At 72.7% G+C, this 55,888-nt stretch carries 52 protein-coding genes, 6 tRNA genes and 1 pseudogene; 16 read left to right on the top strand and 43 right to left on the bottom strand.

Features of this window, described 5'->3' with window-relative positions; translation table 11 throughout:
• Window positions 1-136: 136 nt before the first annotated feature.
• From ACZ38L_RS06460 to ACZ38L_RS06530, 15 genes are all read right to left on the bottom strand, one after another.
• Window positions 137-688: an adenine phosphoribosyltransferase gene (locus tag ACZ38L_RS06460; protein WP_465689815.1), complete on the bottom strand. Its 552-nt coding sequence runs from the start codon at window positions 686-688 to the stop codon at window positions 137-139.
• 16 nt (window positions 689-704) lie between these two features.
• Window positions 705-1,829, bottom strand: a complete 1,125-nt coding sequence (secF, locus tag ACZ38L_RS06465) for a protein translocase subunit SecF (RefSeq protein ID WP_465689817.1) — start codon at window positions 1,827-1,829, stop codon at window positions 705-707.
• A 4-nt stretch (window positions 1,830-1,833) separates the two neighbouring features.
• Entirely contained in the window at window positions 1,834-3,663 is a 1,830-nt protein-coding gene (gene secD, locus ACZ38L_RS06470; RefSeq protein WP_465689818.1) for a protein translocase subunit SecD, read from the bottom strand.
• A 156-nt stretch (window positions 3,664-3,819) separates the two neighbouring features.
• On the bottom strand, window positions 3,820-4,206 hold the full coding sequence (gene yajC, locus ACZ38L_RS06475; protein WP_465689819.1) for a preprotein translocase subunit YajC: 387 nt from the start codon (window positions 4,204-4,206) through the stop codon (window positions 3,820-3,822).
• Between the two features lie 160 nt (window positions 4,207-4,366).
• Window positions 4,367-5,470 (bottom strand): Holliday junction branch migration DNA helicase RuvB, encoded by a 1,104-nt coding sequence (gene ruvB, locus ACZ38L_RS06480; protein WP_465689822.1) that lies wholly within the window; start codon window positions 5,468-5,470, stop codon window positions 4,367-4,369.
• A 57-nt stretch (window positions 5,471-5,527) separates the two neighbouring features.
• The gene (ruvA, locus tag ACZ38L_RS06485; protein WP_465689824.1) at window positions 5,528-6,142 is read right to left on the bottom strand and encodes a Holliday junction branch migration protein RuvA; all 615 of its coding nucleotides are present in this window, start codon (window positions 6,140-6,142) and stop codon (window positions 5,528-5,530) included.
• A complete protein-coding gene (gene ruvC, locus ACZ38L_RS06490) occupies window positions 6,139-6,684 on the bottom strand; it encodes a crossover junction endodeoxyribonuclease RuvC (protein WP_465690007.1) in 546 nt (181 codons plus the stop codon). The genes ruvA and ruvC overlap by 4 nt, the downstream gene beginning before the upstream one ends.
• A 129-nt stretch (window positions 6,685-6,813) precedes the next feature.
• A complete protein-coding gene (locus tag ACZ38L_RS06495) occupies window positions 6,814-7,578 on the bottom strand; it encodes a YebC/PmpR family DNA-binding transcriptional regulator (RefSeq protein WP_465689826.1) in 765 nt (254 codons plus the stop codon).
• 78 nt (window positions 7,579-7,656) lie between these two features.
• The gene (gene pdxT, locus ACZ38L_RS06500) at window positions 7,657-8,268 is read right to left on the bottom strand and encodes a pyridoxal 5'-phosphate synthase glutaminase subunit PdxT (protein WP_396565954.1); all 612 of its coding nucleotides are present in this window, start codon (window positions 8,266-8,268) and stop codon (window positions 7,657-7,659) included.
• Window positions 8,269-8,388: 120 nt separating this feature from the next.
• Entirely contained in the window at window positions 8,389-9,303 is a 915-nt protein-coding gene (pdxS, locus tag ACZ38L_RS06505) for a pyridoxal 5'-phosphate synthase lyase subunit PdxS (protein ID WP_396565956.1), read from the bottom strand.
• Window positions 9,304-9,430: 127 nt separating this feature from the next.
• Window positions 9,431-9,976 carry a LemA family protein gene (locus tag ACZ38L_RS06510; RefSeq protein WP_465689829.1) on the bottom strand — a complete coding sequence of 182 codons (546 nt, stop codon included), beginning with the start codon at window positions 9,974-9,976 and terminating at the stop codon, window positions 9,431-9,433.
• 26 nt (window positions 9,977-10,002) lie between these two features.
• Window positions 10,003-11,172, bottom strand: coding sequence for a glycosyltransferase family 4 protein (locus tag ACZ38L_RS06515; protein ID WP_465689831.1), 1,170 nt, complete (start codon window positions 11,170-11,172; stop codon window positions 10,003-10,005).
• Between the two features lie 19 nt (window positions 11,173-11,191).
• Window positions 11,192-12,133, bottom strand: coding sequence for a phosphatidylinositol mannoside acyltransferase (locus ACZ38L_RS06520; protein WP_465689833.1), 942 nt, complete (start codon window positions 12,131-12,133; stop codon window positions 11,192-11,194).
• A gap of 10 nt (window positions 12,134-12,143) precedes the next feature.
• Window positions 12,144-12,791, bottom strand: coding sequence for a phosphatidylinositol phosphate synthase (pgsA, locus tag ACZ38L_RS06525; protein ID WP_465689835.1), 648 nt, complete (start codon window positions 12,789-12,791; stop codon window positions 12,144-12,146).
• Between the two features lie 164 nt (window positions 12,792-12,955).
• Window positions 12,956-13,351 (bottom strand): thiol-disulfide oxidoreductase DCC family protein, encoded by a 396-nt coding sequence (locus ACZ38L_RS06530; protein ID WP_465689837.1) that lies wholly within the window; start codon window positions 13,349-13,351, stop codon window positions 12,956-12,958.
• A gap of 157 nt (window positions 13,352-13,508) precedes the next feature.
• Between ACZ38L_RS06530 and ACZ38L_RS06535 the strand changes: the two genes are divergently transcribed.
• A complete protein-coding gene (locus ACZ38L_RS06535; protein ID WP_465689839.1) occupies window positions 13,509-15,158 on the top strand; it encodes a hypothetical protein in 1,650 nt (549 codons plus the stop codon).
• 66 nt (window positions 15,159-15,224) lie between these two features.
• Here ACZ38L_RS06535 and ACZ38L_RS06540 read toward each other — a convergent pair whose 3' ends face one another.
• Together ACZ38L_RS06540 and thrS are read right to left on the bottom strand one after the other, a co-directional pair.
• Complete coding sequence (locus tag ACZ38L_RS06540) at window positions 15,225-15,785, bottom strand: HIT family protein (protein WP_396562539.1); 561 nt, start codon at window positions 15,783-15,785, stop codon at window positions 15,225-15,227.
• Window positions 15,786-15,871: 86 nt separating this feature from the next.
• Window positions 15,872-17,851, bottom strand: coding sequence for a threonine--tRNA ligase (gene thrS / locus ACZ38L_RS06545; RefSeq protein WP_465689842.1), 1,980 nt, complete (start codon window positions 17,849-17,851; stop codon window positions 15,872-15,874).
• Between the two features lie 231 nt (window positions 17,852-18,082).
• Between thrS and ACZ38L_RS06550 the strand changes: the two genes are divergently transcribed.
• Entirely contained in the window at window positions 18,083-18,856 is a 774-nt protein-coding gene (locus tag ACZ38L_RS06550) for an exonuclease domain-containing protein (protein ID WP_465689844.1), read from the top strand.
• A 76-nt stretch (window positions 18,857-18,932) separates the two neighbouring features.
• Here the strand turns inward: ACZ38L_RS06550 and ACZ38L_RS06555 are convergent.
• Window positions 18,933-19,004, bottom strand: a tRNA-Val gene (locus ACZ38L_RS06555).
• Window positions 19,005-19,203: 199 nt separating this feature from the next.
• Window positions 19,204-19,275 (bottom strand) — tRNA-Val (locus ACZ38L_RS06560).
• Between the two features lie 321 nt (window positions 19,276-19,596).
• Here ACZ38L_RS06560 and ACZ38L_RS06565 point away from each other — a divergent pair.
• Both ACZ38L_RS06565 and ACZ38L_RS06570 read left to right on the top strand, forming a co-directional pair.
• On the top strand, window positions 19,597-20,010 hold the full coding sequence (locus tag ACZ38L_RS06565; RefSeq protein WP_030056266.1) for an SsgA family sporulation/cell division regulator: 414 nt from the start codon (window positions 19,597-19,599) through the stop codon (window positions 20,008-20,010).
• Window positions 20,011-20,311: 301 nt separating this feature from the next.
• Window positions 20,312-20,896 carry a CGNR zinc finger domain-containing protein gene (locus ACZ38L_RS06570; RefSeq protein WP_465689846.1) on the top strand — a complete coding sequence of 195 codons (585 nt, stop codon included), beginning with the start codon at window positions 20,312-20,314 and terminating at the stop codon, window positions 20,894-20,896.
• Between the two features lie 25 nt (window positions 20,897-20,921).
• On the opposite strand, the gene ACZ38L_RS06575 is transcribed toward ACZ38L_RS06570, so the two are convergent.
• The gene (locus ACZ38L_RS06575) at window positions 20,922-21,371 is read right to left on the bottom strand and encodes a hypothetical protein (RefSeq protein ID WP_465689848.1); all 450 of its coding nucleotides are present in this window, start codon (window positions 21,369-21,371) and stop codon (window positions 20,922-20,924) included.
• Between the two features lie 92 nt (window positions 21,372-21,463).
• Here ACZ38L_RS06575 and ACZ38L_RS06580 point away from each other — a divergent pair, with 92 nt between their 5' ends.
• Complete coding sequence (locus ACZ38L_RS06580) at window positions 21,464-21,955, top strand: DsbA family protein (protein ID WP_465689850.1); 492 nt, start codon at window positions 21,464-21,466, stop codon at window positions 21,953-21,955.
• 12 nt (window positions 21,956-21,967) lie between these two features.
• Here the strand turns inward: ACZ38L_RS06580 and ACZ38L_RS06585 are convergent, their stop codons facing one another.
• The 3 genes from ACZ38L_RS06585 to ACZ38L_RS06595 are packed head-to-tail and all read right to left on the bottom strand — an operon-like array spanning window position 21,968 to window position 24,747.
• Window positions 21,968-22,807, bottom strand: a complete 840-nt coding sequence (locus tag ACZ38L_RS06585; RefSeq protein WP_465689852.1) for a GNAT family N-acetyltransferase — start codon at window positions 22,805-22,807, stop codon at window positions 21,968-21,970.
• 56 nt (window positions 22,808-22,863) lie between these two features.
• A complete protein-coding gene (locus ACZ38L_RS06590; protein WP_465689854.1) occupies window positions 22,864-23,679 on the bottom strand; it encodes an aminotransferase class IV in 816 nt (271 codons plus the stop codon).
• 39 nt (window positions 23,680-23,718) lie between these two features.
• The gene (locus ACZ38L_RS06595; protein WP_465690009.1) at window positions 23,719-24,747 is read right to left on the bottom strand and encodes a chorismate-binding protein; all 1,029 of its coding nucleotides are present in this window, start codon (window positions 24,745-24,747) and stop codon (window positions 23,719-23,721) included.
• 339 nt (window positions 24,748-25,086) lie between these two features.
• Between ACZ38L_RS06595 and ACZ38L_RS06600 the strand changes: the two genes are divergently transcribed.
• The 4 genes from ACZ38L_RS06600 to ACZ38L_RS06615 all read left to right on the top strand — a co-directional run bounded on the left by ACZ38L_RS06600 (window position 25,087) and on the right by ACZ38L_RS06615 (window position 25,529).
• Window positions 25,087-25,159: transfer RNA gene (locus tag ACZ38L_RS06600), tRNA-Gly, on the top strand.
• 50 nt (window positions 25,160-25,209) lie between these two features.
• Window positions 25,210-25,283 (top strand) — tRNA-Cys (locus ACZ38L_RS06605).
• 31 nt (window positions 25,284-25,314) lie between these two features.
• Window positions 25,315-25,386, top strand: a tRNA-Val gene (locus ACZ38L_RS06610).
• 71 nt (window positions 25,387-25,457) lie between these two features.
• A tRNA-Val gene (locus ACZ38L_RS06615) sits at window positions 25,458-25,529 on the top strand.
• 237 nt (window positions 25,530-25,766) lie between these two features.
• Here ACZ38L_RS06615 and ACZ38L_RS06620 read toward each other — a convergent pair.
• Window positions 25,767-25,976: a hypothetical protein gene (locus tag ACZ38L_RS06620; RefSeq protein ID WP_396561997.1), complete on the bottom strand. Its 210-nt coding sequence runs from the start codon at window positions 25,974-25,976 to the stop codon at window positions 25,767-25,769.
• A 489-nt stretch (window positions 25,977-26,465) separates the two neighbouring features.
• Here ACZ38L_RS06620 and ACZ38L_RS06625 point away from each other — a divergent pair.
• The 3 genes and pseudogenes from ACZ38L_RS06625 to ACZ38L_RS06635 form a co-directional block, all read left to right on the top strand.
• Window positions 26,466-27,749, top strand: a pseudogene (locus ACZ38L_RS06625) (serine/threonine-protein kinase); the annotation flags it as partial.
• Window positions 27,750-28,430: 681 nt separating this feature from the next.
• The gene (gene cpt / locus ACZ38L_RS06630; RefSeq protein WP_465689856.1) at window positions 28,431-28,961 is read left to right on the top strand and encodes a chloramphenicol phosphotransferase CPT; all 531 of its coding nucleotides are present in this window, start codon (window positions 28,431-28,433) and stop codon (window positions 28,959-28,961) included.
• Between the two features lie 87 nt (window positions 28,962-29,048).
• Window positions 29,049-30,020 carry a hypothetical protein gene (locus ACZ38L_RS06635; protein ID WP_465689858.1) on the top strand — a complete coding sequence of 324 codons (972 nt, stop codon included), beginning with the start codon at window positions 29,049-29,051 and terminating at the stop codon, window positions 30,018-30,020.
• On the opposite strand, the gene ACZ38L_RS06640 is transcribed toward ACZ38L_RS06635, so the two are convergent.
• The 18 genes from ACZ38L_RS06640 to argC form a co-directional block, all read right to left on the bottom strand.
• Window positions 30,007-30,813, bottom strand: a complete 807-nt coding sequence (locus tag ACZ38L_RS06640; protein ID WP_465689860.1) for a TrmH family RNA methyltransferase — start codon at window positions 30,811-30,813, stop codon at window positions 30,007-30,009. The two genes, ACZ38L_RS06635 and ACZ38L_RS06640, sit on opposite strands and share 14 nt — an antisense overlap.
• Window positions 30,814-30,832: 19 nt before the next feature.
• On the bottom strand, window positions 30,833-32,086 hold the full coding sequence (cobA, locus tag ACZ38L_RS06645; protein ID WP_465689862.1) for a uroporphyrinogen-III C-methyltransferase: 1,254 nt from the start codon (window positions 32,084-32,086) through the stop codon (window positions 30,833-30,835).
• A gap of 143 nt (window positions 32,087-32,229) precedes the next feature.
• Window positions 32,230-35,814: a nicotinate-nucleotide--dimethylbenzimidazole phosphoribosyltransferase gene (gene cobT / locus ACZ38L_RS06650; RefSeq protein ID WP_465689864.1), complete on the bottom strand. Its 3,585-nt coding sequence runs from the start codon at window positions 35,812-35,814 to the stop codon at window positions 32,230-32,232.
• A gap of 441 nt (window positions 35,815-36,255) precedes the next feature.
• Entirely contained in the window at window positions 36,256-37,476 is a 1,221-nt protein-coding gene (gene cbiE / locus ACZ38L_RS06655) for a precorrin-6y C5,15-methyltransferase (decarboxylating) subunit CbiE (protein WP_465689866.1), read from the bottom strand.
• A gap of 189 nt (window positions 37,477-37,665) precedes the next feature.
• Window positions 37,666-38,301, bottom strand: a complete 636-nt coding sequence (locus ACZ38L_RS06660; protein WP_465689868.1) for a GNAT family N-acetyltransferase — start codon at window positions 38,299-38,301, stop codon at window positions 37,666-37,668.
• 143 nt (window positions 38,302-38,444) lie between these two features.
• Entirely contained in the window at window positions 38,445-39,272 is an 828-nt protein-coding gene (locus ACZ38L_RS06665) for a MetQ/NlpA family ABC transporter substrate-binding protein (protein WP_465689870.1), read from the bottom strand.
• Between the two features lie 71 nt (window positions 39,273-39,343).
• Window positions 39,344-40,072: a methionine ABC transporter permease gene (locus tag ACZ38L_RS06670; protein ID WP_465689872.1), complete on the bottom strand. Its 729-nt coding sequence runs from the start codon at window positions 40,070-40,072 to the stop codon at window positions 39,344-39,346.
• Complete coding sequence (locus ACZ38L_RS06675; RefSeq protein WP_465689874.1) at window positions 40,069-41,151, bottom strand: methionine ABC transporter ATP-binding protein; 1,083 nt, start codon at window positions 41,149-41,151, stop codon at window positions 40,069-40,071. Before ACZ38L_RS06675 ends, ACZ38L_RS06670 begins: the two co-directional genes overlap by 4 nt.
• Window positions 41,152-41,591: 440 nt before the next feature.
• Window positions 41,592-42,092 carry a GNAT family N-acetyltransferase gene (locus ACZ38L_RS06680; protein ID WP_465689876.1) on the bottom strand — a complete coding sequence of 167 codons (501 nt, stop codon included), beginning with the start codon at window positions 42,090-42,092 and terminating at the stop codon, window positions 41,592-41,594.
• Window positions 42,093-42,396: 304 nt separating this feature from the next.
• Window positions 42,397-43,824: an argininosuccinate lyase gene (gene argH, locus ACZ38L_RS06685; RefSeq protein ID WP_465689878.1), complete on the bottom strand. Its 1,428-nt coding sequence runs from the start codon at window positions 43,822-43,824 to the stop codon at window positions 42,397-42,399.
• A gap of 112 nt (window positions 43,825-43,936) precedes the next feature.
• Window positions 43,937-45,130, bottom strand: a complete 1,194-nt coding sequence (locus ACZ38L_RS06690; RefSeq protein WP_465689880.1) for an argininosuccinate synthase — start codon at window positions 45,128-45,130, stop codon at window positions 43,937-43,939.
• A gap of 351 nt (window positions 45,131-45,481) precedes the next feature.
• The gene (locus tag ACZ38L_RS06695) at window positions 45,482-46,687 is read right to left on the bottom strand and encodes a cytochrome P450 (protein WP_465689882.1); all 1,206 of its coding nucleotides are present in this window, start codon (window positions 46,685-46,687) and stop codon (window positions 45,482-45,484) included.
• Window positions 46,684-46,887, bottom strand: a complete 204-nt coding sequence (locus ACZ38L_RS06700) for a ferredoxin (RefSeq protein WP_465689884.1) — start codon at window positions 46,885-46,887, stop codon at window positions 46,684-46,686. Before ACZ38L_RS06700 ends, ACZ38L_RS06695 begins: the two co-directional genes overlap by 4 nt.
• 186 nt (window positions 46,888-47,073) lie before the next feature.
• Window positions 47,074-47,619: an arginine repressor gene (locus ACZ38L_RS06705; RefSeq protein WP_396562026.1), complete on the bottom strand. Its 546-nt coding sequence runs from the start codon at window positions 47,617-47,619 to the stop codon at window positions 47,074-47,076.
• A 24-nt stretch (window positions 47,620-47,643) separates the two neighbouring features.
• Window positions 47,644-48,945 carry an acetylornithine transaminase gene (locus ACZ38L_RS06710; RefSeq protein WP_465689887.1) on the bottom strand — a complete coding sequence of 434 codons (1,302 nt, stop codon included), beginning with the start codon at window positions 48,943-48,945 and terminating at the stop codon, window positions 47,644-47,646.
• Complete coding sequence (gene argB / locus ACZ38L_RS06715) at window positions 48,942-49,874, bottom strand: acetylglutamate kinase (RefSeq protein ID WP_465689889.1); 933 nt, start codon at window positions 49,872-49,874, stop codon at window positions 48,942-48,944. The genes ACZ38L_RS06710 and argB overlap by 4 nt, the downstream gene beginning before the upstream one ends.
• Window positions 49,875-49,911: 37 nt before the next feature.
• Window positions 49,912-51,099 carry a bifunctional glutamate N-acetyltransferase/amino-acid acetyltransferase ArgJ gene (gene argJ / locus ACZ38L_RS06720; RefSeq protein ID WP_465689891.1) on the bottom strand — a complete coding sequence of 396 codons (1,188 nt, stop codon included), beginning with the start codon at window positions 51,097-51,099 and terminating at the stop codon, window positions 49,912-49,914.
• A complete protein-coding gene (gene argC / locus ACZ38L_RS06725; RefSeq protein WP_465689893.1) occupies window positions 51,096-52,124 on the bottom strand; it encodes an N-acetyl-gamma-glutamyl-phosphate reductase in 1,029 nt (342 codons plus the stop codon). Before argC ends, argJ begins: the two co-directional genes overlap by 4 nt.
• A gap of 230 nt (window positions 52,125-52,354) precedes the next feature.
• Here argC and ACZ38L_RS06730 point away from each other — a divergent pair, with 230 nt between their 5' ends.
• Both ACZ38L_RS06730 and ACZ38L_RS06735 read left to right on the top strand, forming a co-directional pair.
• Entirely contained in the window at window positions 52,355-52,846 is a 492-nt protein-coding gene (locus tag ACZ38L_RS06730) for a hypothetical protein (RefSeq protein WP_465689895.1), read from the top strand.
• Window positions 52,780-53,274: a hypothetical protein gene (locus tag ACZ38L_RS06735; protein WP_465689897.1), complete on the top strand. Its 495-nt coding sequence runs from the start codon at window positions 52,780-52,782 to the stop codon at window positions 53,272-53,274. The genes ACZ38L_RS06730 and ACZ38L_RS06735 overlap by 67 nt, the downstream gene beginning before the upstream one ends.
• A 551-nt stretch (window positions 53,275-53,825) precedes the next feature.
• Here the strand turns inward: ACZ38L_RS06735 and ACZ38L_RS06740 are convergent.
• Entirely contained in the window at window positions 53,826-54,326 is a 501-nt protein-coding gene (locus ACZ38L_RS06740) for a MarR family winged helix-turn-helix transcriptional regulator (protein WP_465689899.1), read from the bottom strand.
• A gap of 108 nt (window positions 54,327-54,434) precedes the next feature.
• Here ACZ38L_RS06740 and ACZ38L_RS06745 point away from each other — a divergent pair, with 108 nt between their 5' ends.
• Both ACZ38L_RS06745 and ACZ38L_RS06750 read left to right on the top strand, forming a co-directional pair.
• Window positions 54,435-55,094 carry an NADPH-dependent F420 reductase gene (locus ACZ38L_RS06745; RefSeq protein WP_465689901.1) on the top strand — a complete coding sequence of 220 codons (660 nt, stop codon included), beginning with the start codon at window positions 54,435-54,437 and terminating at the stop codon, window positions 55,092-55,094.
• Between the two features lie 193 nt (window positions 55,095-55,287).
• Window positions 55,288-55,863: a hypothetical protein gene (locus ACZ38L_RS06750; protein ID WP_465689903.1), complete on the top strand. Its 576-nt coding sequence runs from the start codon at window positions 55,288-55,290 to the stop codon at window positions 55,861-55,863.
• Window positions 55,864-55,888 lie beyond the last annotated feature (25 nt).

The following is a 55,888-nucleotide window of genomic DNA, read 5'->3' on the forward strand; positions in this document are numbered from 1 at the left end:
CGCCCCTTGGCTACACTCCGGGTCACCCTCCTTGCCCCCGGCCGTGCCCTCCTGTTTTCCGCCCCCCCGCCCGCCAAAACCCCCCGAGTCCTTTTCCCCCCTCCCCCCCCCCGCCCTCGGGTGGTTCAGAACCGGTTCAGACCGTCACCAGGGTCTCCAGCGGCGCCCCGGCCAGGTGCGGGACGAGCCGCTCCCGGCCGTCCAGGAAGCCCAGCTCCATCAGCACGACCACGCCGACCAGCTGGGCACCGGCGCGCTGGACCAGGTCCAGCGAGGCGGCGATGGTGCCGCCGGTGGCCAGCACGTCGTCGACCACCAGGACGCGCTCGCCCGGCTCGAAGGCGTCGCACTGCACCTCCAGGGTGGCGGTGCCGTACTCCAGGTCGTACGTCCGGGCGAAGACCTCGCCGGGCAGCTTGCCCTTCTTGCGGATCGGCACGAAGCCGAGGCCCGCCGCGAAGGCGGCCGGGGCGGCCAGCACGAAGCCGCGCGCCTCCAGGCCGACCACCTTGGTCGCCCCCAGCTCCTTCGCCCGGTCCGCCAGCGCCCGGGTGAGCGCCGAGAAGGCCTCGGGGTCGGCGAGCAGCGGAGCGATGTCCTTGAACAGCACGCCCGGTTTCGGGTAGTCCGGGACGTCCCGGATCCGGCTGTTCAGCAGCTCGGCGAGGGCGGTGTCAGTGGTGTTCACGGGTTTCCTTCGGTTCTCAGCGCTTGCCGGACGGGCGGCCCTTGCCGCGGGCCCGTCCGACCGGCTGGTTGCGCTGGCCGACCACGCCGGCCGCGACACTGTCCTCGATCACGTCGCCGGCCTCGTCCTCGGCCGACTCGTCACGCTGCGGAGCGGCGGCCGCCGCCTTGGCCTCCGCGGCCCGCCGCTGGGCGACCCGCTTGGCCAGCGCCCGCATCTCCGGCGACTGCTCCTTGAGCTGCGCGAGCAGCGGGGTGGCGACGCAGATCGAGGAGTAGGCACCGGCGGCGAGGCCGACGAAGAGCGCCAGCGAGATGTCGTTCAGGTCGCCGGCACCGAGGATGCCGCCACCGATGAAGAGCAGCGCGGTGACCGGCAGCAGGGCGACCACGGTGGTGTTGATGGACCGCACCAGGGTCTGGTTCAGGCCGTGGTTGGCCGCCTCGCTGTAGGTCAGCTTGTTCTGCTTCTCCAGGTTCTTGGTGTTCTCCTTCACGGTGTCGAAGACGACGACCGTGTCGTAGAGCGAGTACCCGAGGATGGTCAGGAAGCCGATCACCGTACCGGGCGAGACCTGGAACCCGACCAGGGCGTAGACGCCGATGGTGATCACCAGGTCGTGGATCAGCGCGACCAGCGCGGCCAGTGCCATCCGCCACTCGAAGGCGATCGCCAGGTAGGCGGTCACCAGCACCATGAAGATGATCAGACCGAGCAGCGCCTTCTGGGAGATCTGCTGGCCCCAGCTCGGGCCGACCACCTGGGCGTTGACGTCGTTGCTCGGGATCTTCAGGTCAGCGGCGAGCTGGTTGACGAAGGAGTCGGTGCTGACCTTCTCCGTCGAGCTGACCTGGATCCGGATCTGGCCGTCAGCGGTGGACTGCACGACCGCGGTCGAGTCACCGGTGATCTTGTTGGCCTCGTCCTGCGCCTGGGCGACGGTCAGCCCGGACTTCTGCACGGTGTAGACCGAGCCGCCCTTGAAGTCGATGCTCAGGTGCAGCCCGATCACGCTGAGCCCGAAGATGGCGGCTGCCGCGATGACCGCGGAGATGCTGTACCAGAGCTTGCGCCGGTTGACGAAGTCGAAGCTGACCTCGCCCTGGTAGAGACGGTGGCCGAGGTTGCCGAAGCGTGACATGGCGTCAGGCCTCCTTCACGGCGGCGGTGGTGGCGGCGGTGCGGCGACGGCCGCGCACCGGCGGGCGGGCGCCCAGGCGCTTCGGGTCCAGGCCGGACCACGGGTGACCGCTGGCGAAGAACTTCCGCCGGGCCAGCAGGGTGATCAGCGGCTTGGTGAAGAGGAAGATCACCACGATGTCGAGCACGGTGGTCAGGCCGAGGGTGAAGGCGAAGCCCTGCACCTTGCCGACCGAGACCACGTACAGCACGGTGGCACAGAGGAACGACACGAAGTCGGAGACCAGGATGGTGCGGCGGGCGCGCGGCCAAGCGCGCTGCACGGCCGGACGCAGCTGGGCACCGTCGCGGACCTCGTCGCGGATGCGTTCGAAGTACACGATGAACGAGTCCGCTGTGATACCGATCGCCACGATCGCACCGCAGACCGCCGGGAGGTTCAGCGCGAAGCCGATCCCCGCGCCCAGCAGGCACATGATCGTGTAGGTGAGGATCGCCGAGACCACCAGGCCGGCGATGCTGACCAGGCCGAGGCCGCGGTAGTAGATCAGCGAGTAGAGGACCACCAGCAGCAGGCCGATCGCACCGGCGAGCAGACCGGCGTGCAGCTGGTCACCACCGAGCTGCGGGGAGACCGTGGTCTGGTCGCTCTTGTCGAAGCTGAGCGGCAGGGCGCCGTAGCTGAGCACGTTGGCCAGGCTGGTGGCCTGCTCCTGGCTGAAGCTGCCGGAGATCACCGCGTTGCCGCCGGCGATCGCGCTCGACACGTACGGGTGCGAGACGACCTGGCCGTCCAGCACGATGGCGAACTGGTTGGCCGGGGACTGCTGGGTGGCCAGCTGGCCGGTGGTGGCGGCGAAGGCCTTGGAACCCGCGTCGTTGAAGCCCAGCTGGACCTCCCAGCCGGAGGCGTTCTGGGTGTCGAAGCCGGCGGTGGCCTTGTTGACGTCCGAGCCGTTGATCGCGACCGGGCCGAGCGCGAACTTGTACCAGGTGCCCTGCTCCTTGTCGTAGCTGCAGGCCACGGCGTCCTGGTTGGGGGCCGTCTGGTAGTCGATCCGCTGCGCCGCGTTCGAGCAGTCCAGCGCGGCGAACTTGGCCGCGACGTCCGGCGGCGGGGTGCCCTGGGTCATCGCGTTGGAGAGGTCCGCGGCGCTCGGGGCGGAGGCGCTGGCGGACGGGCTCGGCGCGGCGCTCCCGCTGGGGGAGGCCGAGGCCGACGGCGGGATGCTCGCGGCGGCCGACGGGCTGCTCGCGTCAGCGGCCAGCAGGCCCTGCGAGACGGCCCGCCCGGCCTTCGAGGCACTGGCGGAGGCACTGGCGCTCGCGCTGGGGCTGCCGCTCGCGGAGGCCGAGGGGGACGCCGAGCCACTGGGCGAGGCGGAACCGGACGGCTTGCCGGAGGGGCTCGGGCTGCTGGAGGCGGGAGGAGCGGTCACGCCCGTGGGAGCCGTCGCCAACACCGGGCGGAAGTACAGCTGGGCAGTCGTACCGACCTGGTTGGCCGCCGACTGCTGGTCCCCGCCCTTGGGGATGTTGACGATGATGTTGTCGCTGCCCTGGGTCTGGACCTCCGCCTCGGAGACGCCCATACCGTTGACGCGCTTCTGGATGATCCCGACCGCGATGTCCATGTTGGACTGGTTGATCGCGGCCTTGTCCTTCGACTTGGCGGTCAGCGTGATGCTGGTACCGCCCGCGAGGTCGATCCCGAGGCGAGGCGTGGTGTGGCCCGTCCCGAACATGAGGGCGACCAGGCCGACGGTGACCACCAGGATGAGGGCCAGTGCCCGTCCGGGGTAACCGTCGCGCGGACGCGACTTGGGTGTTGCCACCTTGCTCGTTTCTCCCTGTCCCATGCCGTCGGCCGACTGCCGCCTACCCGGTGGGGCAAGCGGCAGTGTAAACCGCGGACAACCGTGAGGTGCTGCAGACCGTCCGTACTACGGATGACCCCGCTCACGCGGGGCGGATGGTGTTCCGATCCGTGATTACTTGTCGGCGGGCTCGTCGCTCTCGCCCTTTTCGAAGCTGACCGGCTCGTCGGTCGGCTCCTCGTCCTCACCGAGCTCGGCGTCGGCGAGCTCCGGCTCACCCTCCTCGGGGCGGCCGTTGATGATCTCGTCGTACTCCTGCGGGTCGATCACCGCGGCGATCGCGCTCTTGGTGAAGTGGGTCACCACGCCCGGCGCGATCTCCAGCTCCACGGTGGCGTCATTGACGGACTTGACCAGCGCGTACATGCCCCCGATGGTGCGCACCGCCGAACCCGGTTCCATGGCCGACTGCATCGACTGCTGCTGTTGCTGCCGCTTCTTCTGCGACCGGAACATCAGGAAAATCGCGGCGATGGGGAGGAGAAGAATGATGAAATTCACAGCTGACTGCGTCCTTTACAAGCCACCGGGGAGCGGCTAGCGGAGATGGTCGACCCGCCGGGTGATACGGGACGGTCCGGCGAAGTCTAGGAGACCTGCTCTGATCGGACAACGCCAAGCATCGCATCCTGCCGCCGAAGGTGGCGAGTCCTTGGCATGCTCACTCTGCGGCGGGTCGTTCCGGCACCGCGGCCGGAGTGAACAACTCCGGCTGCGCGGGCAGCGCGGTCCGGCCGGCCGGCTGCTGCGTCGGCGGGGTCAGCCCGAGGTGCTGCCAGGCCGCGGCGGTGGCGATTCGCCCGCGCGGAGTACGGGCCAGCAGACCCTCCCGGACCAGGAACGGCTCGGCGACCTCCTCGACCGTCTCGGCCTCCTCCCCCACCGCGACCGCCAGGGTGGACAGCCCCACCGGGCCGCCGCCGAACAGTCGCAGCAGCGCGCCCAGCACCGCCCGGTCCAGCCGGTCCAGACCGCGCTCGTCCACCTCGTAGACCTCGAGCGCCTGCGCGGCGATCTCCCGGGTGACCTGGCCGTCGTGTCGGACCTGGGCGTAGTCCCGGACCCGGCGCAGCAGCCGGTTGGCGATCCGCGGCGTGCCGCGCGAGCGCCCGGCGATCTCCACGGCGCCGGCCGGGTCGATCTCGACGTCCAGCAGCGCGGCCGAGCGGTGCACCACCCGCTGCAGCTCGGCGGCGGCGTAGAACTCCATGTGCCCGGTGAAGCCGAACCGGTCGCGCAGCGGCGGCGGCAGCAGCCCGGCCCGGGTGGTGGCACCGACCAGGGTGAACCGCGGCAGGTCCAGCGGGATCGCGGTGGCCCCCGGACCCTTGCCGACGATCACGTCGACCCGGAAGTCCTCCATCGCCATGTAGAGCATCTCCTCGGCCGGCCGGGACATCCGGTGGATCTCGTCGAGGAAGAGCACCTCCCCCTCGCTGAGCGAGGAGAGGATCGCCGCCAGGTCGCCGGCGTGCTGGATGGCCGGGCCGGAGGTGATCCGGATCGGTGCGTTCAGCTCGGCCGCGATGATCATCGAGAGCGTGGTCTTGCCGAGCCCGGGTGGGCCGCTGAGCAGGACGTGGTCCGGGGACGAACCACGCTGTCGGGCGGCCTGCAGCACCAGCGAGAGCTGCTCGCGGACCCGCTCCTGGCCGATGAACTCGTCGAGCTGCCGGGGGCGCAGCGCCGCCTCGACCGCCTGGTCCTCACCGTCGGCGGCGGAAGCGACCAGCCGCTCGGCGGGGTCGGAGTCGTACGGGGTCATCAGGGCGGGCTCCAAATCGACAAAGTGATGAAGCGTCAGAGTGACGGGGTGGGGTGGCTACCGGGTGCGGTTGAGGCCGCGCAGCGCCAGCCGCAGCAGCGCACCGACGTCGGTGCTCGACTGCGCCTCGGCCTCCGGCGTGACCGCCGCGACCGCGTCGTCCGCCTCGCGCGGAGCGTAGCCGAGGCCGACCAGCGCCGCGTGCAGCTGCTCGCTCCAGGGCGCCGGACCGCTGGCGGCCAGCGGCTTCTGGGCCGGCACCGCGCCGAGCGGCGCGCCGAGCTTGTCCTTGTACTCCAGCAGCAGCTTCTGCGCCTTGGCCTTGCCGATCCCGGGCACCGCGATCAGCGCCTTCTCGTCGCCACCGGCCACCGCCAGGCGCAGCGCGTCGGGGCTGTGCACGCCGAGGATCGCCTGTGCGAGCCGGGGACCAACCCCCGGCGCGGCCTGCAGGATCTCGAAGGTGGCGCGCTCGTCGTCGTCGGCGAAGCCGTAGAGGGTGAGCGAGTCCTCGCGGACCACCATCGAGGTGGCCAGCCGGGCCGGCTCACCCAGCCGCAGCCCCGCCAGCGTGGTGGGGGTGCACTGCACGGCGAGGCCGACGCCGCCGACCTCGACGACGGCGGTGCCGGCGGTGAGGGCGGCGACCGGGCCCTGGACGAACGCGATCACGGGCGGTACTCCTTGCGGGCGGCGGGGCTTGCGGTGGTACGGGCCAGCGCGGCGGCGATCTTTTCCGTCGCCGTACCGCGCCAGATGTGACAGATGGCCAGCGCCAGCGCGTCGGCGGCGTCCGCCGGCTTCGGCGCCTCGGTCAACCGCAGCAGCCGGGTGACCATGGCGGTGACCTGCGCCTTGTCGGCGCGGCCGGAGCCGGTGACGGCGGCCTTGACCTCGCTGGGAGTGTGCAGCGCCACCGGTATCCCGCGCCGGGTGGCGCAGAGCATGGCGACCGCGCTGGCCTGCGCGGTGCCCATCACGGTCCGCATGTTGTGCTGGGCGAAGACCCGCTCGATGGCGACCACGTCCGGGCGGTGGGTGTCGATCCACTGCTCCAGCCCGGCCTCGATCGCCAGCAGCCGGCGCGGGATCTCCTCCTCGGCGGGGGTGCGCACCACGCCGACCCCGGCCATCCGCAGCGGACGGCCCGGCGCGCCGTCGACCACGCCGACGCCGCACCTGGTCAGCCCCGGGTCCACGCCCAGTACCCGCACACTCCCACCCTTCATCGCGCCCTCAGGCGGATTCCGCCGGTCCCGAGGCTAGCGGTCGGGTCCGACAGCGGCACCAACGACACCGGCCCGGTGGTCCCACGGGACCACCGGGCCGGTTCGGCGCCTGTGTCACTCGGCGTCAAGCTGCGCGCCGACCTCGTCGGAGATGTCGAAGTTGGCGAAGACGTTCTGCACGTCGTCGCTGTCCTCCAGCGCGTCGATCAGCTTGAGGATCTTGCGCGCACCGTCCACGTCCAGCTCGACCTGCACGCTGGGCACGAAGTTGGCGTCCGCCGAGTCGTAGTCGAGCCCGGCGTCGACCAGCGCGGTGCGCACCGCGACCATGTTGGCGGCCTCGGAGATCACCTCCAGCGAGTCGCCCAGGTCGTTGACCTCCTCGACGTCGGCGCCGGCCTCCAGGACGACCTCGAGGACCTTGTCCTCGTCCACGCCGTCGCTCTTCGGGACGATCACGACGCCCTTGCGGGAGAACATGTACGACACCGAGCCCGGGTCGGCCATCGAGCCACCGTTGCGGGTCATCGCGACGCGCACGTCGGAGGCGGCGCGGTTGCGGTTGTCGGTGAGGCACTCGATCAGCACCGCGACACCGTTCGGGCCGTAGCCCTCGTACATGATCGTCGAGTAGTCGGCCCCGCCGGCCTCGGCGCCCGAGCCGCGCTTGACGGCCCGGTTGATGTTGTCGATCGGGACCGAGCTCTTCTTGGCCTTCTGGATGGCGTCGTAGAGCGTCGGGTTGCCGGCCGGGTCGCCGCCACCGGTCCGCGCCGCCACCTCGATGTTCTTGATCATCTTGGCGAAGAGCTTGCCGCGCTTGGCGTCGATCACGGCCTTCTTGTGCTTGGTGGTAGCCCACTTAGAGTGGCCGGACATCACCAGCTCCTTTACGTCGCCAAAGGGAAATGAAACAACGGAGATCTTACCGGTGTCGGGCAGGACACCCGGCATCGGTCAGAGCGCGGCGCTCTCCACGAGACGCACGAAGAACTCGTGCACCCGGTGGTCACCGGTCAGCTCCGGGTGGAACGAGGTCGCCAGCAGGTTGCCCTGGCGAACCGCCACGATCCGGCTTTCCGCACCGTCCGCGGCCGGCAGCTCGGCCAGCACCTCGACGCCCGCGCCGACCGACTCGACCCAGGGCGCGCGGATGAAGACACCGTGCACCGGCGCGCCCTCGAACCCCTTGAAGGCGATCTCGGACTCGAAGGACTCGTTCTGCCGCCCGAAGGCGTTGCGGCGCACCGTCATGTCGATGCCGCCGACGGTCTGCTGGTCCTCCCGGCCGTCCAGGATCTTGTCGGCCAGCATGATCATGCCCGCGCAGGAGCCGTAGACCGGCATCCCGGCGGCCACCCGCTCGCGCAGCGGCTCCATCAGGCCGAAGGCCAGCGCCAGGTTGGACATGGTGGTGGACTCGCCACCGGGGATCACCACGGCGTCGACCTCGGCCAGCTCCTCGGGGCGGCGGACCGGGCGGGCCAGGGCGTCCGCCTCGGCGAGCGCGATCAGGTGCTCGCGGACATCGCCCTGCAGGGCCAGAACGCCGATGACTGGAGTGGACACGGTGACTACCTTCTTACGGCTTCTTCGGATCTTCGGAGGAGCGTCGCGGGGACACCCGCGCGGGAACACGCACGACGGTCCGCCGCGCAGACGCACGCGCGGCGGACCGGAGGGCGCGAACTACCAGCCGCGGTTGGCGTAGCGCTCGGTCTCGGGCAGGGTGTCGCAGTTGATGCCGACCATGGCCTCACCCAGACCGCGGGAGACGTCCGCGATCACCTTCGGGTCGTCGAAGAAGGTGGTGGCCTTCACCACGGCGGCGGCGCGCTTGGCCGGGTCACCGGACTTGAAGATGCCGGAGCCGACGAAGACGCCCTCGGCGCCGAGCTGCATCATCAGGGCCGCGTCGGCCGGGGTGGCCACGCCACCGGCGGAGAACAGCACGACCGGGAGCTTGCCCAGCTGCGCGACCTCCTTGACCAGCTCGTACGGGGCCTGCAGGTTCTTGGCCGCGACGTACAGCTCGTTCTCGTCGAGCGTGGTCAGGCGGCGGATGTCGGCGTTGATCTGGCGCATGTGGCGGACCGCCTCGACCACGTTGCCGGTGCCGGCCTCGCCCTTGGAGCGGATCATGGCCGCGCCCTCGGCGATCCGGCGCAGGGCCTCGCCCAGGTTGGTGGCGCCGCAGACGAAGGGGGTGGTGAACGCCCACTTGTCGGAGTGGTTGACCTCGTCGGCCGGGGTCAGCACCTCGGACTCGTCGATGTAGTCGACGCCGAGCGCCTGCAGGACCTGGGCCTCGACGAAGTGGCCGATCCGGGACTTCGCCATCACCGGGATGGAGACCGCGTTGATGATGCCGTCGATCATGTCCGGGTCGGACATCCGGGCCACGCCGCCGTCCTTGCGGATGTCGGCCGGCACGCGCTCGAGCGCCATGACGGCGACGGCACCGGCATCCTCGGCGATCTTGGCCTGCTCGGCGTTGACCACGTCCATGATCACACCGCCCTTGAGCTGCTCGGCCATGCCGCGCTTGACCCGGGCGGTTCCGATCTGCGGCTGGTCGGCGGAAGCGGGAGTGGTGGTGGACACGTAAGACCTCACTCGAAGACGAACCGGTGCTATCGCCCTATCGTAGGCCGTACATCTGGGCGATTGTTGCGCCACCCGGTCCAGACCGGCCGCCCGGAATCGACAAAGAGGCCGGAAACCACCGGAACTACGCAGGCGAACCCTGCGGCACCAGGGCCGCCGGCGGCTCGTCGTCCATCTCGAAGGCCATCGGGAACGGTGCCCGACCGGCCAGCCGGAAGTACCGCACCAGCCGGTGGATCCGCACCGCGCGGGCCGCCCGCACCGCGTCGTTGTGGAACCGCCGCGCCATCGGCACCCGGCGCACCGCCGAGGTGAGATCGCGCAACGCCTCCTCCCCGCCCGGCGCCGCCCGCACCACCGCCACCAGCTCCGACTCGGCGAAGACCGCCCGCAGCGCCTGGCTCAACTCGCTCTCGGCCACCTCCCGGTGCTCCTCGTCCGCCTGCCGGGCCGCGTGCGAGGCCTGGTACAACACGATCGAGGTCGCCGGATCGAGCACCGAGGAGGTGGCCAGCTCCTGCGCGACCGAGGCCCGGCGCAGCAGTTGGGCGTCCAGCGCGGCCCGCGCGGTGTCGATCCGCGCGTGCAGCCGGTCGAGCCGGCCCGCCGTCCAGCTCAGGTAGACGGCGAAGAGCACCACGGCCACGGCGGCCCAGATCCAGTCAGTCACGGGGCGCTACGCTACCGGGCTCCCGGCTAGTCGCGGGCCAGGCCCAACCGGCCGCGCCAGCCGGTCCGCTCGTCCTCGCGGACCCCACCGGACCCGCCCGTGCCGTCCGTCACCGTCTCGTAGACCGCGAGGATGTCCGCGCCCACCGTCTTCCAGTCGAACCGCCGCACGTGCCGGGCGGCCGCCACCCGCAGCTCGGCCAGCCGCTGCGGATCGCCGAGCAGCCGGATCGCCGCCGCCGCCAGCGCGTCCGCGTCCTCCACCGGGAACAGCTCGCCCGCCTGCCCGCCGTCCAGCACCTGCGCGAACGCGTCCAGATCGCTGGCCAGCACCGGCGCGGCCGCCGACATCGCCTCGACCAGGATGATCCCGAAGCTCTCCCCGCCGGTGTTCGGCGCCACGTACAGGTCGACGCTGCGCAGCAGCCGGGCCTTGTCCCGGTCGCTCACCATGCCGAGGAACTCCACCCGGGCGCGCACCTCGGGCGCCAGCCCGGCCACCGCCTCCTCCTCGTCGCCCTTGCCCGCGACCAGCAGCCGCACCTCCGGACGGGCCGCCAGGATCGCCGGCAGCGCGGCCAGCAGGGTGGGCAGACCCTTGCGCGGTTCGTTGATCCGGCCGATGAACCCTATGGTGTCGCCGGTCCAGCGCGGCTCGGCCTCCGCGTCGGCGAAGAACGAGACGTCCACCCCGTTCGGGATCACCACCGCGTCCCCGCCCAGGTGCTCCACCAGGGTGCGCCGGGCGTACTCGCTCACCGCGATCCGCGCGCTGATCTTCTCCAGCGCCGGCTGCAGGATCGGCGAGGCCGCGATCATCGCCCGCGAGCGCGGGTTCGAGGTGTGGAACGTGGCCACCATCGGCCCGGTCGCCGACCAGGCGGCCAGCATCGACAGGCTCGGCGAGGCCGGCTCGTGCACGTGCAGGATGTCGAAGTCGCCGTCGTGCAGCCAGCGCCGCACCCGGGCCGCCGAGATGATCCCGAAGCTGAGCCGCGCCACCGAGCCGTTGTACGGCACGGCCACCGCGCGCCCGGCCGAGACCACGTAGGACGGCAGCGCCGAGTCGTCGTCGGCCGGCGCCAGCACCGAGACCTTGTGCCCCAGCTCGATCAGGTGCTCGGCCAGGTCCCGGATGTGGAACTGCACCCCGCCGGGCACGTCCCAGTCGTACGGGCAGACGATGCCGATCTTCACGTGGAAACCCCTCCGTCGGCTAGCCGCGCGTGCTCGGCTGCGGGTTCGCCGCCGAGGCCGAGGCCGATCGGGCGGCCGGCAGGTCCGCCAGCCAGAACCGCTGCAGCATGTGCCAGTCCTGCGGGTGCCGGGCGATCCCCTCCGCCCAGACGTCCGCCAACCGCTGCGTCATCTCCCGGGTGACGGCGCCCCGGTCCACGCCCTCCCCCGACTCGATCGGCGGGTGGATGGTCGCCCGCATCACCGGACCGTCGTACCAGAGGGTGACCGGCAGCAGCGCGGCACCGGTGCGCTGGGCCAGCACCGCCGGACCGGCCGGCATCTTGGTGGTCTCCCCGAAGAACCGCACCGGCAGCCCGGCGTCCGACAGGTCGCGGTCGCCGACCAGGCAGACCATCCGGCCCTCGCGCAGCCGCCGGGCCAGCGTCCCGAACACCGAGCCCCCGCTCCCGGTCAGCGCCAGGACCTCCATGCCCAGCCCCTCGCGGTAGGCCACGAAACGGTCGAAGAGCGACTCGGGCTTCAGCCGCTCGGCGACGGTGGTGAAGCTGATGCCCAGGTGGCGCACCACCCACGCACCGGCCAGGTCCCAGTTGGCCATGTGCGGCAGCGCTATCACCGCGCCGCGTCCCTCGGCCAGCGCCGTGGTCAGGTACTCGATGCCGCCCACCTGGATCCGGTCGGAGATCTTCCGATCGCTCCAGACCGGCAGCCGGAACGACTCCATCCAGTACCGCAGGTAGGAGCGCATCCCGGCGCGTGACAGCGCGCGCAGCTCGGCCGCCGACGAGCCGGGGCGCACCCGGGCCAGGTTGGCCTCCAGCTGCCGCACCCCCTTGCCCTGGCGGCGCCAGGTGGCGTCCGCGAGCTGGTCGCCCAGCACCCGCACCACCGGCTCCGGCAGCAGCTTGAGGGTGGCCCACCCCGCCGCGTACCCGCTCTCGACCAGCTTCTCGCGCATCCGTCCGCCCTCAGCTCTCCCGGGCGGCGGCCGCCGCCTCGAACGCCTCCCGGCGCACCGTCAGCATCCGCTGCATCACCGTGATCACACTGCCCACCGCGACCAGCCAGAGCGCCACCGGCAGCAGCCACTCCACGTACGGCACCCCGAACAGGTGCAGCCCCGCGACCCCGGCCGCGACCAGGCTGACCACCAGCCGCTCGGCCCGCTCCACCAGCCCGGAGACGTCGCACGGCAGCCCCAGGCTCTCCGCCCGTGCCTTGGTGTACGACACCACCTGGCCGCTCGCCAGGCAGAGCACCGAGATCGCGCAGAGCAGGTCGTTGTCGCCCTTGCCCGCGTACCAGAGCGCCAGCCCGCCGAAGATCGCCGCGTCGGCGACCCGGTCCAGCGTGGAGTCCAGGAACGCCCCCCACTTGTTGGACGTCCCGGCCTGCCGGGCCATGTTGCCGTCCACCAGGTCCGAGAAGATGAAGAGGGTGATCGTGATGGTGCCCCAGAAGAACTGGCCGCGGGGGAAGAAGACCAGCGCGCCGGCCACCGAGCCGGCCGTACCGACCAGGGTCACCGCGTCCGGGCTCACCCCCCAGCGCAGCAGCAGAGCGGCGAACGGCGTCAGGACACGTGTGAAGAAGGCACGCGCGTATTTGTTGAGCATGGCCTTCCGGACCGCTCCGATCTCACCGGGGAAGTTTCACCGGCGGCCTGGGAGAGCTGCGCCGGGCGGCCGAACGGATCTGCCCATCCGGCGTCCCCATGGTATCCAGGACGCCGGACCGCTTCTGCCGCCGCACACCCGTCCGGCGCGGCTCCCGGCACGTCCTAGCCGCGGCGGGGCAGCGCACAGGCCGCCGTCCCGCCCGGCAGCCGGTGCCGGTTGCGCGCCACCAGCCGGTACCCCGCCGCGGCCAGCGGTCGCACCGGTGCCAGTGCCAGCAGCCCGCCCAGCCAGCCGAAGACCCCACCGGTGCGCATCAGCAACCGGGACACCGCGTCCGCACCGCCGTACACCGCCCCGGTCGGGGTGACCCACAGCACCTCGTGCTCCGCCCGCTCGGCGCTCACCCCCAGCGCCGCCAGGTCCGCGAACTGGAACGGCTCCGCCGTCCACCCGCCGGAGGCCAGCGTCTGCCGCAGGTACTTCTCGGCCCAGCGGACGCAGGAGCTGCAGAACGCACAGTCCCCGTCGAAGACCAGCACAGGATCAGGAACACTCATGGCGCCGATCCTGCCCCATCGGGATCGAATCGCGAGCATCTGGGAACTATCTGGCTACGGGCCGGTCCGAGCTGGTGACCCTCTTTCAGACGATCATCGGCGCGACCGGGCAGCGGCGCGGTAACCTGCCGCAGACAGGGGAGGAGGGGCGGCCGCCGTGAGCAAACTCGACATGACCCCCGGTGCACAGGTACCCCGTACCGACGCCGGGCCGCAGAGCGCGGTCACCCAAGCGCTCTCGTCGATGGCCTACCGGGACGGCGAGATCGACGCCTTCGTCAACGCCGTCCAGCCCGGCGTGACGGGGAAGACCGGCCGGTTCGCCCTGTTCCGCCCCAACCTCGGCGAGGCGTTCTGCCAGGCCGTGATCACCCGCACGCTCGGCGCCGGCCGCAAACCGATGGTGCCGGCGTTCGGCACCGACGCCCGGATGGTGGTCGAGCACTGCCTGGCCGCCCAGGAGTTGCGCACCATCCGGGACCGCCGGCTGACCCTGGTGACGCTGCTGACCGGCGTGCTCTTCCTGCCCGGCGCGCTGCTCTGGGTCGGTGCCTTCCAGCTCCGCGCCTCGCTCAAGAAGCGCAACCCGAACCGCGAGGGCCTCTACGGCGGCATCGTGCTGGCCCTGATCGCCGCGCTGGCCGTGTTCCTGGCCTGGCGGCCCCCCTACGGCGGCTTCCTCTCGCTCTACGCCCGGGTGGTGCTGCTGGCCCCGGTGGTCGGCTGGTACCTGGCCAAGCGGATCTGCCTGGCCAGCATCAAGGACCTGCGCGCCCGCTGGACCGACCTGCTGGACGGCAACCTGCAGGCGGCCATCGTCGAAGCCGCCGTCCCCCGCGACGAGCGGGACGAGAAGGCCGCCCGGCTCAAGGTCGCGCTCACCGAGCTGGTGCTGGAGCAGGACACCAACGTGCTGCACTACGCCGGGGTCAACGGGATACTCGGCCTCGGCAAGCGCTGGGGCTCCTGGGAACTCGTCGAGGACCTCCGCCCGGCCGAGGGGCACGACGACTTCCGCACCTTCCACACCTGGGACCTGGTCCGGAAGATCACCGACCGGCTGAACGGCCTGGGCCGCAGCGACGTGGGCAACGGCGCCGTGCCGAACGCCTCGGTCCAGCAGTGGGTGATCACGGAGGTCGGCGCCGGCGCCGACGAGATCGGCCGGCCCGGTGGCCCCGACATGGACGGCCCGCGGATGCGCGACCACGCCGTGGTCAACGTCGCCAACAAGCAGGCCTTCGGCGTCGACGGGCCGCGGCACTACCTGGGCACCCAGTTCGTCCTCAACCGCGGCCGGCTGATCGTCAGCCTGTTGGTCACGGTCACGGTGCTCAGCAACACCCTGCGGGTCTCGGTGAACGGGCACACCCTCGGCCCGGTGGCCGGCTTCTTCAACGACAAGCCGAAGCCCAAGGAGATGACTCGGCCGAAGACCGCCAAGTTCTGGGAGGAGGAGACGATCACCCTCCCCCTGATCGACAACGACGAGGTGGTCCGCCAGGCGGTCCGCGCCCCCTTCCGTCGGATGCCCACGCTGCTCAACTGGCTGGGCGGGACGATGAAGCTGCCGGAGCCGTTCGGCCTGCGCAGCTCCTGGGCCACCGCGCCCTGGGGCAGCCGGTTCATGTCCGACGACTCGATCCGGATCGCCACTCCGGTGGTCAGCGCCGTGCTGGCCGCCACCGTCGAGTTCCTGGCCGACCACGACGTCAACACCGACAGGTTCGCCAACCGCGGGCTGATCCTCAAGTCGGAGTTGCAGGGTGTCCGGCCGTTCCGCGCGGACGTCTACGACGCCGGCTGACCGGCTGCCACCGTCGAACCGGCCCCGGGGACCGCGCCTGGCGGGAGGGGCCGGTTTCCGGGCTGCTCAGGCCTGCGGCCAGGCGTCCGCGAGCATCTTGCGGGTGTCCGCCAGCAGCTGCGGCAGCACCTTGGTGTGACCCACCACCGGCATGAAGTTGGTGTCCCCGCCCCAGCGCGGCACCACGTGCTGGTGCAGGTGTGCGGCGATCCCGGCGCCGGCCGCGCCGCCCTGGTTCATCCCGATGTTGAAGCCGTGCGCGCCGGAGGCGGTGCGCAGCGCGGTCATCGCCTGCTTGGTGAGCGCCGCCAGCTCCACCGTCTCCTGGTCGGTCAGCTCGGTGTAGTCCGCGACGTGCCGGTACGGGACGACCATCAGGTGGCCGCCGTTGTACGGGTAGAGGTTGAGCACCGCGAAGACGTGCTCGCCGCGCGTGACGACCAGCCCGTCCTCGTCGCTCAGCGACGGGATCGAGCAGAACGGGCAGCCGTCGTCGGGGGCGGGCCCGGTCGGCTTGTTCTCGCCCTGGATGTAGGCCATCCGATGGGGCGTCCACAGGCGCCGGAAGCCGTCCGGCTCCCCCACGCCCTGCTGCAGTTCCGGCTCACTCGTCATGCCGATCAGCATATTCGGCCGACGCTGGTGCCAGACCGGGGTGGGGGGGGGGGGGGGGTGCCCCCCCCCCCCCCCCCCCCCCCCCACCCCGGTGGGGATCACACCTGGATCCGGCGCTCCACCGCGTCCACGATCTCGGCCACGGCGTCCGCGATGGCCACGCCGTTCTTCTGCTCGCCGTTGCGGTAGCGGAAGCTCACCGCACCCGCCTCGACATCGTCGTTGCCGGCGATCAGCATGAACGGAATCTTCGCCTTCTGGGCGTTGCGGATCTTCTTCTGCATCCGATCGTCCGAAGCGTCCACCTCGACCCGGATCCCGTGCTTCTTCAGCTCGGCCGCCACCTCCTGCAGGTACGGCACGTGCTCGTCGGTGATCGGGATGCCGACCACGGTCACCGGGGCCAGCCACGGCGGCATCGCGCCCGCGTAGTGCTCCAGCAGTACCGCGAAGAACCGCTCGATCGAGCCGAACAGTGCGCGGTGGATCATCACCGGCCGCTGCCGGTTGCCGTCCGCGCCCTGGAACTCCAGCTCGAAGCGCTGCGGCAGCTGGAAATCGACCTGGATGGTCGACATCTGCCAGGTGCGCCCGATGGCGTCCTTGGCCTGCACCGAGATCTTCGGCCCGTAGAAGGCCGCGCCCGCCGGGTCCAGCACCAGTTCGAGGTTCTGCTTCTCGGCCGCCGCCCGCAGGGTCTCGGTGGCCTCCTCCCAGTCCTCGTCGCTGCCGATGAACTTCTCCGGGTCCTTGGTGGACAGCTCCAGGTAGAAGTCGTTCAGCCCGTAGTCGCGCAGCAGGTCCAGCACGAAGGTGAGCAGCGAGTCCAGCTCGTCGGCCATCTGCTCGCGGGTGCAGTAGATGTGCGCGTCGTCCTGGGTGAAGCCGCGGGCCCGGGTCAGACCGTGCACCACACCCGACTTCTCGTACCGGTACACCGTGCCGAACTCGAAGAGCCGGAGCGGGAGTTCACGGTACGACCGACCGCGCGAGCGGTAGATCAGGTTGTGCATGGGGCAGTTCATCGGCTTGAGGTAGTAGTCGTTCTCGCCGTCGAGCTGCATGGGCGGGTACATGCCGTCGGCGTACCAGTCCAGGTGACCGGAGAGCTCGAACAGGGTGCCCTTGGTGGCGTGCGGGGTGTAGACGAACTCGTAGCCCGACTCCTCGTGCCGCTTGCGCGAGTAGTCCTCCATCACCCGGCGCATGATGCCGCCCTTGGGGTGGAAGACGGCCAGGCCGGAGCCGATCTCCTCCGGGACGGAGAAGAGGTCCAGCTCGCTGCCGAGCTTGCGGTGGTCGCGCTTGGCGGCCTCGGCCAGGAAGTCCAGGTGGGCCTTCAGCTCGTCCTTGGTCGGCCAGGCGGTGCCGTAGAGGCGCTGGAGCTGCGGGTTCTTCTCGCTCCCCCGCCAGTACGCGGCGGCCGAGCGCATGATCTTGAACGCCGGGATGTGCCGGGTGCTCGGCAGGTGCGGGCCTCGGCAGAGGTCGCCCCAGCACAGCTCGCCGGTCTTCGGGTCGAGGTTGTCGTAGATGGTCAGCTCGCCGCCGCCCACCTCGACGTCCGCGCCCTCGCCGGCGGTCGCGGCCGAGCCCTTGAGCCCGATCAGCTCCAGCTTGTACGGCTCGGCGGCCAGCTCCTCGCGGGCGGCCTCGTCGGTGACCACCCGGCGGGAGAACTTCTGCCCGCGCTTGATGATCTCCTGCATCTTCTTCTCGATGACCTTCAGGTCGTCGGGGTGGAAGGGCTTCTCGACGTCGAAGTCGTAGTAGAAGCCGTCCTTGATCGGCGGGCCGATGCCCAGCTTGGCCTCGGGGAAGACCTCCTGCACGGCCTGCGCCATCACGTGCGCGGTGGAGTGCCGCAGGATGTTCAGCCCGTCCGGGCTGCTGATCTCCACCGGCTCGACCTCGTCGCCGTCCCGCAGCTGGTAGGCGAGGTCCTTCAGGGCACCCGCGACCCGCGCCGCGATGACCGCGCGGTCGTCGGCGAACAGCTCGGCGGCGGTAGTGCCCGTGGTCACCACGCGCTCTTCCCGATCGGGTTCGCGGTTGATGATTACCCGGACGTCCGTCACCGGTCTCTCCTGACGTGGTGGATCTGCATAGGCGCAGCTCGTGCTGCGCTCCCGATGGTACCGAGCCCACCGGGGCGACCGCGCACCCATATACGGGCGGGCCGCCCGGCCTGCCGGGATTGAACCGGTACGCCCCCGGGGTATCACCTGCTCGGAACGGCACCACGAGCCGGTGCACCGTCAGTCCTCGGCGGTGCACCAGGCGGGGCCGGGGGAACCTGAGGGGTGGTCATGGTGCAGCACCGCTACTGGTACGAGGGCCCACTCGCCTCCTTCGACACCGAGACCACCGGCGTGGACGTGGAGACGGACCGGGTGGTCTCCGCCGCCCTGGTCGTGCAGCCCGCGCCGGGTGCGACCGCCGAGCGACGGACCTGGCTGGCCGATCCCGGGGTGGCGATCCCCGAGGGCGCCCGCGCGGTGCACGGGATCACCGACGAGCACGTCCGCGCGCACGGCCGCCCGCCGTACGTCGTGCTCGGCGAGATCGCCCGCGCGCTGGCCGAGCAGGCCCGGTCCGGCGTCCCGCTGGTGGTGATGAACGCGCCGTACGACCTGACCCTGCTCGACCGCGAGCTGCGCCGGCACCGGCAGCGCTCGCTGGCCGACCTGCTGGAGGGCGCCGAGCTGCTGGTGGTCGACCCGCGGGTGCTGGACAAGTACGCCGACCGCTACCGCAAGGGTCGCCGCACCCTGACCGACCTCTGCGCCCACTACGGAGTGCTGTTGCGGGGCGCGCACGACGCCGCGGCCGACGCCACCGCCGCGCTCGACCTGGTCCGAGCGCTCGGCGCCAGGTACCACGCCACGCTGGGCGGCCTCTCCCCCGCCGAGTTGCACCACCGGCAGACCGGCTGGCACGCGGCGCAGGCCCGCGGGCTGCAGGAGTGGTTCGAGCGCGCGGGCACCCCGGAGCGGGTGGACCGGTCCTGGCCGCTGCGCCCGCTGCGCTGCGGCTGCGGCCGCCCGCTCACCGCGGAGCACCACTGCGAGGCGGCGGCCTGACCCGGCGCCGGACCCCGGGCCGGCAACGCAGCAGGGCCCTCGCTGGTCATCCAGCGAGGGCCCTGCTGTTGTCCGGTGGGCGATACTGGGATCGAACCAGTGACCCCTTCGGTGTGAACGAAGTGCTCTCCCGCTGAGCTAATCGCCCGGGCAACGAGAAAACAATAGCACTCTCCCGGGGGTGCTCCGCAACGTCGTTGGCCGGCGGCCCCCCGACGCCCCGCCAGGAGCCGTCGGCGAAAGGCCAGGTGACGCATCATCAGTTCCCTTCCGCACCAAGAACGCAAAAAGGCGAAGGACCCCGGTCAATAATTGACCAGGGTCCTTCGCCTTACTGCGCAATCCGGTGGGCGATACTGGGATCGAACCAGTGACCCCTTCGGTGTGAACGAAGTGCTCTCCCGCTGAGCTAATCGCCCGGGCGCAGGGAAAACATTACCGCATCGGAGGGGGTGCTCCGCACCACCCCCGGCCAGGCCCCCCAACACCACCCCGACCAGCCCGGCAGCCGCCATTCGTCACCGTCAGTCACCATCTAGTGGCCCAAGGTGCCACTCTCTCTCCCGGAGCCCGGATATCCGGTTCCGGAACCCTTCCGGCGCTTTGCGCAATGCGCCGGAAGGGTTACCGCACGGCCCCGAATCGGGACAGAGGGGTTTACATCGCCGCCAGGGGTGGGATGGTCCGTTCGCCGACGTGCGATTCCCCGAGCGCACACTGAGCGAAAGGCCCTGGCGCTTATGAACACCACGGTCAGCTGCGAGCTGCACCTGCGCCTCATCGTGTCCAGCGAGTCGTCACTGCCCGTCCCCGCGGGCCTGCGCTACGACACTGCCGACCCCTATGCCGTGCACGCCACGTTCCACACCGGTGCGGACGAGACCGTGGAGTGGGTGTTCGCCCGCGACCTCCTCGCGGAGGGGCTGCACCGACCTACCGGGACGGGCGACGTCCGGGTGTGGCCGTCACGCAGCCACGGCCAGGGAGTCGTCTGCATCGCGCTGAGCTCTCCGGAAGGAGAAGCCCTGCTGGAGGCCCCGGCCCGGGCGCTTGAGTCGTTCCTCAAGCGGACCGACGCCGCCGTGCCCCCCGGCACCGAACACCGTCACTTCGACCTGGACCGGGAGCTGTCGCACATCCTTGCCGAGAGCTGAAGCGCCGGGGGCACTCCCCCGGTGGTGTTGTGGATTCGTTCTGGTGGCTGTCCTACTCGGGGGCACGGCCACAGGCTCTGCCGCGTGTCTCGCGGTCTCGGGGCCGTCCGGACGCCGGCGTTCGAGCGGGAACGCCGGCCCCTCAGGCGCCCGGTGCCACGCCGGCCCAGCCCGCCACCGGCGGACGGGCCTCCGTGCTGCCGGGCGCCTTCGGCCTTCTCGGGGAGCCGGCCGGTAGAGTGCGGCAGTGACGACCGAGCCGGGCGGGCCACCGCCCCCGGCGCACGCGAGGAGTTCCCACGTGCTGATCACCCATGACACCGAGTGCGCCCTGGGCATCCTGGTCGAACTTCTCAACACCTCGCCCGAGGCCGGCGGCCACGAGCAGCTGGCCGACGTGCCGGCGCTGGCCTCGTTCGTGGCCCGGCGGGACATCAGCGAGGTGGACGCGGTGAGCGTCGCCGACCTGGCCGCCGTGCACGAGCTGCGCGGACAGCTGCGGGCGATCTTCACCGCCCCCTCCACCGGGGAGGCCGCGGAGCTGGTGAACCGGCTGGTCGCCGCGGTGAACGCGACGCCGCGGCTGACCGACCACGACGGCCACGGCTGGCACATGCACTACTTCGCCCCGCACGCCGCGCTGGCCGACCACCTGGCGGCCGAGCTGGGCATGGCGCTGGGCCTGATCCTGATGGCCGGCGAACGCGAGCGGCTGCGCCGCTGCGAGGCACCGGACTGCGCGCGGGTCTTCGTGGATCTCTCGCGCAACCGCTCGCGGCGCTACTGCGACAGCCGGACCTGCGGGAACCGGATGCACGTGGCCGCCTACCGGGCCCGTCAGCGCGCGGTGGCCGACGAGGCCGAGCCGGCTCCGGTGGCGGGCTGACCCGGGGGCCGTCCGGGCCGGGTGCTCAGATGCCGCGCTTGCGGAGGATCTCCTCGATGTCCGAGAAGTCACCCAGGCCGTCGTCGGACTTGCCCTTGGTGGGCTTGGCGGGCGTGGCCGGGGTTCCCAGTTGCTTGGCGGCCGGGCGGGCCGTGGCCGACCTCGGGGACCCGGACTCCGCGACCTCCTTGCGCCCGCCGCCGACCCGGGTGGCCAGCAGGAGCAGGACGGCGAGCGCGAGCAGGCCGATGCCCACGAAGACGCGGGGGTCGAAGACCAGTCTGGCGGCCCAGTCGGCCACCGTGTGGCCGATCGAGCGGGCGACCGGGACCAGCCCGGTCAGGTAGACACCGGCCGGGAGCAGCGCCACGGCCGCCCAGCGGGTGGCCGTCCGCCAACGCCGGCGCAGTCCGTGCAGTCCGGCGATCACCAGACCGACGACCGTCAGCGCGAAACAGACTCCGGCGGTCAGCATGGCCGTGCCCGCCGTTCGGTGCGTGTGCCACTGCTCATGACGCCTCCCGGTCCTGGTCCGTCCATCATCCCTCGTAGTGGAACACTGTGGGCATGACCGATGGTTCCCCTCTGCCCACCGTGGAGTTCTGGTGCGAACTCCAGTGCCCGGACTGCCGCACCGCGCTCGATGACGTCCGAGCCCTGCGTGAACGCTTCGGCGAGGCGCTGACGATCGCCTTCCGGCACTTCCCGCTGGAGAAGCACAAGCACGCGTACGCCGCCGCCGAGGCGGCCGAGGAGGCCTTCGCCCAGGGGCAGGGCTGGGCGTTCGTCGAGGCGGTGCTGGCCCGGGTGGACGAGCTGGACCGGCGAGGGCAGGAGCTGCTGCTCGAGGTGGCGGCCGAGCTCGGGCTGGACGCCGACGAGCTGGAGCTGGCGCTGATCGACGGCCGGCACACCCTGGCGGTGGACGCCGACCAGGCCGAGGGCAAGGCGATCGGGATCACGGGCACGCCGACCTATCTGGTGGGCGGGAAGCTGCTGGACGGCAGCAAGAACCAGGACGGGCTGCGCGAGCGGATCGCCGCGCTGCTGGAGTCCTGAGTCGCTGGAGTCCTAGAGCAGCGGCTTGGCCAGCACCCGGCTGGTCACCCGGTAGCCCAGGGACTCGTAGAGGGCGCTCGCGATGCGGTTGTCCGAGTAGACGTTGAGGCCGAGATCGCGGACCCCGGCGTCGAGGCAGGCGCGTTCCGCCGCGAGCATCAGCTCGCGGCCGTGGCCCAGGCCGCGGTGGGCGGCGGCAACCTGGACCGTCATGACCCAGGCGAGCGGTCGCCCGCCGGGCAGCACCGAGTCGCGCAGGGCGACCCAGATGCTGCCCACCGGGGTGCCGCCGTTGAGGAGTTGGCGCAACAGGACGCCGGGAGTGGCGGCTCCCTCGGTGAGCAGGTGGGTGTGGTCGGCCTCGCACTTGTCATGCGCCTGCCGAGGAGTGAGGCCGGAGCGGACCAGCTGGGCCCGGTACTCCGCCTTGGCTTCGGCCAGCCAGTCCGGGAACTCCACCGGACCGATCGGACGGAGCGTCAGGCCGGGGGCCGGGGCGGGCGGTTGGCCCAGCTCCTTGCGGAGCTTGCGGTTGGTCTCGGCGTAGCCGAGCACCCGGGTCAGGGCGAGCGCCGCCGGGGCCTCGACCGGCACGGCCACCTCCGCGCGGTGGCAGCCCCAGCCGCGCAGCAGCTCCTCGGCGGCCAGCACGGCGACCGTGCCGCGGCCGCGGCGGCGACCGTCGGCGATCTCCAGTTCCTCGATCCGCCCGCTGAAGCCGTGGCCGACCGGGTCGGCGCTGGTGCGCACGGTGCCGACCGGGCGGCCGTTGGCGCAGACCTGCCACAGCCGGCTGCGCCCGCCGTTCGGCAGGGGCTGTTCCGGACCGGCGGGGCGCAGCGTGGTGGTCATGGCTGTGCTCTTCCCGTTCTGGCGGCGGGCACGCGCGCTGTTCGGCGGGCGGGGCCTCAGGGATCCAGGTCGTCGGCGGCGCGGGCGGCGAAGACGGCCATCGCCTTGGCGGTGACCGGTCCGGGAGCGGGCAGCTCGCGGTCGTCGATCCGGGAGACCGCCTGGACGTCGCGCAGGCTGGAGGTCAGGAACACCTCGTCGGCCTCGCGCAGCACCTCGTACGGCAGGTCGACCTCCTCGGCCCCGCACCACTCGGCGACCAGCTCGCGGGTGATGCCGGCCAGGCAACCGGTGGCGAGCGGCGGGGTGGTCAGCCGGCCGCCGAGGACCACGAAGACGTTGGAACCGGTGCCCTCGCAGAGCCGGCCCGCGGTGTTGGCGAGCACGGTCTCGGAGGCGCCCTGCCGCTGGGCGTGGGCCAGCGCGACCACGTTCTCGGCGTAGGAGGTGGTCTTCAGGCCGGCCACCGCGCTGTGCTCGTTGCGGGTCCAGTGGGCGGTGGCGATGGCGGTGGTGTCGGGACGGCGGGTGGTCCGGCCGAGCGCGACGACCAGGGTGGGCGGGGCCTCGCCGCGGTCGGAGCCGAGCGGGGAGAGGCCGCCGGTGTAGGTGATCCGCAGCCGGCCGAACGGCATCGGGTTGGCGGCCAGCACGGCGGCGCAGCCGGCCCTGACCTGGTCGTGGTCGGGGGCGGGAAGGCCGAGTCCGGCCGCCGAGCGGCTCAGCCGGGCCAGGTGGCGGGTGAGTGCGAAGGGACGCCCGTCCACGGCCTTGACGGTCTCGAAGACGCCGTCGCCGACGGTGAGTCCGTGGTCGAGCACGGAGACCGACGCGGCGGGCTCCTCGACCAGGGATCCGTTGAGCCAGATCATGTGGCTGCTCCTCGGAGGATGGGGGCGCGGAGCAGCGGGCTACTCCGGGTGCTCTCCCGACGCTATCGCGACCAGCCGGGCGGCCTTGAGTTCGGTCTCGTCCCACTCGCGTTCCGGGTCGGAGCCCCAGGTGATCCCGGCGCCGGTGCCGAAGTGCAGCACGGGAGCCGCCGCAGTACTCCGATCGATCCAGAACGTCCGGATGCCGACCGCGAGTTCGGCCTGGCCGCGGTCGGCGTCGACCCAGCCGACGGCGCCGCAGTAGGGGCCGCGCGGGGCGGTCTCCAGCGCGCCGATAATGCGCAGCGCGCTGGACTTGGGGGCGCCGGTGACCGAGCCGGGCGGGAAGGTGGCGTCGAACAGCTCGGGCCAGCCCGCGTCGTCCCGGAGGACGCCCTGGACCACGGAGACCAGGTGGACCAGGCCGGGATGCTTCTCCACCGCGCACAGGTCGGGGACGGTGATGCTACCGGTGGCGCAGGCACGGCCGAGGTCGTTGCGGACCAGGTCGACGATCATCACGTTCTCGGCGTGGTCCTTCTCCAGCAGGTCGTGCTCGGTGCGGCCGGTGCCCTTGATCGGGCCGGAGGCGACCGTCCGGCCGTCCCGGCGCAGGTAGAGCTCGGGGGAGGCGGTGGCGATCTCGATGCCGTGGGTGGGCAGCCGCAGGGTGCCCGCGAAGGGGGCGGGGTTGCCGAGGGCGAGCAGGCCGGCCAGCGCGTCGATGTCGCTGTGGGCCGGGTCCGGATCGGGCAGCGGCGCGGTCATCACCCGGCAGAGGTTGGCCTGGTACACCTCGCCGGCCGCGATGTGCTCACGGATCCGGCGCACGCCGGCGGTGTAGGCGTCGTGCCCGAGCGAGCTGCGCCAGGCGGAGGAGCGCGGGCCGCGCCAGCCGTCCGCGGAGCGGGCGGGAGCCGGGTCGGGGCCGACGTCGGCGAACCGGGCGCAGGTGAGCCGGCCCTCGAAGTCGTGGACCACCGCCCACCAGCCCTCGCTCTCCAGGGCCGCCGGGTCGGAGGTCACCTCGCACAGGCCGGTGGCGAGCCGGCCGGCGAAACGGGCCATCGGCTGGTCGGGGTGGACGGGGATGCGGGGGGCGGGCACGGTTCTCCTGCGGTGATCACGGGCCACGCCGGGCAGGGTGGGGCCCGCCGGTGGGCTGCGTTCTGCGGTGCTCGAAGTCTAGGTCGGCACCGGCTTCGGCCCGGGCTCGGGCGGCTGACGTGCGGCGATGCCGGCGAGTGGCGGACCGGACCGGAGCCGGTGGCCGAGCCGGTGGCCGGGAGGCCGCTGCCACCGCCCTGCGGATACGGAATTTGAGCTGGCCGTAGTTTCCGCTAAAGTTCAACACGTCGCCGGGACACGGAGCCGCTGAGGAAAGCGGGGAAGTGAAACGGAAGACAGGCGGACGTGGCTCAGTTGGTAGAGCATCACCTTGCCAAGGTGAGGGTCGCGAGTTCGAATCTCGTCGTCCGCTCGGTGAAGGACAGCATGATCGTTCTTCCTGATATGGTTCAGAAGTTGCCTGGTGGAGTGGCCGAGAGGCGAGGCAACGGCCTGCAAAGCCGTGTACACGGGTTCAAATCCCGTCTCCACCTCCAGAGGTCCCCCGGCCTGACCGGGGGTCTTCCCGCGCGATTAGCTCAGCGGGAGAGCACTACCTTGACACGGTAGGGGTCACTGGTTCGATCCCAGTATCGCGCACCCAGGTCCTCCGGGGCCTTCGGTGGCACTTCGGTGCCGCCACCTGCCAGACCGGTATCCGTACCGGACCGGCGCGATTAGCTCAGCGGGAGAGCACTACCTTGACACGGTAGGGGTCACTGGTTCGATCCCAGTATCGCGCACCGAAGAGGAAGGGCCGCCGTCCCTGTGACGGCGGCCCTTCGTGCTGTCCGGGCTTGCGGGGCAGGGTGGTTGGGACCGTGGCCGGATGCGTGAATGCCGTGCCCGGGACACCCTCACCGGTGTCACGAGCACGGCATTCACCTAGACCGCGGCAGGTGGTACCCGCGCGCTCACCCGTCCTGCGAGGTGCGCGGGAACACCCGCCGTCGGCCGGCGCCGAACCCCGTCCCCTGGGGTCAGCGCCCGATCAACTGGGCCACCGCCCTGGTCTGCGCGAGCATCTGTTCCCAGCCGCCGAAGAGCAGCAGCAGGGCGACGGCACAGGGCAGGGCGATCGCCACGGCGACGACCGGGTGGCGCTGCTCGCGCGCCGGACGCCGGGCCCCGGTCAGCCGCTCGACGAGTGGCAGCCGCCGCCGGACGGCCCCGGAGAGCTGCAGTGCCATGATCCCGCTCCTGTGCTGGTCTCGGTCGGTCGGCTGGAAGGGCTGCCGCGGTGGGCGGTTGAACTCGGGGGACGAGTAGCCCGCCCACCGCTGCCTCAAAGTTAGGGCCCGGGGGTGCCACCCGGCGTCATGCCCGCGTACGGTTCCCGGACGGTCCGGGAGTATGAGGATGGGGCGGCGGACTACTACCGCAGGTGGAGGCCGGGTCGTACGCACCCCCGAGGGAACCCTGAGAGCGACCCCGAGGCACCCGGGCGGCGAGTGGCCCGGTCCCGCTGTGCGACCCTGGAGGGAGGGGGTCGGTGGCAGGGTGCCGGTCACCCGGGCCGGGGACGAGCAGATCGGACAATCCCACCGGCGGTTCGCGTGTTGCGTATCAGCACACCGCAGCCGACAGTCCGTAAGCTGTGCCCGGCAGGAATCTGACGACGCCCCACCACGCGGGGCCACCTCACGGGTTGCCCACCTCACGGGTCGACGGGGAACGACATGGCGATGATGCGGCTGAGGCGTGAGGACCCCCGCATCGTCGGCCCGTACCGGTTGCACCGGCGGCTCGGCGCGGGCGGGATGGGCGTGGTCTACCTGGGCTCCGACCGTCGGGGGCAGCGGGTCGCGCTCAAGCTGATCCGGGCCGAGCTGGCCGAGGACCCGGAGTTCCGCACCCGGTTCGCCCGCGAGATCGCCGCCGCCTCGCGGATCCGCGGCGGCTGCACGGCCCGGGTGGTGGGCTCGGACATCGAGGCCGACCGCCCCTGGCTGGCCACCGCGTACGTCCCCGGCCCCTCGCTGTACAAGAAGGTCGGCGACGAGGGGCCGCTGCCCTGGCCGGAGGCGGCGCGGATCGGCGCCGCGCTGGCGGACGGCCTGGTCAAGGTGCACGAGGCCGGGGTGGTGCACCGCGACCTGAAGCCCTCCAACATCCTGCTCTCCCCCAAGGGCCCGCGGATCATCGACTTCGGGATCGCCTGGTCGCGCGGGGCCAGCACGCTGACCCACGTCGGGACGGCGGTGGGCTCGCCGGGCTTCCTGGCACCCGAGCAGGTCCGCGGCGTGGCGGTGACGCCGGCCACCGACGTGTTCGCGTTCGGTGCCACGCTGGCCTACGCGCTGACCGGTGACACCCCGTTCGGGTCCGGCGCCTCGTCGGAGGTGATGCTCTACCGGGTCGTGCACGAGGAGCCCGACCTCTCCGAGGTGCCCGCCCCGCTGGCGCCACTGATCCGGGCCTGCCTGGCCAAGGAGCCACTGGACCGGCCCGCCGCCACCCATCTGCACGAGCGGCTCAGCGAGCTGGCCGCGCGGGCTCCCGGGCCGCGCGGGCGCGCCACGGCGGTGCCGCCCCCGGCGCCGGCCGAGCCGCCCGGCCATCCGCCGGTGCGCGAGGCCGAGGGCGTCGCGGCCCGTGAGGAGGAGGCGCAGGAGGCCGGGCACGGCGGGCGGCTGCGGGTCGCCGGGCGGCCGGGCACACCCGGACGGATGGCCGGGCGCCCCCGGGTCGAGCAGGGCCGCGAGGCGGTGCGGGGCCCCGGCCACCCCGGGCCGCCGCGCCGGCCGGGCGGCCCCGGCCAGCCGCCGGCCACGCCGATGCCCTGGCCGGCCGCGGAGGAGCGCCCGGTCCGGGCCCGCGGCGCCGGTCGGGAGCGACAGCACACCCCGCCGCCGGGCCGGTCCGGCGAGGCCCGGCGACGGCTGCTGCGCCAGCGCCTGGTGGTCTTCATCGTGGTGACCGTCGGGGTGGCGCTGGCCATCGCCACCGCCCAGGGCTGCGAGAACCGCCACGCGCAGGGCCTGGCGCCCGTCCCGGCCGGCACGCCGAGCGGCACGGGCGCGCCGGCCATCGGGCTCTCCGCCGACGCCGGCCCGGCCGGTCAGCAGCCCGCCGAGGCGGCCGCGCTGACCGGTCAGAGCACCGGCGCCGCGGGGTCCGGCCTCGGGCCGGCCAACGCCGTGGCGGCCACCGTGAACTGGGCCGACCGCAACTACCCCGACCCCGCCGGCGGCCCGCGGATCCAGCTGCACGGCGGCCACAGCACGGGGGACGGCGCCCCGGTCACCCTGGCCGCCAGGCTGCCGGCCCGCTACCGGGGCACGGCGGCGACCGTGGTGGTGCTGCGGCGGACCGAGGGGTCGATGCCGGTCGATCTGGTGGAGCTCTTCGGCTCCGGACCGGACGGCTCGCCGGTGCTGCTGACCGGGCGCTCGTCGGCGGCGGATCCGCAGGCGGCGGCGAGCTGGCGGTTGGAGGAGGGCGCGCTGGTGCGCGAGGAGCGGGTGACCCAGACCGGCGCGGTGTCCACCACCCGCTACGCGGTCCGGCCGGACGGCTCGCTGGAGGAGTCCTGGCCGGGCGCCGGGATCTCCGGCGGCACCGGGAGCGCCGGGAGCGCCGGCGGCACGGTCGGCGGCTGAATTCCGCTCGCCGGCGGCCGCCGGGCTGGCTAGGGTGACGCGGTGACGACTCAGGTGATCATGCTCAACGGCGCGTCCAGCTCCGGCAAGTCGGGGATCGCGCGCTGCCTGCAGGCGGTGCTGCCCGACCCGTGGCTGACCCTCGGCACGGACACCCTGGTGGCGGCGCTGCCGGCTTCGCTGCGGCGGGGCGACTCGGGGATCTCCTTCGGACCGGAGGGAGGGGTCGACACCGGTCCGGCCTTCCGGGCGCTGGACGTGGCCTGGAGCCAGGGGATCGCGGCGATGGCCCGGGCCGGCGCCCGGATCGTGGTGGACGAGGTGTTCCTCGGCGGCCCGGCGTCCCAGGCCCGCTGGCGGGAGGCGCTGAGCGGGCTGGAGGTGCTCTGGGTGGGCGTGCGCTGCGAGCCCGCGGTCGCCGAGGGCCGCGAACTCGCCCGCGGCGACCGGGTGCCGGGGATGGCGCGCCGGCAGGCCGAGCTGGTCCACCAGGGCGTGCGGTACGACCTGTGGGTGGACACCACCCAGGCCGAGGCACTGGAGTGCGCGCGAATGATCGCTGACCAGGTCTGATCGATCATTTCTGATCAATCATCAAGGAAAGCTCAAATCACGCCACTTGACCCTTCCCAGCGGGCGACGCGGTGCCAGACTGCCCGCATGAAGCACGTAGCGGGTGGTGACCCACGGCTCCTGGAACAGTACTTCGCCATGCTGGCCGGGTTCGCGGAGCATCCGCCGTTCCCGATCCACGGGCTGCGCGAGCCCGTGCTCACCCCGACGTTCCTCGCCGAGTTCGGCCGCGAGGGCGAGGCCTGGCAGTCCGTCCAGCTGGTGCACGGCGACCGGGACGCGCCGGACGGACCGCTGGTGACCGTACGGACCGGACCACCGGGCAGCGCCGCGCAGCCCGAGGACGTCCGGGCGGCGCTGCTCGCGGCGCTGGCGGCCGAGGCGGAGGCCGGGCCGACCGCCGGGAAGCCGAGCTTCACGACCCTGCCGGACGGCGGCGAGCTGTGCCGGCTCGACGGCGTCTGGGCGCTGCGGCTGACGGCCGACGGGCAGCGGGTGACCGTGGTCGGCCGCGGGCTGGCGCCGGAGCGGGTGCGGATCGGGGTGGTGCCGGACCTCGGGCCGTACGTCGCCGAGCGGGAGGCGCTGCGGGAGCGGTACGCGGCCGGGCGACGGGCCCAGTCGGAGCCGGTGCCGGTGACCGGCATCGCGGCGGTCCGGGCGCTGCTGGAGAGTCACCTGCCGGGCGAGCCGGCGGCCGGCGAGGCGCAGCGGGCGCTGTGGCGGAGGGCGGTGGCCGAGCAGGCGCGGGCGGCCGGCTGCGACGCCGAACGGGCCGAGGCGCTGCTGGCCTCGCTGGTCGGCCAGCTGACCCGGCTGCGCCGGGACGCGCCCTGGTTCGCCGCGGACGCCGGGCTGCGGGCCGCCGCGATCGAGGAGACGCTGCGGCACGGGGCGCTGGGCGAGCGGGTCGCCAGCCGGGCCGCGCAGCAGGCGTGGGAACGCCACTGGACCCGACGGGCGGCGCTCGGTGACGCCGCCCCGGAGCTGGACCAGTCACGGGCGCGCTGGCTGGCGGCCTGGGAGGCCTGGCGGAACGGCCGAATCAGCCCGCGTTGACGGCGTAGAAGGCGACCGCCGCGGCGGCGCCGACGTTCAGCGAGTCGATGCCGTGCGCCATCGGGATCCGGACCCGCTGGTCGGCGGCGGCCAGCGCGCGGGTGGTCAGGCCGTCGCCCTCGGCACCGAGCATCAGCGCGGCCCGGGACAGCCGGTGCGGGGCGGCCTCGGCGAGCTCGACCGAGCCCTCGGCCGGGGTCAGCGCGAGCAGCCGGAAGCCGGCCCCGCGCAGTGTGTCCAGCGCGCCCGGCCACGGGTCGAGCCGGGCGTAGGGCACCGCGAAGACCGCGCCCATCGAGACCTTGACGGCCCGCCGGTAGAGCGGGTCGGCGCAGTCCGGCGAGAGCAGCACCGCGTCCATGCCGAGCGCGGCCGCGCTGCGGAAGATCGCCCCCAGGTTGGTGTGGTCCACCAGCCCCTCCAGCACGGCCACCCGGCGGGCCCCGGCCAGCAGGTCGGCGGCGGCCGGCAGCGGCTTGCGGGCCATCGAGGCGAGCGCGCCGCGGTGCACGTGGTAGCCGGTCACCGCCTCGGCGAGGGCCGGCTCGACCACGTGCACCGGGGCGTCCGCGGCGGCGATCACGTCCGCCATGACCTCCAGCCACTTGGGGGTGAGCAGCATCGACCGCATCGGGTAGCCGGCGGCCAGGGCGCGCCGGATCACCTTCTCCCCCTCGGCGATGAAGAGGCCCTCGGCGGGCTCCCGGCGGCGGCGCAGCTCGACGTCGGTCAGGCCGGTGTAGTCGGCCAGCCGGGGGTCGGCGGGGTCGGTGATCAGGACGGGCTCGGCCATGGCAGGTACTTGCTCTCGCTCAGGCGGTGGGGCGGGTGGCGGGGTCGAGGACGTGCACGACCTCGCCGATCACGATCACGGCCGGCGGGCGCACCCCCTCGGCGGCGACCGTGGCGGCGACCGTGCCGAGGGTGGCGTCGACCCGGCGCTGGCCCGCCGTGGTGCCCTCCTGGATCACGGCGACGGCCGTGTCGGCGGACCGGCCGCAGGCGACCAGCTTGGCGGCGATCGCGCCGATCCGCTCGACCGCCATCAGCAGCACCAGGGTGCCGCGCATCCGGGCGGCACCCTCCCAGTCGACCAGCGAGCGCGGGTCCTCGGGGGCGACGTGGCCGGAGATCACGGTGAACTCCTGGGTCATCCCGCGGTGGGTGACCGGGATGCCGGCCGCGGCCGGCACGCTGATCGAGCTGGAGATGCCGGGCACCACGGTGACCGGGATGCCCGCCTCGGCACAGGCCAGCAGCTCCTCGCCGCCACGCCCGTAGACGTAGGGGTCGCCGCCCTTGAGCCGGACCACGAACCTGCCCGCCCTGGCATGGTCGATCAGCGCCTGGTTGATCGCCTCCTGGGCCATCTGACGGCCATAGGGGATCTTGGAGGCGTCGATCACCTCGACGTGCGGGGGCAGCTCGGCGAGCAGCTCGCGCGGAGCGAGCCGGTCGGCGACCACCACGTCGGCGTCGGCGAGCAACCGGCGGCCGCGCACGGTGATCAGGTCCGGGTCGCCGGGGCCGCCGCCGACCAGGGCCACCCCGGCGGCCCGGGTGCGGTCGTGACGGGCGCTCAGGCTGCCGTCCCGCAGCCCCTCGACGATGGCGGTGCGCAGCGCGGCGGAGTGCCGCGGGTCGCCGGTGAGGACGGCGACCGTGGTGCCGGCGTCGTGGCCGGTGGCCGGGGTCCAGGCGGTGGCGGCCGCGGCGTCGTCGCTACGGGCGCAGAACACCCGCAGCCGCTCGGCCTCGGCGCTGACCGCCTGGTTGACGAGGTGGTCGTCAGTGGCGACCAGGACGTACCAGGCCTCGGCGAGGTCGCCCTCGGCGTAGCCGCGCCGGTGCCAGACGATCTCGCCCGCGTCGGCCATCGCCTGCACGGCGGGGGTGGTGCTCGGGGAGACCAGCTCGACCCGGGCACCGGCGGCTATCAGCGCGGGCAGCCGGCGCTGGGCCACCTGCCCGCCGCCGACCACGACGACCCGGCGGCCGGCCAGCAGCAGGCCGACGGGGTAGGCCGTGCGGCCCTCGGTGCTGGGGTGGGGGTTGGGCGCGCTCATCGGCGGACTCTCCTGGAGGGCGGGGAGGGTTTCGGGTACGGCGCGGCCCGCGGTACCCGGCGCGCCCTCGGGCCGGGTACCGCGGGACCAGCGAACGGGCTCAGGGCCTGGAGGTGGTCCGGCGCGGGTCCACCTCCGGGCCCTCAGGCCTTCTCGGTGACGCCGGCGGAATCGAAGGTGGCTACATCGTGCATCGCCCGGGCGGCACTCTGCACCAGCGGGAGGGCCAGCAGGGCGCCGGTCCCCTCGCCGAGCCGCAGGTCCAGGTCGATCAGCGGACGCAGGCCGAGCTTGGCGAGCGCGGCCTGGTGGCCGGGCTCGGCCGAGCGGTGGCCGGCGATGCAGGCGGCCAGCACCTCGGGCGCGATGGCCTTGGCGGCCAGCGCGGCCGAGCCGGCGATCACGCCGTCCAGGATCACCGGGGTGCGCAGGCTGGCGGCGCCCAGCAGGAAGCCGGCGATGGCCGCGTGCTCCAGGCCGCCGACGGCGGCGAGCACACCGATCGGATCGGCCGGGTCGGGCTGGTGCAGCTCCAGCGCCTGGCGGACCACCTCGACCTTGCGGGCGTGCGTCTGGTCGTCGATGCCGGTGCCGCGGCCGGTGACCTCGGCCGGGTCGGCGCCCGCGAAGACCGCGATCAGGGCGGCCGAGGCGGTGGTGTTGGCGATGCCCATGTCGCCGGTGACCAGGATCCGGTTGCCGGCCGCGACCAGGTCGCGGGCGGTCTCGATGCCGATCTCCAGCGCCTTGAGCGCCTCCTCGCGGGACATCGCCGGGCCCTGGGTCATGTCGTCGGTGCCCGGCTTGACCTTGCGCGGCAGCAGGCCGGTGGTCCGGCCCTGCTGGATGGCGTCCGGCAGCTCGGCCTTGACGCCGACGTCCACCACGCAGACCTCGGCACCGACCTGCGCGGCGAAGGAGTTGACCACCGCTCCCCCGGCCAGGAAGTTGGCCACCATCTGGGCGGTGACCTCCTGCGGCCAGGGGGTGACGCCCTGGGCGTGCACGCCGTGGTCGCCGGCGAAGATCGCCACGCAGGCGGGCTCGGGGATCGGCGGCGGGCACTTCCGGCCCAGGCCGCAGAGCTGCGCGGAGATGATCTCCAGCATGCCGAGCGAGCCGGCGGGCTTGGTCATCCGCTTCTGGCGGTCCCAGGCCTCGCCGAGCGCCTTGGCGTCCAACGGGCGGATGGTGCGCAGGGCCTCGGAGAGCACGCTGTGCGGCTCCTCGCCGGGCAGCGCGCGGTTGCCGTACTGCTCCTCGTGGACCACCCAGGAGAGCGGGCGCTTCTTGGCCCAGCCCTGCTGCTGCAGCTCGGGCTCGTCCGGGAACGAGTCGACGTAGCCGACGCAGAGGTAGGCGACCACCTCCAGGTGCTCGGGCAGACCGAGCTCGCGGACCATCTCCTCCTCGTCGAAGAAGCTCACCCAGCCGACGCCCAGGCCCTCGGCACGGGCGGCCAGCCAGAGGTTCTCCACCGCCAGCGCGGCCGAGTAGGGGGCCATCTGCGGCTGGGTGTGCCGGCCCAGGGTGTGCCGGCCGCCGCGGGTGCGGTCGGCGGTGACCACGATGTTGACCGGGGTGTCGAGGATCGCCTCGATCTTGATTTCCTTGAACTGCTTCGCCCGGCCCTTGGGGAGCGAGTCCGCGTAGGCCTCGCGCTGGCGCTCGGCCAGTTCGTGCATCTTGCGGCGGGTCTCGGAGGAGCGGATCACCACGAAGTCCCAGGGCTGCGAGTAGCCGACGCTGGGGGCGGTGTGGGCGGCCTCCAGGACGCGGAGCAGCACCTCGTGCGGGACCGGGTCGGGGCGGAAGCCGTTGCGGATGTCGCGGCGCTCGCGGATGACCTGGTGGACGGCGTCCCGCATGGCCTCGTCGTAACCTGCGGCGGCCGGGGGGCGCGGGGTCTCGGGAGCCTCCGGAACCTCGGCGGGCTCGGCCTGCTCCGCGGGCTCAGCCGGCTCGGCGGGCTGCGGGGACTGGGGGGCGGCGTCGGGGGTCTCGACGGCCTCGGCGACCGGCTCGACCGTCGGTTCGGCCGTCGGTTCGGCGAGGGCGTCGGCCTCGGCGGCCGGCTCGGCTTCGGGGACCTCGACGGACGCGGCCTCGGCCGCGGACTCGGTGCCCTGCTCTGCGGCGGGCGTCTCCTCGGCGGCCACCGGCTCGGGCTGGGCGGGGGCCTCGACGGCCGGCTCGGCCGGGGCTTCGGAGACGGCGGTCGCCGAGGGCATCACACCGGTGCCGGCGGCGGTCTCCGCAGGCGCCTGCTCGGCAGGCGCCGGCGCGGCGGCCTCGGGGACGGTGGGCGCTATCCCGGGGCCCTCGGGGGCCGGGGGCTCGACCGCCTGGGTCTCGACGGCGGGGGCCTCGACAGGGGCGGCCTCGGCGACGGGGACCTCGACGACGGCGGGGACCTCGACGACGACAGGCGCCTCGGTGACGGCGGGCTCGGCGGACGGGGCCTCGGCGACGGGTACCTCGACGGGCGCGGCCTCGACGACGGGCACCTGGGCCACGGGCTCCACGCCCGCCGGCTCGGCGACGGGCGCGATGGCGGCCTCGGCCGGCGCGGCGGCCGGCTGCGGCTGGGCCTCGCCGGTCGTCAGGGGATCGGTGACGGTCAGACCGAGCGGCGCGGGCGCGGCCAGGAAGGCGGCGATCCGGCGCGGCTGGCCGGGCAGCACCACCGGCGCCGGTTCGGCGGCGGCCTCCACCGCGGCCGGAGCCGGAGCCGGGGCAGCGGATGCGGCCGCGGCAGCGGCGGCATCCGCGACGGCGGGGGCACCCGCCACGGCGGCCGGCGGCTGCTGGTCGGCGTCCACGACGGCGGGCGCCTCGTCCGTCGTCGGAGCGGTGGCCTGGGCCGGGAGCACCACGGGCTCCAAGGCCACCGGCGTGGCCGGCGTGGGGACGACGGCCGGCTGGACCTGGACGCCGTGCGGCGGGGTACCGCCCGGCCCGGACGGGCCGCGGTCGGCCAGCGAGCGGACCGGCACCTGACCGGTCATCAGCGACGGGTCCGGGATCGGCGGCCCCGCGTGCAGCGGCCGGCGGGCCGGCTGCGGCGCGGCCTCCTGCGGCGTCGTGGGCTGCGGCACGGCGGCCTGGACCGGCTGCGGCTCCACGGCCGCCGGCGGCACCGGCTGGGCGGCAGCGGCCTCACCGGCCGGCGCGGGCGCCGCGGCGGCCTCACCGGGCGCGGCGACCGACGGAGCGAGCGGCGGCCAGGACGGCTCGACGGGCGTGCCGGCCGGGGCCTGCTCGGCCGGGTCGGCCACGGTGAACAGCGCCACGGTCGACTCGACGGCGGGCGGCTCGGCGATGACCGGGACGGCCTCGACCGGGGCCACCGGCACGGGGGCGGCCGGGGTGGGGAAGCTCGGCGTGACCGGCCGACCGGCCGGCGGCTGCGCAACGGCCGGCGCGACCGGGAACCCGGCCCCGCCCTGCGCCCCGAGCGCCTCGGTGAGCGGCACGACCGGCGTGGCGGCCTCGGTCCAGGAGCCCTGCGGACCGGGCATCAGCAGCACGTCGTCCTCGTCGTCGAGGTGGTCGGGCCGGTCCGGCTGGTCGAGGAAGGTGTAGCCGGGGTGCGGGCTGCCCGCGGGCACGGCCTGGCCGACGAGGTCGGTGCCCCACCCGCCACCTCCCTGCGCCGGATCGTTCCCGGTCTCGGGGAGCAGGTGCTCCGGCAGTCCCTCGCTGGGGACGTGACCGCCGTCGGTCATCTCAACACTCCTTCCGGCCGCTTCCGCGTCCTTGGCGACCCGATCGCCGACCGAGGCGCACCGCCCGTTCCGGGCGGGCCCGGGACCGGCCCGCCCCTGAAACAACTGACGGGCGTCGCGCGGGCGCGCGACGTCCGTGGTCCCGCCCGGCTGGTTCACGGCACCCGGTGCCGGTGTCATCCGCCCCCGAGGGGCCGACCACACCGCACACCGTCACCTGAACTAACGACAGCCCGGGGCAACCGGCACGACCGCCCCCGGGCCCGGGCACATTCTCCCGGTCCGGTGCGTGTCAGTCGAATGCCCACGCTCCCACGCGGATGTGCGTTGCACCACGTCGGACGGGCCGCCGCCCCGGGATCCCCGGGGAGTGGGCGGACCGTCAGACTACCGGCCCCGACCGACAGCCCATCGAACCGATGCCCGAATCATCCTCAATTGCTACGAGCTGGGCTCGGCCCAGAGCACCAGGCTGCTCTCCCCCGTGCCGAGGGACAGCGCACCGTGGGACCGCAGGGGCGTGGACTGCAGCAGTGCGCCCTCCACCTGGTAACCCGCCGCCAGTGCGACCGTGCGGATCTCCTCGGCCTCGGCGAGGTTGCCGGCCACCGCCACCAGCCGGGCCGGACGACGGGTCAGCACGCCCGCCACCACCGCTCCCCCGCCGTGCTCGACCACCACCGCGTCCGGCTCCGGCAACCCGCCCAGCACCTCCGGCGCGGTGCCGTGCACGGTCTCCAGCTCGACCCCGTAGCGGCGCGCGTTGACCGTGATCCGCGCGCAGGCCGCCGCGTCCGCCTCGACGGCGACCACCGCCGCGCCGAACCGCGCGGTCTCCACCGCGAGCGCCCCGCTGCCGGAACCCACGCTCCACACCAGGTCACCCGGGCTCGGGCCGAGCCGGGCCAGCACCACCGCCCGGGTCTCGGCGGACAGCTCGTCGGCGGCCTCGCCGTCGTACGCGTCGGCGGGCAGCCCCCAGCCGCGCTCGTCCCCGGGGTAGCCGACCGGCCGTCCGGCCAGCCAGCCGGAGGGGGCGTCCATCGCCCGCGGCTGGGCGGCGCCGCCGATCACCAGCACCACGTTCGGCTCGCGCCAGTTGTGGTCGGCGACCCGCTCCGAGGTCAGCACGTGGACGTCCTCGTCCGGGGTGCCGAGCGCCTCGCAGACCACGAAGGTCCGGTGCACCCCGCGCAGCATCAGGGCCAGCTCGCTGGGCCCGGCGTCCGGGCTGGTGAGCACCGCGACCTTGCTGTGCGCCCGGCAGACGTTGGCGGCCCGGCGCAGCCGCCCGCCGTGCGTGCTGACCACCTGGGCGTCCTCCCAGGGCATGCCGGCCCGGGCGAACGCCGCGGCGACCGAGGAGACCGCCGGCAGCACCTCCAGCTCCAGGCCGTACTCGGGTCGGCGCAGAGTGCGGACCACGCCGAAGAAGCCCGGGTCCCCCTCGGCGACCACCACCACCGCGCCGCGGTGCTCGGCGATGCGACGGGCCGCCAGTTCGACGCTGCCCAGTGCGATCCGCTCGGCGGCGGCCGGCACCGGCAGTGCGTTGAGCTGGTACGGCGCCCCTGCGACCAGGGTGGCGGCGGCGAGTGCCGCGCCGGCCGCCTCGGTCAGCGGCGTGCCGTCCCACCCGATGACCGTGATCCGGTCCGCCATCGCGGCTGTTCTCCCTCGGTTCCCGCGCACGACTCGGCCGTGGCGCGCGACGGTGCGCGGAGCCGGGCCCTGGAATGCGGCCGGACGGTCGCGGGCGCGGGGGGTGACTCCACCCCCGCGGCGCGGCCCTCCGCCCAGGTGCAGAGGTTACCCGGTGTCGTCGACCCGGGCCGGACATCGGGACGAAGATCAGTCGTGCAGGACGAAACGGTCCGTCGTCGGATGTCGGATCGCGACACCGGCCGGGTCGAGGTCCTCGGGGAGCAGACTCCACAGGATCAGGTCGCTGCGGCTCTCGTCGCCCGGTGTGCCGGCCTCGCCCGTCCGCACTATCCAGGCGCTGCGCAGGACGCCCTCGCTGATCCCGCCGGCCTTCTGGGCGACCTGCTGGGCCGCGGTGTCGCCGGCCGCGGTGCGCAGCTCCAGCCGGTGGAAGCCGCGGTCCTCGAAGAGCCACTGGGCCACCCCGAGCAGCGACTCGACCGCGTAGCCCTCGCCGCGGGCCCAGGGCGCGGTGGTGCCGCTGACCTCGGTGCTGCGCAGCCGCCAGTCGGTGCGGTGCAGCCGGAGCGTGCCGACCAGGCGCTGGGTCAGGTGCTCGACGACCCCGAAGGCGATGCCGCGGCCCTCGGCGCGCAGCGCGGGGGCGCCGTGCCGGATCCAGCGCTGGGCGTGCTGGAGGGTGTAGGGCTGCGGGATGTCCGTCCAGGCCAGGACCAGCTCGTCGGCCATCATGGCGGTCAGCCCGGGCGCGTCGCCCTCCTCCAGGGGGCGCAGCAGCAGCCGTTCGGTGCTGATCGCGGTCTCGGGGAAACTCGCCTGCATACCGTCTCTCCTCGCGGGTCGTGGACCCACGGTACGCCCCGCGTGCGCCCGGTGGTGCCGCGGGTCGACGGAGCGTCAGCCGGGGGAACGCGACGGGCCCGGCCGCGCGTGGCGGCCGGGCCCGTCGGGCGGCTGTCCGCGGCTCAGAAGGCCGGGATCACCGCGCCCTGGAAGTTCTTCTCGATGTACTGCTTGACCTCGTCGGAGTGGAGCAGCTGGGCCAGCTTCTGCACCCGCGGGTCGTTCTCGTGGCCCTTCTTCACGGCGAGCACGTTGGCGTACGGGTTGTTGACCGCCGACTCCAGCAGGATCGCGTCGGTGGCGGGCTTGAGGCCGGCGCCGACCGCGTAGTTGCCGTTGATCACGGCGGCGTCCACGTCGTCCAGCGCGCGCGGCAGCTGGGCCGCGTCCAGCTCCTTGAACTTGAGGTTCTTCGGGTTGCCGGTGATGTCCTGGATGGTGGCGCCGGTGCCGACGCCGGCCTTGAGGGTGATCACCTGGTTGTCGGCGAGAAGCTTGAGCGCCCGGCCCTCGTTGGTGGCGTCGTTGGGCACCGCGATCTGGGCGCCCCGGGGCAGGTCGGTGACCTTCTTGACCTTCTTGGAGTAGACGCCGAGCGGCTCCAGGTGGACCGCTTCGACCGGCACGATGTCGGTGCCGTGGGTCTTGTTGAAGTCGTCCAGGTAGGGGACGTGCTGGAAGAAGTTGGCGTCCGCGGAGCCGTCCTGCACGGCGAGGTTCGGCAGGGTGTAGTCCGAGACCTCCTTGACCGTCAGCTTCAGGCCGACCTTGGCCGCCAGGTTGTCCTTGATGTAGTCGAGGATCTGGGCGTGCGGGGTCGGGCTGGCGACCACCACCAGCGGCTTGTCGGCGCTGTCGGTGGAGCCGGGGGAGCTGGACGAGCAGGCCGCGAGGGAGAGCGCGAGGCCGGCGGTGGCGAGGGCTGCGGTGGACTTCAGGACGGTACGCACGAAAAGTGCCTTTCTCCGTTGTCGGTTGTTACGACCGCACCCGGGTTCCGGGGCGGTGGTTCAGGGGGGTCTCAGCCGGCCGGGGCGGCGGTGGGTGCCTCAGCGTCGGCGCGGCGCGCTCGCGCCCACCGTCCGGTGGGGGCGCCGCGACGCGACAGCCTGCGGACGACGAGGTCGCCGAGCAGCTGGACCAGAGTGACCAGGATCACCAGCTCGATCACGATGACCACCATGAAGGAGGTCTCGAAGCGCATGTAGCCGTAGGTGATGGCGAGGTTGCCGAGGCCGCCGCCACCGACCGTGCCGGCCATCGCCGAGTAGCCGACCAGCGCGATCACGGTGGTGGTGAGCGCGGAGACCAGGGCCGGCAGCGCCTCGGGCAGCAGTGCCTTGCGGACCACCGCCCAGGTGCCGCCGCCCATCGCGTGGACGGCCTCGACCAGGCCCTTGTCCACGCCGCGCACGGCGCTCTCCACCAGCCGGGCGAAGAACGGGATGGCGCCGACCGCCAGCGGCACGGTGGCCGCCTGCCAGCCGATCGTGGTGCCGACCACCCAGCGGGTGAACGGGATCAGCGCGACCAGCAGGATCACGAAGGGCAGCGAGCGGCCGACGTTGACGATCGCGCCGACCACCTTGTTGACCGGCCGGTTCTGCAGCAGCCCGCCCTTCTCGGTGAGCACCAGCAGGAGGCCCAGTGGCAGGCCGAGCAGCAGGGTGACCAGGGTGGCGATGCCGACCATCTGGTAGGTCTCCTGGGTCGCCTGCCAGAGCAGCGGCTGCATGTCGTCCCAGGTCATACCGCCGCTCCGTTCGGGTTGAGGCCCGGGTTGAGGCCCGAGTCGAGGTTCGTGTCGAGGTTGGTGTCGAGGTTGGTGTTGAGGACGTCCACCTGCAGGCCCTGCGCGCGCAGGTGGCCGATCGGCACCACGTTGTCCTGGTGGCCCCCGGGCAGCTCGACCCGCATCCGGCCGACCAGCCGGCCGCCGATGGTCTCCACCGCGGCGCCCAGGATGTTGATGTCGATCTGGTAGGTCCGGGCCAGCTGGCTGACGAACGGCTGCGCCGAGCTCTCGCCCTGGAAGGTGATCTCCAGCACGGTGCTGCCGGGCGAAGCCGCGCCGGGGGCGCCGAGCGGGAAGAGCTCGCGGGCCAGCTCGGAGCCCTCGGCGGCGAGCAGGTCGGTGAGCGTGCCGGCCTCGACGATCCGGCCGCCGCGCATCAGGGCCGCGGAGTCGCAGACCGACTTGATGACGTCCATCTCGTGGGTGATCAGCAGCACGGTCAGACCCAGCTGCTGGTTGAGGTCGCGCAGCAGTCGGAGGATCGAGCGGGTGGTCTCCGGGTCGAGGGCCGAGGTGGCCTCGTCGGAGAGCAGCACCCTGGGATCGCCGGCCAGCGCGCGGGCGATGCCGACGCGCTGCTTCTGGCCGCCGGAGAGCTGGCCGGGGTAGCTGCGGGCCTTGTCACCGAGGCCGACCAGGTCGAGCAGTTCGGCGGCCTTGCGGCGGCGCTCGTGCCGGTCCAGGCCGGTGATCTCCAGCGGCAGTTCGACGTTCTCCTGCACGGTGCGCGAGGAGAGCAGGTTGAAGTGCTGGAAGACCATGCCGATCCGGCGGCGGGCCGCGCGCAGCTCGCCTCCGGCCCGGTGCTCGCTGCCGGGCAGCGCGGTGAGGTCGACGCCGTCCACGGTGACCGTGCCGGAGGTCGGGCGCTCCAGCATGTTGACGCAACGGATCAGGGTGCTCTTGCCGGCGCCACTGGTCCCGACGACGCCGTACACCTCGCCCTCGCGGACGGAGAGGTCGACGCCGTCGAGGGCGGTCACCTCGCGGCCTTGGGATCGGTAGACCTTGGTGAGGGCCTTGGTGGTGATCACAGCTGCTTCCGTGGGTCGGGGGCGGTGGAGCACGCGGGCCGGGTCACGGCGTGGACGTGCGACGCCGCGCCGGGGCGGCGGGAGGGTCGTGCGGGGAGGTCGGCCTCGATCGGTGCCGGATGGCGGGATGGCCGGTGGCGGCTCAGCGCCGGGGGCCGGATCGGGGCACGGGGACGGGCAGCGGCCCGCGGGGCGATGGCCCGGTCAGCGGTGACACATTCGACAACACATGCCACGCACACCTGCCGGCATGGTGCCGGTGGCGGTGGTCTTCGTCGTCGCAGTCATACGGAGAAGTAAAACAGATGACCGCCAGGTGTCCCAGAAAACAGGAACCGATGTCCGGATCCCGGACACGACCCTTGCGGCACAAGGGGTGAAAACGCGACAACCCCGCCACCGCGGCTTTGCGGTGGCGGGGTCAGGAGCTGCTGGGAGGTCTAGACCGCCGTCGCGAGAGGCACCTCGACCGGCTTCTCCAGCGTGACGTGGCTGAGCATCCGGTTGACCGGGCGGACCTCGGTCTGCCGGTAGCCCTGGCGGGCGTAGAGGCGCAGGTTGCCGAGACTGCGGTGACCGGTGGAGAGCCGGAAGGCGCGCACCGGGTGCTCGGCCAGCAGCCGCTCCTCGACCGCCGTCAGCAACCGGCCGCCGAGGCCGTGCCGCTGCATCCGGGGGTGGACCACCAGGCGGCTTATCCGGCCTACGCCGTCCTCGTCGACCCAGCCGCGCACCGAGCCGACCACCTCGGACCCGAGCCGGGCCACCAGCACATGACGCTCGGCCAGCTCCGCGCGCAGGCTCTCCAGGGTCTGGGTGAGCGGCTCGATCGACCAGTCGCCGTAGAGCTCGGCCTCGCCCTGGTAGGCGAGGTACTGGAGTTTGAGGATCTGTTCGGCATCGTCCTCGGTCGCCACCGAGGTGATCACGCTCATGCCCATGTGCGGGGGCCTCCCATCGTCGATACCGGCGCGCGCAGTGAGGGTTTCGCACCGGTTGCCCAGCCGGAGGTCTGCCCGGCCGGGGATCGGTCCTGGCCGGGGTAGCGCTAGAACGTACCAGCCCGTACCGCGCGAACGCGCACGGGTGCCACGGCACGGTACGGAGATACGTTCGCCAGCGCTCTACCCAGACGTCGCCCGTTCTCAACCAGCTGGCCTTCCCGCGTGTCGGAAATCACTCAGCTGTCCGAAGGCGCAGGGGCCCGGCAGCGTCCCTCGCCGCCGGGCCCCTTCGGGATCCGTACTACCGGTTGACCCAGTCCTGCTGGAGCGCCAGGTCGGCCTTCACCTCGGCCAGCTGGGCGGCGACCGCGCTGGGCGCCGTGCCGCCGCGCCCGTCCCGGGCCGCGATCGCGCCGGGCACGCTGAGCACCTCGCGGACCTCGGGGGTCAGCTGGTCGGAGATCAGGGCGAACTGCTGGTCGGTCAGCTCCCAGAGCTCGATGCCCTGGCTCTCACAGGCCTTGACGCAGGCCCCGGCGACCTCGTGCGCGACGCGGAACGGCACCCCGCGCTTGACCAGCCACTCGGCGATGTCGGTGGCCAGCGAGAAGCCGGCCGGCGCCAGCTCCTCCAGCCGCTCGCGGTGCACGGTGAGGGTGGCCATCATGCCGGTGAAGGCCGGCAGCAGGACCTCCAGGGTGTCGCAGGAGTCGAAGACCGGCTCCTTGTCCTCCTGCAGGTCGCGGTTGTAGGCGAGCGGCAGCGCCTTGAGGGTGGCCAGCAGGCCGGTCAGGTTGCCGATCAGCCGGCCGGACTTGCCCCGGGCCAGCTCGGCGATGTCCGGGTTCTTCTTCTGCGGCATGATCGAGGAACCGGTGGAGTAGGCGTCGTGCAGGGTGATGAAGCCGAACTCCTTGGTGTTCCAGATGATCACCTCCTCGGCGATCCGGGAGAGGTTGATCCCGATCATCGCGGTGACGAAGGCGAACTCCGCGACGAAGTCGCGCGAGGCCGTGCCGTCGATCGAGTTGGCCACCGAGCCGCCCTCGAAGCCCAGGTCGGCGGCGACCGCCTGCGGGTCCAGGCCGAGCGAGGAGCCGGCCAGCGCGCCGGAGCCGTACGGGGAGACGGCGGTCCGGGTGTCCCACTGGCGCAACCGCTCGGCGTCCCGGCCGAGTGCCTGGACGTGGGCCAGCACGTGATGGGCGAAGAGCACGGGCTGGGCGTGCTGCAGGTGGGTGCGGCCCGGCATGGCGGTGTCCGGGTGCGCCTCGGCGAGCCCGACCAGGGCCTGCTGGAGGTCGAGCAGGAGGCCGCCGATGATCCGGGCGTGGTCGCGCAGGTACATCCGGAAGAGCGTGGCGATCTGGTCGTTGCGGGACCGACCGGCCCGCAGCTTGCCGCCCAGCTCCGGACCGAGCCGCTCCAGCAGGCCGCGCTCCAGGGCGGTGTGGACGTCCTCGTCGGCGATCGTGCCGGTGAAGGCGCCGGACTCGGTGTCGGCCAGCAGCTGGTCCAACCCGGCGAGCATGGCGGTGAGTTCGGCCTCGGTCAGCAGTCCGGCGCGGTGCAGCACCCGGGCGTGCGCCCTGGAACCGGCGATGTCGTAGGGGGCGAGGCGCCAGTCGAAGTGGACCGAGGCGGAGAGCCTGGCCAACGCCTCGGACGGGCCGGCGGCGAAGCGGGCGCCCCAGAGACGGACGTCGGCGGGCTGGTCGGCGGACGGCATCGCGGGCTCTCCTTGCGGTGTACGGGAGTTGAGGTGTCTGGAGGTGAGGGGCGAGCCCCGGCCGGCGGGGGGTGGCCGACCGGGGCTCCGGAAGGGTGGCTCGGAGGGTGCTTCAGGCCAGGTCGCGCCGGGCGGCGAGCTTCGAGGACATCCCGAAGATCTCGATGAAGCCCTTGGACATCGACTGGTCGAAGGTGTCGCCGGTGTCGTAGGTGGCCAGGTTGAAGTCGTACAGCGACTGGTCGGACTTGCGGCCGTTGACCACCGCCCGCCCGCCGTGCAGCACCATCCGGATCTCGCCGGAGACGTGCTGGTTGGCCTCGTCGACGAAGCCGTCCAGCGCCCGCTTGAGCGGCGAGAACCACAGGCCGTCGTAGACGAGTTCGGCCCAGCGCTGCTCGACCTGCCGCTTGTAGCGCGCGAGTTCGCGCTCGACGGTGACGTTCTCCAGCGCCTGGTGCGCGGTGATCAGGGCGATCGCACCCGGAGCCTCGTAGATCTCCCGGGACTTGATGCCGACCAGTCGGTCCTCGACCATGTCGAGCCGCCCGACGCCCTGGGCGCCGGCCCGCTGGTTGAGCTCCTCGATCGCCTGCAGCACGGTCACCTTGCGACCGTCGATGGCGACCGGGACACCCGCCTCGAAGGTGATGACCACCTCGTCGGCCTCGCGCGGGGTGGCCGGGTTCTGGGTGTACTCGTAGACGTCCTCGATCGGCGCGTTCCAGATGTCCTCCAGGAAGCCGGTCTCGACGGCCCGCCCGAAGACGTTCTGGTCGATCGAGTACGGCGACTTCTTGGTGGTGGCGATCGGCAGACCCTTGGTCTCGGCGAAGGCGATCGCCTTGTCCCGGGTCATCGCGTAGTCGCGCACCGGGGCGATGCACTTCAGGCCGGGGGCCAGCGAGTTGATGCCGACCTCGAAGCGGACCTGGTCGTTGCCCTTGCCGGTGCAGCCGTGCGCGACGGTGCTGGCGCCGTGCTTCTGCGCGGCGGCCACCAGGTGCTTGACGATCACCGGCCGGGAGAGCGCCGAGACCAGCGGGTACTGGCCCTGGTAGAGCGCGTTGGCCTTGACCGCCGGCAGGCAGTACTCGTCGGCGAACTCGCTGCGGGCGTCGGCCACTTCGGCCTCGACCGCGCCACAGTCCAGCGCGCGCTGGCGGATCACGTCCAGGTCCTCGCCGCCCTGGCCGACGTCGACCGCGACGGCGATGACCTCGGCGCCGGTCTCCTCGGCGATCCAGCCGATGCAGACGGACGTGTCCAGACCGCCCGAGTAGGCGAGTACGACGCGCTCGGTCACGGCTTTCTCCTTACATCACGGTACGAACAGGACGGGCGTGGGAGCGAGGCCCCATGCACTGATGGGCATAAGTATGCACGACTCCGTATGAAATTCAAAGCCGTAACAGCGTCAGGGCACAGCAGGTTTCAAGATGTAGCAGTCGCGGCGGTCGCCGGGGCGGTTCGCCGCGCGACGGCCCGGCCTCCCGCCGCGGACAGCGGGCCGGCCCCCGTCCCCGGCGGGGGACCGGGGGCGGGGGCCGGGGGCCGGGGGCCGGGCCGGCGGCGGGGGCCGGCGGCGGGAGCCGGCGGCGGGGGCCGGCGGCGGGAGCCGGCGGCGGGGGCCGGCGGCCGGGGAACCGGGTGGGGCTCACCAGGCGACGGGGAGCTCCCGGACGCCGTAGATCAGCATCTCGGTGCGGAAGGGAACCTCCTCGAACGGGACCGCCAGGCGCAACGTCGGCAGCCGGCGGAGCAGGGTCTCCAGCGCGATCTGGAGCTCGGCCCGGGCCAGCGGCTGGCCGAGGCACTGGTGGACGCCGAAGCCGAAGGCCAGGTGCCGGCGGGCGTCGCGCTCGACGTCCAGCTCGCCGCCGGCCGGGAACAGCGCCTCGTCGCGGTTGGCGGTGGCGATCATGCAGACCACGCCCTCACCGGCGCGGACCGTCACCCCGCCCGGCAGCTCGACGTCCTCCAGGGCGATCCGGGGCAGCCCCGACCGCACGATGGAGAGGTAACGCAGCAGTTCCTCGACCGCCCCGCGGATCAGCGTCGGTTCCGCGCGCAGCCGCTCGAGCTGCGCGGGCTCGCGCAGCAGCGCCAGGGTGGAGAGCGAGGTCATGTTGGCGGTCGTCTCGTGGCCGGCGATCAGCAGCAGCAGGCCGTTGGAGGCGACCTCGTCCGCGGTGAGGTCGTCCCGGGCGGCCAGCCGGGCCAGGATGCCGTCCGGCGCGCACCGCTTGCTCGCGGCCAGCTCGGTCAGGTAGTCGGTGAGGGCGTCCAGCGCCGCCTTGACGGTCTCGGTGGGCACCTCGCTGTTCAGCAGCAGGCGGCTCTGCTGCTGGAAGAAGTCGTGATCCGCGTACGGCACGCCGAGCAGGTCGCAGATCACCAGCGAGGGCACGGGCAGGGCGAACTCGGCGACCAGGTCGGCGGGCGAGCCGTGCTCGATCATGGCGTCCAGGGCCCGGTCGACGATCCGCTGGATGTCGGGGCGCATCGCCTCGACCTTCTTGACCAGGAAGTCGGTGGTGAGCATCCGGCGCAGCCGGGAGTGCTCGGGGTCGTCCAGCCGCAGGAAGTTGGGCTGCTCGCCGACCAGCTCCCGGCGGCCCGGGGTGACGAACGGGAAGTTGGGGTGGCGGGCGTCCGCGCTGAACCGGCGGTCCGTCAGCACCGCGCGGACCTGCGGGTAGCCGGTCAGCAGCCAGCACTGGCTGCCGTCCCAGAGGCTGACCCGGCTGGCGGGCGCCAGCTCCTGGTAGCTGGGCGACGGGTCGAACGGGCAGCCGCTGTTGTGCGGCGCGGGGATCCGCAGCTCGGGGAGGGCGGACAGGTCGGGGGTGTCGGTGGTCATGACGCGTCCTCCCGCACCGTGATGGCGCCGGCCGGGCAGAGCGTGGCGGCGAGTCTCACCTGGTCGTGGAGGGGCTCGGCGGGGTCGGTCTGGAGCAGTTCGACGAGGCCTTCGTCCTCGTTCTGGTCGAAGACCGCGGGGGCGGTCAGTACGCACTGCCCTGAGCTGCAGCAGCGGTCCTGGTCAACAGTCACGTGCATGGGCGGGACCTCGATGGGCGCGAAGGGGTCGGTTGCCCCGGGCAACCAACTTTCCGTGAGGACAACCTAACCCTTCGTTTCGATGCGCACGAAGAGCCGTGGAACGATCCTCGGAGATTGGCCGATTCGCGCCCCTGGACCGGACGGACGGCGGGTCGCCCGCCGCCCGTCCGCCACGCTCCACCGTCAGGACTTCGCCTGCGCCAACTGCATCAGGTGGTCGGCCAGCGCCTGCCCGCCGGCCGGATCACGGCTGATCAACAGCACCGTGTCGTCACCGGCGATGGTGCCGATGATCTCGTGCACCTCGGCCGTGTCGATCGCCGAGGCGAGGAACTGGGCGGCCCCCGGCGGGGTGCGCAGCACCACCAGATTGCCCGACGCGGTGGCCGAAACCATCAACTCGGCGGCCAGCCGGGCCATCCGGCCCTCGCTGGCGGACTCCCCCATCGGCGCGCGCGGGGTGCGGTCGCCGCCCTCGGCCGGGACGGCGTAGATCAGCGCGCCGTCCCGGTTGCGGATCTTGACCGCGCCCAGCTCGTCCAGGTCCCGGGAGAGGGTGGCCTGGGTGACCACCAGACCGTCGTCGGCCAGCAGCTTGGCCAGCTGGCTCTGCGAACGCACGGGCTGACGGGTGAGCAGGTCCACGATCCGCCGGTGGCGCGCGGTACGGGTCTGCGGGACCTGCGGCGTCGGGCCGGTGGCGGGCTGATCGGTCGGGGGCACGGTCATGGTGATGATTCTCCCGGACCGGCCTCAGGACTGCTCGGCCGGGTCGTCCCGCCGGTCGCCTTGCCGCTCGCCTTGCTGTTCGCCTTGCCGGTCGTCCCGGCGGGAGACGGGAGCGGTGGCGGCCCGGGCGGCGCGCAGGATCCCCGGCAGCGCGACCAGGAAGGCGTCCGCCTCACGTTCGGTGAGCACCAACGGCGGGACCAGCCGGACGGCGTCCGGCACCGCGGCGTTGACCAGGAAGCCGGCGTCCTGGGCCGCCGCCTGCACGGCCTGGGCGACCGGCTCGGTGAGCACGATGCCGAGCAGCAGGCCGGCCCCGCGCACGTGCGAGACCAGCGGGTCGCCGATCGCCTCGACGCCCTCGCGCAGCCGGGCGCCGAGCTTCTGGACGTGGTCCAGCAGCCCCTCGGCCGCGATGGTGTCGAGCACCGCGAGCGCCGCGGCGGCCACCACCGGGTTGCCGCCGAAGGTGGTGCCGTGCTGACCGGGCCGCAGCAGCTCGGCGGCCTCGCCGAAGGCGACCGTGGCGCCGATCGGCAACCCGCCGCCGAGGCCCTTGGCGAGGGTGACCACGTCCGGGTCGACGCCGGGCTCGGCCTGGTGGGCGAACCAGTGGCCGGTGCGGCCGATGCCGGTCTGGATCTCGTCCAGGATCAGCAGGGTGCCGGTGGCCCGGGTGATCTCGCGGGCCGCCCGCAGGTAGCCGGCCGGCAGCGGAACGGCGCCGTTCTCGCCCTGGATCGGCTCCAGCACGACGGCGGCGGTCCCGGTGGTCACCGCCGCGCGCAGCGCCTCGACGTCCCCGAACGGCACGTGGCTGACCTCGCCGGGCAGCGGCCGGAACGGCTCCTGCTTGGCCGGCTGGCCGGTGAGCGCCAGGGCGCCCATGGTCCGGCCGTGGAAGGCGCCCTCCAGCGCGACCAGGTGGGTGCGGCCGGTCAGCCGGCTGATCTTGAACGCGGCCTCGTTGGCCTCGGCGCCGGAGTTGCTGAAGAAGACCCGGCCCGGGCGGTCGAACAGCGCCAGCAGCCGCTCCGCCAGCCGGACCGTCGGCTCGGCCGTGAACAGGTTGGAGACGTGGCCGAGTTGGGAGATCTGCCGGGTCACCGCCGCGACCACGGCCGGGTGCGCGGTGCCGAGCGCGTTGACCGCGATGCCGCCGACCAGGTCGGTGTAGGCGCGGCCGTCGGCGTCCCACAGGGTGGCGCCGGAGCCGCGGACCAGGGCGAGCCGCGGGGTGCCGTAGGTGTTGGCCAGGGCGTGCGTGAACCGCTCGGTCAGCTCGGCGTTGCCGCTCGTGCCCGTGTTCCGGTCCGTCCCGCTCATGCCAGTCCCCCCAGGACCTCGGTCTCGTCGTCCGGCACGACCATGGTGCCGATGCCCTCGTCGGTGAAGATCTCCAGCAGCAGGCTGTGCTGCACCCGGCCGTCCAGCACCCGGGCGGTACCCACGCCGGAGCGGACCGCGCGCAGGCAGCCCTCCATCTTCGGCACCATCCCGCTGGAGAGGCCGGGCAGTATGGCGTCCAGCTCGCTCGCGGAGAGCTGGCTGATCACGTCGTCGGAGTGCGGCCAGTCCGCGTAGAGGCCCTCGACGTCGGTGAGCACCACCAGCATCTCGGCGTCGAGCGCGACCGCGAGCGCGGCGGCGGCGGTGTCCGCGTTGATGTTGTAGACGTGGCCGTCGGCGCCGCGGGCGATGCTGGAGATCACCGGGATCCGGCCGTCGGCGATCAGCGCCTTCACCGCGCCCGCCTCGATGTTGACGATGTCGCCGACCAGGCCGATGTCCACCGGCTCGCCGTCGACCTCGGCGAAGCGCTTGACCGCGGTCATGGTGTGGGCGTCCTCGCCGGTCAGGCCGACGGCGAACGGGCCGTGCTCGTTGAGCAGGCCGACCAGCTCGCGCTGGACCTGGCCGGCCAGCACCATGCGGACCACGTCCATGGTCTCCGGCGTGGTCACCCGCAGGCCGTTGGTGAACGAGGAGGTCATGCCCAGCTTGTCCAGTTGGGCGCTGATCTGCGGACCGCCGCCGTGGACGACGACCGGGTGCAGGCCGGCGTAGCGCAGGAAGACCACGTCCTGGGCGAAGGCCGCCTTGAGCGACTCGTCGACCATGGCGTTGCCGCCGAACTTGATGACCACGGTCTTGCCGTGGAAGCGCTCCAGCCAGGGCAGCGCCTCGATGAGGGTGAGAGCCTTGGGCAGCGCGGTGTTGTTGCGGGCCTGTTCGCCCTTGGGTGCGATCTGCACGGTGTCGGTTCCCTTGGTTCCCTGGGCCCCACGGGGGTCAGGTGGAGTAGGCGCTGTTCTCGTGCACGTAGTCGGCGGTGAGGTCGTTGGTCCACACCGTGGCGCTCGCCGGGCCGGCGTTCAGCCGGGCGGTGATGACGACCTGGCGGCCGGTCATGTCGACCAGGGCGCGGTCCTCGCCGACCGCGCCGTCGCGGCAGACCCAGACACCGTTGATCGCCACGTCCAGCCGGTCCGGGTCGAAGGCCGCGTCGGTGGTCCCGATCGCCGCCAGCACCCGCCCCCAGTTGGGGTCCTCGCCGTGGATCGCGCACTTGAGCAGGTTGTTGCGGGCGATCACCCGGGCCACCCGCACCGCCTCGTCCTCGGTGGCCGCGTCGGTGACGTCGATCCGGATGTCCTTGCTGGCCCCCTCGGCGTCGCCGATCAGCTGCCGGGCGAGGTCCGCGCAGACCTGGCCGACCGCGTCCTCGAACTCCGCCGCCCCGGGCGTGAGCCGGCTGGCGCCGGAGGCGAGCAGCAGGACCGTGTCGTTGGTGGACATGCAGCCGTCGGAGTCCACCCGGTCGAAGGTGGTGCGGGTGGCGGCGCGCAGCGTGCGGTCCAGCTCCGGTGCCGGCACGGCGGCGTCGGTGGTGAGCACGACCAGCATGGTGGCCAGACCCGGGGCGAGCATGCCCGCGCCCTTGGCCATGCCACCGACCGTCCAACCCTGCGGGCTGCGCACCACGGCGGTCTTGTGCACGGTGTCGGTGGTCTTGATGGCGATCGCGGCGGCCTCGCCGCCGTCCTCGGTCAGCGCCTTGACCGCCTGGTCGACCCCGGGCAGCAGCAGGTCCATCGGCAGCCGCTCACCGATCAGGCCGGTCGAGCAGACCGCCACCTCACCGGCGCCGACGCCGAGCCCGGCGGCGACCCGCTCGGCGGTGGTGTGGGTGTCCTGGAACCCGTGCGGTCCGGTGCAGGCGTTGGCACCACCGGAGTTGAGTACCACGGCGGCCAACTCGCCGGTCTTCAGCACCTGCTGGGACCAGAGCACCGGTGCGGCCTTGACCCGGTTGGAGGTGAAGACGCCGGCCGCGGCGAACGACGGGCCGTCGTTGACCACCAGGGCGAGGTCGGGGGTACCGGAGGGCTTGATGCCGGCCGTGATCCCGGCGCCCCGGAAGCCGCGCGCGGCGGTGACGCCGACGCCCCGGGGTCCGCTGTCCTGCTGGCTGGTCACGGTGCGACTCCGTTCACGGGAAGGCCCAGTTCCTCGGGCAGGCCGAGGGCGATGTTCATGCTCTGCACCGCGCCACCGGCGGTGCCCTTGACCAGGTTGTCGATCGCGCTGATCGCGACGATCCGCCCGGCGTGCTCGTCCAGCGCGACCTGGACCAGCGCCGTGTTGGCGCCGTACACCGACTTGGTCTGCGGCCACTGCCCCTCGGGCAGCAGGTGGACGAACGGCTCGGCGTCGAACGCCTCGGCGTACGCGGCCCGGAGGGTGGCGGCGGTGGTGCCGGGCTTGGCCTTGGCGGAGCAGGTGGCCAGGATGCCGCGCGGCATCGGCACCAGGGTCGGCGTGAACGAGACGGTGACCGGCTCGCCCGCGAGCGGCGAGAGGTTCTGTGACATCTCCGGCGTGTGCCGGTGGCTGCCGCCCACCCCGTACGGGGTGACCGAGCCCATCACCTCGCTGCCGAGCAGGTTCGTCCTGGCCGCCTTGCCCGCGCCCGAGGTCCCGCTGGCCGCGACGACCACGGCCTCCGGCTCGGCCAGCCGCGCCGCGTAGGCGGGGAAGAGCGCCAGGCTCACCGCGGTCGGGTAGCACCCGGGGACGGCGATCCGCTTCGCCCCCTTCAGCGCGGCCCGGTGCCCCGGCAGCTCGGGCAGGCCGTAGGGCCAGGTCCCGGCGTGCGTCGAACCGTAGAACCGTTCCCAGTCCGTGGCATCCTGGAGCCGGAAATCCGCCCCGCAGTCGATCACCAGCACGTCCTCGCCGAGCGCCTCGGCCACCGCCGCCGACTGCCCGTGCGGCAGGCCGAGGAAGACGATGTCGTGCCCGGCGAGCGACTCGGGAGTGGTCGGCTCCAGGACCCGGTCCGCGAGCGGCGGCAGGTGCGGCTGCAACTCCCCGAGCCTGCTCCCGGCGTTGGACCCGCCGGTCAGCGCACCGATCTCGACCTCGGGATGCCCGAGCAGCAGACGCAGCACCTCGCCACCCGCGTACCCGCTGGCCCCGGCGACGGCGACTCGCAATGCCATGACGTTCCCTCCTTCGGCTTGGCATGAATATACGCATCTTGGAACATTCATGCAAGGACACCTGGTCCCACGCCGTGGCGCGACCGAGACTGAGCGGCCGAGTTGGCCTGTGAGCGTCAGGGTTGGCCCGCCTGAGCGCGGCAGTTGGCCCTGCCGCCTTGCTCGACCTATATCGTGTTGGTCCTCAGCTTCGGGAGGGGGCTACACGTTGAGCGCGAGCCTGACGACACATGGACGCCTCCCGCCACCGCATCCGTCTTCTCCAGGCACCCGACATCGACGCGGCCTTGGAGTTGATGGCTCAGGCCAACCCCGGCTATGACGCGCAGGGCTTGGCCGCGCACCGGCGCCTGCTGGAGCTGGCGACCGCCCCAGTCGGGACGGGGCATGCCGAGGGGAGCTTGCGGGAGATGTCTCGGGAGCTGGCGAGGATCTCGGGCGGCGTCCTGACCGTGGACGAGGTGTACGGGAGGCTGAGCGCTCGGGCTGCGGCGGGCGAGGACCTGATGGCGGGCGCGCTGCTGACGCTCGTCGCCGAGGAGACCGCCACCGGACAGGTCGTCGGCCTGGTGAAAGCCGGGCCGCCCGGGACGTGGGCGCTCCACGCCCTCACTCAGCTGCCCGCGCCGATGGTTCGGCAGATGCGGGAGCGGTCGTGGAGATCTCGGACATCGCCGTGGCGCCCGGCGCGCGCCGCCAGGGCATTGCGGGAGAGCCGCTGAACACCCTGCTCAACCTGGAAAGCCCGGTGGCTCAGAGGTGGCGGGTGGCGGTGTGGTTCTTCCACGAGAACCGTGACTTTGGGGACTTCCATCGCGCGATGGCCCCGGAGTGGCCGGTCGGTCAGCCACTCGCCTTCCTCGACAGCGCGCGGCGGGTGGCGAACTTCCGGGAGTTCACCGGCGACCTGCGGGCCTGCGTCGCCCCGCTGCACCCGGACCTCAAGCTCATCCTGGACGCTACGGGGACCCCCCGCCGTGGAGGGTGTCTTCGACCAACCCTGGCCCAAGGCGGGTGCTGTCCGCGTTCCTGGGCCTGGTCGCAAGCTGTCGAAGAGCGAGCGGAAGCAGGAGAAGAAGGTGCGCGGTCGCACTCGGGGGTAGAGGGCGGCGAGGGCAAGGTCACCATCCCCCTGCGCATCGTTCGCTGAACGGCCGGGAGGAGGTTTCACGCGTGCCCCAGGAGAGCCCGCAGGACTTCGACCAGCCCGATCGCCCGGCGGCCGCCCGCGCCGCCGTCACGGCTCGGGGCCGTGTGATGTGATCGGTGAGCTGCTCCAGCTGTGAGCCGCCTGACGGACCACCCCACCAGAAGTGCCCCGGCATCCTGCCGCGGCCGTACAGATGAGTTATCTGGTGGTCCGGCCGTTCTCGCTGGTCAGGGCCTTGGAGAGCAGTGACTTACAGCGCTAGCCCCGTAAAACGTCCGCGCCGGACGAAGGCGCAGATGGAGGCCCTGCGGGCCGAGCTGTACGCGCTCGTCCGCGACGCGCAGCCCTGCACCGTACCGGCACGTCTACTACCTCGGACTGGGCCGGTTGTGGGAGAAGGGGCTTGAGTCCCGCACCGGAGGTTGTCACCCCGGCCCCGTCGGAACGGATCACTGCTGCCCCCCTGAGTCCGTCGGTGACGTGCCGGTTGCATTCAGCGGCGGGTGCTGCTTGGTGACCATCGAGTCGCTGATCGGGTGCTGGGTGAGTGATCAGGTGTGCAGGATGCTTTGGGCCGGCGGGATACCGGACGAGGCTTCCGATGTGTGGGCGGGGGTGACTGCGAGGGCCTGTTGCAGCAGGTCCTGGAGCGTGGACTGTTGCTCCGGGGTGAGGCGGGCCAGTGGTGAGCCTTCGGTAAGGCGGGCCAGGGCTTGCTCGCGAAGCGTCGTGCCTTCCGGCGTCAGGGCCAGGAGCTTGGCCCGCCGGTCGGAGGGGTGGGGTTGGCGTTCCACCAGTCCGGCTCGTTGCAGGCGGTCGATGACGAACGTCGTGTTCGACGGCTCGCAGCTCATCCGTTCGGCGAGTTCGCGCATGGTCAGGGGGCCGGACAGCTCGCGCAGGGCGACTCCCTGGGAGGTCGTCAGGCCGAGGTCGGTGACCGCGCCCCGGACGTGTTCGTCGAGCCGGCGGGCGAGGGCGGCCACCAGGGCGCGCAGTTCCCGCTCGTCATCGGCACCCGATGTCTCGCCGGGCGTTCGGCTGCTGCTCATGTCTCCAGGCTACCAACTCCATCAAGCTTGAATGTTTACAGATCATATAGTTCTAGTTGTAAGTTGTTTCCCGTTCCCTGATCCCGACTTCAGGAGGGCCTCTTCGCCATGTCCGTCATCACCCGTCGTCTCGCCGTCATCGGTGCCGGTCGCATGGGCATCCCCATCGGCAGGCACTGGATCCGCGCCGGGCACACCGTCGCCTTCGCCTCCCGTGCCCCGGAGCGCTTGCGCCCACTGGTCGACGAGCTCGGCCCGCGAGCCTCGGCCGGCACCTGGCGGCAGGCCGTCGTAGGAGCCGAGGCGGTCCTCCTCACGGTGCCGTACACCGGGCTCGCCGCTGCGGTCGCCGAGCTCGGGCCGCTGCTGAGCGGCAGGATCGTGGTCGATGCGACCAACCCGATGGCTATTTCCGCCGAGGGACGCGTGGCGTGCTCGCTCGGGCCGGAGACGACCTCCGGTACCCGGACCGCCGAGCTTCTGCCGGGGGCCAGGGTCGTCCGGGCGTTCAGCCACATCCTCGACGAACTGCTGGAGACCCGCGCCTTCTTCGAGCCGGTGCGGGTCGCGATGGCCTATGCGGGCGACGATGCCGCCGCCAAGGCGGTGGTCGCCGACCTGATCTCGGACGCGGGCTTCGCGCCGCTGGACCTCGGAACACTGGCCGCCTCCGCGGCCCTGGACCCGGGCGGCGCCCTGTTCGCCGGTCTCTACACCGAGGCCGACGCCCGGCGCCGCGCCTTCCCGATGTCCGCTCGTCCGTCCTGACCCGCGCCCGCCACACCCGCATCGGCCACCGGCGGATCGGAGACGCCACCACACACCGACCCGCCGCCCGGCCTGGCCGGCGGGCCGGCGGATCGACGGTGCTGGAGTGGCCGGGCGCTGACGCCCACCGCCGACCCCGGCTGACGATTGGCGCAGGACGCCGGACAACGTCCGCGTCCTCGATGACCACGACGTGGCCCTCGTCGAGTGGGAGACCCTCGAGGCCGCCGCGCGTACCAACCTGCTCAGCGAGCCGGTCAACTTCGACACCCTCGATCTGCCCGGTGGCGCTGGCGTCCACATCCTTGGCCACCCGGAGTCCGTGTTCGCGGCCAGCAAGGCGCTCGTCTTCGAGGATGCGGTTCGGGCCGCCGGCGGTCCCGAGATACCGGACGAGGGCGTGCTGCTCGTTGTCCCGAACCGGCACAACCTTGCGTTCTCGCTCATCGACAGGCACGTGGCCGAGGCCGTCGACACCTTGGCGAAGTTCGGGCAGGGCGCCTACGAGGACGACCCCGGAAGCCTCTCGCCCCGGGTGTTCTGGTGGCGCGCCGGCACGTTGACATCGATCACGCTCATCGACCTGGAAAGTCGGACGATGAGCATCGCCCTGCCCGATGAACTCATGACGATCCAGCAGTTCCACAAGCTGCCCGAGTTCACTGCGCGCCGGGCGCAGATCGCCGCCTCCTACAACTGGTTGGAAGATCCGGAACGGGCTGCAACACTGGACCGTATTCTCCAGCGACTGCCCCTCACGCAGTACTGAATGTTCACCGCGCTCGCTTCGGTTC

Source organism: Kitasatospora sp. NPDC024654 (assembly GCF_055559155.1).

Excerpts from the sequence above, each read along its gene's own strand:
- ruvB (WP_465689822.1), bottom strand. The coding sequence starts at position 5,470 with ATGACCCCGTACGACTCCGACCCCGCCGAGCGGCTGGTCGCTTCCGCC.
- ACZ38L_RS06660 (WP_465689868.1), bottom strand. The coding sequence starts at position 38,301 with ATGCAGGCGAGTTTCCCCGAGACCGCGATCAGCACCGAACGGCTGCTG.
- secF (WP_465689817.1), bottom strand. The coding sequence starts at position 1,829 with ATGTCACGCTTCGGCAACCTCGGCCACCGTCTCTACCAGGGCGAGGTC.
- ACZ38L_RS06565 (WP_030056266.1), top strand. The coding sequence starts at position 19,597 with ATGAACACCACGGTCAGCTGCGAGCTGCACCTGCGCCTCATCGTGTCC.
- ACZ38L_RS06700 (WP_465689884.1), bottom strand. The coding sequence starts at position 46,887 with ATGCACGTGACTGTTGACCAGGACCGCTGCTGCAGCTCAGGGCAGTGC.
- ACZ38L_RS06745 (WP_465689901.1), top strand. The coding sequence starts at position 54,435 with ATGTCCGTCATCACCCGTCGTCTCGCCGTCATCGGTGCCGGTCGCATG.
- ACZ38L_RS06730 (WP_465689895.1), top strand. The coding sequence starts at position 52,355 with ATGGACGCCTCCCGCCACCGCATCCGTCTTCTCCAGGCACCCGACATC.
- ACZ38L_RS06590 (WP_465689854.1), bottom strand. The coding sequence starts at position 23,679 with ATGATCTGGCTCAACGGATCCCTGGTCGAGGAGCCCGCCGCGTCGGTC.
- argH (WP_465689878.1), bottom strand. The coding sequence starts at position 43,824 with ATGCCGTCCGCCGACCAGCCCGCCGACGTCCGTCTCTGGGGCGCCCGC.
- ACZ38L_RS06620 (WP_396561997.1), bottom strand. The coding sequence starts at position 25,976 with ATGGCACTGCAGCTCTCCGGGGCCGTCCGGCGGCGGCTGCCACTCGTC.
- ACZ38L_RS06695 (WP_465689882.1), bottom strand. The coding sequence starts at position 46,687 with ATGACCACCGACACCCCCGACCTGTCCGCCCTCCCCGAGCTGCGGATC.
- ACZ38L_RS06670 (WP_465689872.1), bottom strand. The coding sequence starts at position 40,072 with ATGACCTGGGACGACATGCAGCCGCTGCTCTGGCAGGCGACCCAGGAG.
- cbiE (WP_465689866.1), bottom strand. The coding sequence starts at position 37,476 with ATGGCGGACCGGATCACGGTCATCGGGTGGGACGGCACGCCGCTGACC.
- pgsA (WP_465689835.1), bottom strand. The coding sequence starts at position 12,791 with ATGCTCAACAAATACGCGCGTGCCTTCTTCACACGTGTCCTGACGCCG.
- ACZ38L_RS06635 (WP_465689858.1), top strand. The coding sequence starts at position 29,049 with ATGAAGCACGTAGCGGGTGGTGACCCACGGCTCCTGGAACAGTACTTC.
- ACZ38L_RS06585 (WP_465689852.1), bottom strand. The coding sequence starts at position 22,807 with ATGACCACCACGCTGCGCCCCGCCGGTCCGGAACAGCCCCTGCCGAAC.
- cobT (WP_465689864.1), bottom strand. The coding sequence starts at position 35,814 with ATGACCGACGGCGGTCACGTCCCCAGCGAGGGACTGCCGGAGCACCTG.
- ACZ38L_RS06495 (WP_465689826.1), bottom strand. The coding sequence starts at position 7,578 with ATGTCCGGCCACTCTAAGTGGGCTACCACCAAGCACAAGAAGGCCGTG.
- ACZ38L_RS06575 (WP_465689848.1), bottom strand. The coding sequence starts at position 21,371 with ATGCTGACCGCCGGAGTCTGTTTCGCGCTGACGGTCGTCGGTCTGGTG.
- ACZ38L_RS06640 (WP_465689860.1), bottom strand. The coding sequence starts at position 30,813 with ATGGCCGAGCCCGTCCTGATCACCGACCCCGCCGACCCCCGGCTGGCC.
- ACZ38L_RS06595 (WP_465690009.1), bottom strand. The coding sequence starts at position 24,747 with ATGGCCCGTTTCGCCGGCCGGCTCGCCACCGGCCTGTGCGAGGTGACC.
- ACZ38L_RS06740 (WP_465689899.1), bottom strand. The coding sequence starts at position 54,326 with ATGAGCAGCAGCCGAACGCCCGGCGAGACATCGGGTGCCGATGACGAG.
- ACZ38L_RS06580 (WP_465689850.1), top strand. The coding sequence starts at position 21,464 with ATGACCGATGGTTCCCCTCTGCCCACCGTGGAGTTCTGGTGCGAACTC.
- ACZ38L_RS06520 (WP_465689833.1), bottom strand. The coding sequence starts at position 12,133 with ATGCGCGAGAAGCTGGTCGAGAGCGGGTACGCGGCGGGGTGGGCCACC.
- ACZ38L_RS06540 (WP_396562539.1), bottom strand. The coding sequence starts at position 15,785 with ATGCTGATCGGCATGACGAGTGAGCCGGAACTGCAGCAGGGCGTGGGG.
- ACZ38L_RS06710 (WP_465689887.1), bottom strand. The coding sequence starts at position 48,945 with ATGAGCGGGACGGACCGGAACACGGGCACGAGCGGCAACGCCGAGCTG.
- ACZ38L_RS06530 (WP_465689837.1), bottom strand. The coding sequence starts at position 13,351 with ATGAGTGTTCCTGATCCTGTGCTGGTCTTCGACGGGGACTGTGCGTTC.
- argC (WP_465689893.1), bottom strand. The coding sequence starts at position 52,124 with ATGGCATTGCGAGTCGCCGTCGCCGGGGCCAGCGGGTACGCGGGTGGC.
- ACZ38L_RS06550 (WP_465689844.1), top strand. The coding sequence starts at position 18,083 with ATGGTGCAGCACCGCTACTGGTACGAGGGCCCACTCGCCTCCTTCGAC.
- ACZ38L_RS06705 (WP_396562026.1), bottom strand. The coding sequence starts at position 47,619 with ATGACCGTGCCCCCGACCGATCAGCCCGCCACCGGCCCGACGCCGCAG.
- ACZ38L_RS06680 (WP_465689876.1), bottom strand. The coding sequence starts at position 42,092 with ATGGGCATGAGCGTGATCACCTCGGTGGCGACCGAGGACGATGCCGAA.
- cobA (WP_465689862.1), bottom strand. The coding sequence starts at position 32,086 with ATGAGCGCGCCCAACCCCCACCCCAGCACCGAGGGCCGCACGGCCTAC.